Raw genomic sequence first — 57,671 nt, forward strand, 5'->3', positions numbered from 1 at the left:
TAGTATCAATCGTTTTTGGATGAGAATTAAGGCGGATGAAAAAGAAAAAGTTTATGGATGCGGTGAACAACTTTCTTATTTCAACATGAGAGGGAAAAACTTCCCTCTCTGGACATCTGAACCTGGTGTAGGCAGAAACAAGAACACATATGTAACATGGCAAGCCGATGTAATTGATAAGGCTGGAGGAGATTACTATAATACCAACTTTCCTCAGCCTACATATGTATCTAGTAAAAAGTACTATTGTCACGTAGAAACAACGGCATACGCGGACTTTGATTTTCGCAATGAGACATTCCATGAACTGCAGGTTTGGGAAGTACCTGAATATATGCTGTTTGAAACGGCGGATACGTACCTTGAATTAGTTGAAAAAATTACGGGTTTATTCGGAAGACAGCCCGAGCTACCAGACTGGGTATATAACGGCGTGGTTTTAGGTATTCAAGGCGGTACAGATGTTGTTGAACAAAAATTAGAAAAAGTTTTAGCAAAAGGTATGAAGGTATCTGGAGTATGGTGCCAAGATTGGCAGGGCAAACGTATTACTTCTTTCGGCAAACGTTTAATGTGGAATTGGAAATGGAACGAAAGTGAATACCCGGAGTTAGATAAAAAAATTGCAGAGTGGAAAGAAAATGATATTCGTTTTCTAGGTTACATTAATCCATATGTAGCCATTGAAGGTGATTTATATAAGGAAGCTGAAGATAAAGGATACTTAGCATTAAATACGGAAGGAAATACGTATTTAGTGGATTTCGGTGAATTTTATTGCGGAGTTGTGGATTTTACCAACGAAGAGGCTACTGAATGGTATAAACAAGTTATTAAAGAGAACATGATTGATTTTGGATTAGACGGATGGATGGCCGACTTTGGCGAATACTTACCAACGGATGTTGTGCTCAAAAATGGAGTCGACGCTAAGATTATGCATAATGCTTGGCCGACAATGTGGGCAAAAGCGAACTATGAAGCGGTATCAGAAGCAGGAAAACTTGGTGAGATTGTATACTTTATGCGCGCCGGATATACGGGCATACAAAAATACTGTACGCTTCTTTGGGGCGGAGATCAAAGCGTAGATTGGTCGCTGGATGATGGTTTAGCTTCCGTTATTCCTGCAGCTTTATCATCAGGAATGAGTGGCTGTGGCTTACACCATAGTGATATTGGCGGGTACACAAGTCTACATGGTAACAAACGTTCAAAAGAGCTGCTGATGAGATGGGCAGAAATGGGAGCCTTCACGCCTATGATGAGAACACATGAAGGAAATCGTCCGGATGATTGTTTCCAATTTGACGGTGATGAGGAGACACTAGAGCATTTAGCAAGAATGTCTAATGTTTATGTAACGATGGCACCTTATATTAGATCACTTGTAGAAGAAAATGCGCGACGTGGAATTCCTGTTCAGCGACCTTTGTTTATGCACTATGAAGAAGACGAAAAAACATATGATATTCAATATCAATATTTATTTGGTGAAGATGTACTTGTTGCGCCGGTTCATCAAGAAAATCAAACAGAGTGGGAAGTATATTTACCAGAAGATCAGTGGGTCCATGTATGGAGCGGTGAAGAGTATACAGGAGGATCGGTTACTGTTCAAGCGCCATTAGGTTATCCACCTGTATTTTACCGTAAAAAATCTATATGGAGTGAGTTGTTTTCTAAACTACTTCACATCTAATTTAAGAGCTATTTATATAAGAAATATAGTCAAACGGAAAAATTCAAACAATAGTGTTGATAAAGGTAATTATGTATTTTAGAATGGTTATAACAAATAGTTTTACGACAAGGGGAACTCTATATGCAAAATACAACAGTTTTATATGTGCCTATAGGTAGAAAAACATTTGATATTGAAGCAGCTGAAATGTATCGTCAAAAAAGTATGGAGTGGCTGAAAGGCAACTGCAGTACTCTTATCGCGCCAGAGCAAATTATAACTTCAGTTGAAGAACTACAGGGATTTCTTGATTCAATTAAAGGGGATAAGATTGATACCGTTCTATATCAAAGCGTTACGTTTGCCGACGGTGAATTTATGGTTAAGATATTGGAGTATTTTAAACAGCCTGTAATTGTTTGGTCCGTACGTGAGCCAAGTGTAGGGGGGCGTTTACGTTTAAACTCGTTAACAGGCGGAAATAGCACCAGTAATGTGCTGCGTAATCATCAGCATCCGTTTGCATTTGTATTTGGAAATCCAGATGAGAAAGCCTTGCAGGATCGCCTATTAAGACAAATTAACGTTATGCGCGTGCTAAAAGCATTAAATGAATTAAAAATTGGGGTAGTGGGAGATTATCCGCCGGGATTCTTCTTTTCACAAGCCAACGAAGAAGAATTAAAAAGCGCACTTGGCGTAACTCTTCATAAGATGGATTTACAAGAAGCGTTTAAAGAGTGCGTAAAGCTTCCAGAACACGAATGGATAGGGGAAGTGGAACGGGCAGAAAAGCAGGTGATTGGTTTAAATCGAAATGATGAAACGGTTGCTAAATTCGCTCAATTTTCCACTTATATTAAAAAGCACATTCAAAGTGAAAAGTTAGATGCATTAGCTATGCGATGTTGGCCCGATTTCTTTAATGATTTAGGAGCTGCTCCGTGCTCAACTCTGTCTCAGTTTACGGAAGACGGAATGGTGACATCCTGTGAGTCGGATATTCACGGATCGATCTCCATGTTTATCTTACGTGAGTTAGCGGGTGGAAATGCGCCTTACCTGGGAGATTTAGTTCACATAGACGAAGAAAAAAACTCAGTTGTTTTTTGGCATTGCGGTGCAGGAGCATATTCGCTCGCGAATCCTTCTACTGGAGCAACAGCAGGGGTGCATCCTAACAGAAAAATTGGTTTTGCAATGGATTTCGGATTAAAAGCAGGAGAAGTAACGATCTTCAGGGTAAGTCATACGCCTGATGGGTATCGCCTTCTAGTGATGAAAGGAGATGCCTTAGATGTAGAGCAGCCTTTTACAGGCACATCTGTAGAAGTTGAGTTAGCGACAAATGCATCAGACACCCTTTATGAACTTATGCATGCGGGGTATGAACCTCACTTTGCACTAGTTTATGGTGATGTGACAGAACATCTAATTGAACTAGGACGTATGCTTAATCTAGAAACAAAGGTCTATATCTAAGAAAATCGTACTTCTCTGCTACAGTAAAAGTTAGCCAATACTATATAATAATACCAAACGCTAACTTAAAAGGAGTTTGAGAATATGAAAGATACAATAGGTTCTAATAAAAATATCGCGCTTTATCTTCAAGTAAAAGATGTCTTAATTAAACGTATACAAGAGAAAACTTGGAAGCCGAATACGTTAATTCCAACAGAACAAGAATTAATGCAAGAATTTGATGTAAGCCGTACTACCTTAAGACAAGCTATTTCTCTGCTAGTACAGGATGGACTGCTGGAAAAAAAACAAGGCAGGGGGACAATCGTAAAGCCTCAGCCACTGATCGGCGGCAGCTTAGGCAAGCTTAAAGGACTAGCAGAAGAAGTAGCGGAAAAAGGATTAACACCGAATTCAAAGCTGATTCGTACTGATTTTAAAAAAGATTTATATTATGAAACTTCCATGCTGGAACTGGATGCTGGAGAAGAAGTTTTAGTTATTGAACGAATTCGTTTTGCCGATGAAGTGCCTATTGCCATTGAACGTTCTTGCTGGCCTACGCATATTGGGAAAATACTAGTTGAACAAGATTTAAACCGTGCAAAATTTTATGAAGTACTAGAAGAGAATGAAATCTTCTTAAAACGAGCTAAAGAGAAGGTATCCGCTATTAATGCAACGATATATGAAGCCGATCTGTTAGGCATACGAGGCGGAGAAGCTTTACTTGAAATGACACGAGTAAGTTACGGTTTTGATGATAAGCCACTCGAATTTACGGTAACAAAATATCGCAGTGACAAATATCATTACAATATTGAGCTTACAAGATAAAACGCTAATACAATTAGGGATGTGGAGATAATGACAAGTTTAACTCAAGTCAAACAATATGGTTTATATGTAAACGGGGAATGGGAAACAACAGCAGAAAAAATGGAAGTCTTAAATAAATATACGCAGCAGCCTGCAGCTGAAATCTCAGTAGCTACAAAAGACGATGTAAATAAAGCTGTGGCCAGCGCGAAAGAGGCGTTAAAAAACACTTTTTCACCGTACGAACGCTACGAGGTATTAATGAAGGCAGCTGAGTTATTACTAAGCCGTCAAGAAGAATTTGCTGAAATTTTGGCTACTGAAGTTGGAAAGTCTATTCGTGAATCTCGCGGAGAAGTTGAGCGCGCGGCTACAACTTTACAAATTTCAGCGGAAGAGGCAAAGCGTATTCATGGAGAAGGTGTGCCTGTTGAATCAGCTCAAGGCTCAGAAAATCGCATGGCTTTTACAGTAAAAGTCCCGGTTGGCGTTGTTGCAGCTATCACACCGTTTAATGTACCTATCAATCTAGTTTGTCATAAACTCGGACCTGCACTTGCAGCTGGGAACAGTGTAGTATTAAAACCTGCTGAAGTCACTCCAATTTGTGCGCTCAAGCTCGCTGAATTAATGGAAGAAGCAGGACTGCCAAAAGGGCGCCTTCAAGTATTGACTGGAGATGGGGCAGAAATTGGTGAATGGTTATTAGAAAACCAAGATGTTAATATGTTTACGTTCACAGGAAGCCCAAGAGTAGGAGAGCTCATTCGATCTAAAGCAGGTTTGCGTAAAGTTTCACTTGAACTAGGAAATAATTCGGCTACTATCGTACATAAAGACGCTGACTTAGAAAAAGCTGCATCTTTAATTTCTCAAAAAAGCTTTAATAACGCGGGACAGGTTTGTATTTCCGTTCAACGAATTTATGTTCATACGAATATTTATACTGCATTTGTTAATAAGCTAAAAGAAAAAACAGAAAAGTTAGTAGTCGGTAATCCAATGGATGAGCAAACCGATATTGGACCTATGATTCGTCTTAAAGAAGCAGAGCGAGTGGAAGAATGGGTAAAAGAAGCGGTGGAAGAAGGGGCAAAAATTGAACTAGGAGGAAAGCGTGACGGTGCTTTTTATCTTCCTACAATTTTGACCAATGTAAATGATGAGATGAAAGTTTGTCGTCAAGAAGTATTCGGGCCAGTAGTAGCTATTGCTCAATATGACGAGATTGATGAAGTGATTTCAAAAGTAAATGATTCTGACTATGGGTTGCAGGCAGGCCTTTTTACGAATGACTTACAATTTGCTATGAAGGCAGCTCGTGAAATCGAAGTAGGCGGATTAATTGTAAATGATGCTTCAGCGTATCGTGTTGATCATATGCCGTATGGCGGTGTGAAAAAGAGTGGTAACGGAAAAGAAGGGCCAAAATATGCAATTGAAGAAATGACTGAAGAACGTATCATTGTTCTAAATTTATAATTTATTAGTTTAAATGAAAGACCTAGATTTTTAATTTTCTAGGTCTTTCATTTGGAAAATAACAAAGAAAAAATGACGAAGGTGAACAAATATGGAGTTTCTAACAATCCTCCTTCCTATTTTCGGGATTTTTGCACTTGGATTTATTGGACAAAAGAAAATAGGATTTGATACCAAAACGATTTCAACAATGGCACTTTATTTGATGTCTCCAGTTCTAGTGTTCAAAACATTTTACACAACCAAATTTACGATTGATTACTTATATCTTACGTTATACACATTTGCACTTTGCTTTGCATTAATTGCTGTCGTCTATATTATTGCTTATTTCCAGCGATATTCTACTTCAGAAACCTGTGGAATGATATTAGCGTCCTCATTTATGAATAATGGAAACTACGGTACGCCCGTTGTTTTATTACTTTTTGGCGTGACAGGCTTAGACTCTGCCATTATTCTAATGGTCATACAGCAATTGGTCATGTGTACAGTGGGAGTTTACTATGCAGCTAAAGGAAGTCCACAAGGAAATGGTATAAAATCAGCCGTTGACGCAGTTCGACGGATACCAATTGTGTATGGGGGACTTTTAGGGGCTATATTTCAGTTTCTTCATATTCCATTAAGCAACTCTGTAAAAGAAGCGGTTGATTTAGTAGCGGGTGCAGCTATTCCCACCATCATGATTGTACTTGGAATGCAGCTAGCTAAAATATCAATTAGAAATTTAGCCAAAGCAAAAGTTTCATGGTCATTAGCCATCAAACTTGTGATTTCGCCATTTATCGCTTATATACTAACACTTCTGTTACCGGTGGATGAGATGGTCAAACAAATAATGATTATTATGGCTGCTATGCCCACAGCTGCGAATACAACTATGTACGCGCTTCAATTTAATACAGAGCCGGAGTTTGTATCAAGTGCAACGTTAATTAGTACCTCCTTAAGCCTTGCTACATTACCTATCATTTTTCTAATCGTTTTATAAAAGCATTCTAGATCATATAAGAGAGATTTCAATTTCAAATGATTGTAAAAGGAGTAGTTAATGTGAATTCTCCTCATAATTTAGTTTTGAAAGGCATTTTCTATTTTAGTTTTTTCCTTTTTTTATACTTTTATTTTGTATATGGATTTCAATATTCTCTGACTAAGTTTTGTTTTCTTAACTGTTTAATGACGGGAACCTCTTTTCTAATTCAAGATTCAAAAGGTGCTAAAGAAAAATTGGAAAAAGGATAATGTATGACTGAAACGGTAGGCATTCATTACTTTTACAAGCTTTATTTACATGTATATAAAAAGGATGGTATATAGATTAGAGAGGAATATTTTCATCACTAAAAAGCACTTAGTTATCCAACTAAGTGCTTTTTGGTGAATGAGGAGCAAGTTTCTTTTTCAACGGTAGAACAATCATAAAAACACCTATGATACTCAATATGCTCTCTAGAACGTAGAATTGATGCTCTTTTATATATCCTATAAAGCATTGACTACCAAAGATGAGAAATAAAACAGCTCCCAAATAAAACGAAGGATTTTTAATACACCAACTCATTCTTGATTCCATCTAATTCCTCCTTGTACGCTTTCTATAGCGTATTTATTGTATGTCGACTAAGAAAGGAGTAAGGTTGTTCCTTATGGATATACGAGTGGGTGTAAGAAAAGTTTCAAACATAACATCAACTCTCTTTTAGTGTAGGCGTTTATTTTACATTCAAAAATGAAACTAATTTTTTTAGTGTTGTTCCTTGAACAAGAAGAGAAAAGACTACATTACTAAATGTCATTGCTAATAACAGATTTTTTCCTTCAAATTCGGGTGTAATGCCTAAAACAAGCGCAATTGAAAGAGATCCCTTTAATCCTCCCCATGAAATAATAGGTTTCCATGAAGTTGGAATGGATTTATCAAAAGCTAAGCTTATATAGACAGCGAGAAAACGTGCTAAAAGAACAATAAGAATACTTCCAACGATAAGCCATCCTTTATCTAAAAAATCAATACGACTCACTTCTAATCCTACTAGTAAGAAAATAAGCGCATTGGAGAGAAAGGCGATTGTTTCCCAAAAGGAATTCACTTTTTCATGTGTTAGATCTGACATGCCTACGTTTCGTCCATAAGTTCCTAAGATTACGCCACCTACTACTACAGATATTACCCCAGAAACGTCAAAGTGTTCAGCAAGCTGAAACGTACCATAAAATAGAACCATCGATAATCCAGTCTCCACTAAATAATGATCAATCTTAGATGTAATGCGAGAAGCTAATAAACCAAACACTCCACCAATCAATATGCCTCCACTTACAACTTTCAGAAATTCAAGCAGCGCATTCAATGTACCTGTTAAGCTCAAGGCAGTAGTTACCACAGCAATTTGAAATAGTACAACAGCAACTCCGTCATTTGCCAAACTTTCTCCTTCGACCACAATGGAGAGGCGCTTGTTTAGGCCCATTGACTTAAAAATACTTAGAACGGATACAGGGTCAGTAGCTGCCATAAGTGCACCGAAAATTAAGGCTTCTTGTAAAGAAAGGTGCAAGAAAAAATAAGTAGAAGCAGCAACTAGTAAGAAGGTAAGAAATGTACCTAAAAAAGCTAATAAAGAAATAGATTTCTTATTACGTTTTAATTCATCAAAGGGCAGTTTAAGTGCTGCATCCCCTAACAAAGCTGATAAAAAGATAAAAATAACGGTCGTTTGAAACACGGTATCATTGGCTGCATAACTTTTTATTTCTCCCAATGCAGGAATTGGTACCAAACCAATGATTAATCCTATTACTACAAGGAAAGTGGGATAAGGTTGTTTCATTTTTTCTGCGATAAACACTACACTTACAGCGATAGCTAATAAAATAATCCAATATGTAACCATTCTTATGCTCCTTTGTCTCTTTAAAACTAAAATTATGCTTCATGTGCCATGTATTGTTAAGGGCACATTCTCTGTAGGGATAGGTTTCTGTTCACCTGGAGAGATGTACTGCTTTACTAATTCTCGTTTCAATAACGCGCGATCCTTATAACTTTGTTTATTATAGATAATATTTTCCTGAGGTATCATTAATAAGTAATAAATTACTTATATAATGCTAAATAATATAAATTTGAATACAACTTCAATCATAGAAAGGTAAGTTTGTGCTTATAAACATGCAAGAAGAGAAAGGTTGTTTCCTCACTAAGAGGAAACAACCTTTAACATAGCTTACATACATGATGTTTACTATAAAGTTTTTCTCAAACAAAAGATATAAATACCGATTTAAAAATAAATCATAAACTTTTTAAAACTCCATATTGAAATAAGTTAAGCAGTTTTTTTATTTTGCTTTTTATCTTCAGAAACTTCTTGTCGGAAGGACTTAATTAATGCATAGGACATGAATAGAAGAACAATCCCTAAGGGCAATGCAGTGACAATAATAGCTGCTTGCATGCCTTGCAGGCCACCTGTTCCTAATAAAATTGCTGAAATAGCAGCTAAAATGATTCCCCAAATAAATGTAACAAAGAAAGGTGGATTTAAATTCCCGTTTGTAGTTTGCATCCCCAGAACAAAAGTAGCCGAGTCTGCAGAAGTCACAAAGAACGTCAAAATAAGGACTACAGAGATGGTAGAAAGAAAACCTCCAAACGGCATTTGATCATACACAAAGAATAGAGACGTTTCTAAGCTTTGTTTTGCCACATCTAATCCTTTCACAAAATCAAAATAAATACCGGTACCTCCAAATACGCCAAACCATATTGAGCATACAAGTGTCGGAACGATTAATACAGCCATAATAAATTCACGAACCGTTCTTCCTTTAGATACGCGTGCAATGAAAGTTCCCACAAATGGAGTCCATGATATCCACCAAGCCCAGTAAAAAATGGTCCAATCTTTTACCCATTGGTTATTGTCAGAATTAAATGGAGCAAATCGCAGCCCCATACTTGGTAATTGTTGAACGTAGGAACCAAAGGTTGTAGAGAAAAGCTCTATTAAGTATTGTGTAGGCCCAAGAAAAAGAAAAGAAACAAATAGAATGACAGCTAAAACCATGTTAGCATTGCTCAAGTATTTGATTCCTTTTGAAACACCAGTTCCTGCAGATGTAATAAATAAAATAGTCGTAATGGCAATAATAACGAGTTGAACTTTATAGCTAATAGGCATACCTGTTAGGTAGTGGAATCCACTATTTATTTGTGAAGCGCCTAATCCTAAAGATGCCGCCACCCCAAATATAGTAGCAAACACAGCTATAATATCCACAGCGTATCCAATTGGTCCTTTGCTCTTATTTCCAATAAGAGGAGTTAGGGTTGCGCTCATTAGTCCAGGCATGTTTTTTCGGAATTTATAATAGGCTAAAGCAAGTGCTACTACAGCATAAATTGCCCAAGCATGAAATCCCCAGTGTAAATATGTATATTCTAGACTCAGTTTTGCAGATTCAGTAGTTTGAGGTTTCCCAAAAGGGGGCGTAGCATAGTGGGAGATCGGCTCAGAAATTCCGTAAAAAAGTAAACCAATTCCCATCCCAGCGCTAAATAACATCGCGAACCAAGTAGGGGTACTAAACTCAGGTTTTTCATGGGGTTTGCCAAGTTTTATTTTTCCAAATCGACTAAAAGCTAATACTAAGGCAAATATTAAAAAGAATGTGGCAGAAAATTGATAAAACCAGCCAAAACGATTAAGCAAATAACTTTCGGCGGTGGTCATGACGTGAAGTAGATTAGTTGGTTTTAATATACCCCAGCCTACAAATAAGACGCTAATGATTAAAGAGATCCAAAAAATAGGTGTTGTTTTCTTCACAATCTTCCTCCTTTATATTTTAAGTTAAAATTAAGTAGTTTCAGAAAGACCTAATTTTACTATTATAATTTTAAACATAAGTTTTGGAATATTTCAAATTGTTATTCTTGTTTTCCTATCTCAATCTCTCTATAGTTTTCTTTTTTGCTCATTTTTTTACATCTTGATTCTTTCTTTTTCCTAAATTTTTATTTTAATTCCCTTAATACGGAATAAAAAAACGTCTTTTATAAAAAACATCTATTACTTTTTTCATATAGTACCAATACCAACCTTCTCAAAACAAAAAAGCTGTGGCTACTCTGCAGTTTGTTTTCTCTTTAAAATTAAATTTAGATAATGTTTCGTTATATCAAAACGAGTTAGATGGTCAAATTGTTGAGATTAATTCGGCAAATGGAGATATCTTTTCGGTCATCATTGAGTAATGGTTTGCTTATGATTTATGTGAAAATGAAAACAAAAGATGTTCGGTTTAGCATCCCTATTCCAAATGCTCTTTTAAACGTTGCTATTCGCATTGTATGTTTGAAATTTTTTCAGAAGTATGCTGCAAAATGGACAAAAGAGCATGCCGAAAGAAAAAAATCGAACTTTACTTTTTCGCTAATAGATAAAAAGCGCTAAAGCCTATCGTTAAAGAACTAAAGAAACACAAGGAAATGGTGCTAGTAGATGTCAAAGCTAGTGCGATACTTTTATAATTTTACAAATTAGGACATGAATAAAAACCAAAATGAAGAAAATAAATCTTTTTGAAATATATATTTCATGATATATTATTTATAGAAATTATAATTACAATATTATTCACTGATATAGCGGAGGTTTTTTTATGAAAATTCAAGAAGAAGCATTGCTTTCCGAAAAGACTAAAAAATCTGCAAGTTTGTTTAATAAAGCACGCGAAGTAATTCCTGGAGGCGTTACAGCAAATATTAAGTATTTTGATCCACATCCACTAATGATGGAAAAAGGGAAAGAGAGTAAGCTTTTTGATGTAGATGGAAACGAATATATTGATTATTTATTATGCTATGGAGCACTTATTTTAGGGCATGGTCATCCGCACGTGTTGGAAGCCGTAACGAAACAAATGATGGAGTCAGGCACAACTATTTTCGGTACACCACATAAAATGGAAACAACGATGGCAGAAAAGTTAGTTGAATTATATCCCGGTATTGAAATGGTACGCTATACAAACTCAGGGTTAGAAGCTACCCTTTTAGCTATTCGTACAGCAGTTGCCTATACCGGTAAAGCAAAAATTGCGAAATTTGAAGGCCATTATCATGGAGGATATGATCAAGTATTAGTAAGTGTTAATCCTGATTTAGATAAAGCAGGGGAGGCAACATCTCCTAAAGCAGTAGGAGAATCAAGAGGACTGCCTGATTATTATCTTGAAAATACAGTCATTCTTCCATTTAATGATCTAGAAGCAACAGAAAAGATTTTGAAAGCTTATGCTCATGAATTAGCAGGTGTCATTTTAGAACCCATTCAAGGTGGATTTATACCAGCTGATCAAGATTTTATAACGGGTCTTCGGAAAATTACAGAGGAACTTAATATTGTGTTGATTTTTGATGAAGTAAAGACAGGTTTTAGAATTTCCCTCGGAGGAGCACAAAAAACCTATGGGGTCGAACCAGATATTACTGCTTTAGGAAAAGTGCTTGGGGGAGGTTTCCCTGTAGGGGCTATTGGTGGTAAAAAAGACATCATGATGATTAGTTCTGCTAGAGATGGTCGAGATATTTTAACAGCTGGAGCAGAGAATAAGGATAAACAAGATCCTTTATACCATAGTGGAACATACAATGGCCATCCAACCATACTTGCAGCAGGCTTAGCAACAATCGATATTTTAGAGCAAGAAGGTACAATGGAAAAATTATTTGCAAATACTCAATTGTTAAGAGATCAATTAGAAGAATTATATAAATCTCATGGATTGATGATGCAAACAGTTGGTATGGGGAGTATTTTTAATATTATTCTTAGAGATGGAGAGATTAGAAATTATCGTGATATGAGTAAAGCAGATACAAAATTACGTAAAAAGATTGATTATGAGTTATTGAAATTAGGCATTTATACCAAGCCACTTAACCGCTACTCTATGTCCGTTGTTCATACAGAAGAGGATATTCAACGTACGGTAGCAGCACATGACGAAGCAATTAAGCGTGTAACGAATAAATAAAACATTAATTCACCAGGAGCTATAATAATTATGCATATGCATAATCCGTTATAGCTCTTCTTTTTATTTTTTAGAACTAAAAGGGATATGATGATAGTTAGAATAACAAATTAATATAGGTTTAAATTTAGATAAAAATGTAAAAGCAATAACTTTATGAAGAAATTGTATCCTGTTTAATGGGTGTGAAATGATTAATTTTAATGCAGTTCAATTTTTAAGGCAGTATTTTAGTTTATAATTATAAATATATAACGCAATTAGAATGAAGGAGATTATCAAATTAAATGGAAAATATTTATAAGCACATTGCAGAACAGATGCCTAATATGAGCAAATCAAATTTAAAAGTAGCTAAATATATTTTAGAAAACCCTAATACTGTTCCTTTTTTAACTGGAGATAAGTTGGCCAAGGTTACAGGGGTTAGCCATGCAACTGTTGTACGTTTTGCTACTTTTTTAGGGTGTTCCGGTTATCCGGAACTTCAACAATACATGCAAAGTTCTGCTCAGCAGCAGTTGACAACAACTGAGAGATTGAAAATTTCCAAAGAAGTATATAATGACCAGGATCAAAGCGTATACGATATCTTTTTAGATGATATTTCTAATATCAGATCTACTTTAGAAAGATTAGATGTAGATGTTTTTAAGCGCGCAGTAGAGAGCCTAATTAAAGCTAAAAGAGTGTATATTGTTGCAAATAGAAGTGCTACGGCTTTGGGTGTGTTTTTAGAGTACTATTTGCAATTTCTTCTAGAACAAGTCGAGCTTATTCATTCGATTGAGAACGTATCAGAACGTATATATGATTTAAATGAAGATGATGTAGTAATTGGAATTAGTTTTGCACGATATACGACAAGTACAATAAAAGTTCTTTCGTATGCACAGGAAAAAGAAGCAACAACTGTTGCCATAACAGATAATCTATTGTCTCCCCTAATTCCTTATGCAAATATCCCATTAACAGCATCCAGTCAAATGCCGACTTTTATTGATTCGTTTGTAGCGCCACTTAGTCTTATAAATGCACTAATTATATCTGTGGGAAAAGAAAAAGAGGAAAAATTCCATGATAAATTAGAGTCCCTCGAAGAACTATGGGACAAATTTAATATTTTTTATAAAAAATGATTCAGATAAAATTACATTTTTAAACAATAATGATTAATTTTAATTATGCTTCATTTGCAGCCGTAGAGAAAAAGAAACATATTTATTGCAAATAGCCGTTATGTATAGATGCTATGCAGGCTGTTAAACCTAGTAATTCTTCTCAAAATTTAAATATGTCTAATGAATTCTCAGATATATTTAAAGAAATCAATCAAAATAATAAACGAAATCCTACTCATCTTCAGTAGCCTATCTAAGGGTTTTTGGGGAAAACAACTGTTGAGAAGAGTAGTTTTTTTAGTATTTGTAAGGAAGAACTTATACTCTGAGCAAACTACACAAGATGGATGAATCATTATTCTGCATTAGCTCTCAATAAAACAGAAAAAGCTACTGAATTCCAGGGGCTGACCCACTCTTCAGTAGCTTTTTCTCATTTTAAGATGAATAGGATATAAACATTCTAGATAGCAAATTCTTATAGCTTTTAATAAAACTTTAAACGTCGACTCCATCACTATACTTATATCGACCTGGAAGAAAAAATAAAGGAGCAAATTATTAAAAAGAAAAGGAGAATTCAACCAAAGAGATCGAAAAGTTTTTATCCAATAATAATTCGTTCTTTTGGATAATGATATTTTTCTTCTTTAACTTTTCCTCTTATCAAGAATAAGCATGAAAAAATGCCAATTCGTCCTATAAACATCAATATGATAATCACTACCTTTCCCGAAGTACTCAGTTCGGGAGTTATTCCCATCGAAAGGCCTGTAGTTCCAAAGGCTGACGAAACTTCAAAAAGGATTTCTAATGCTGAAAAATGTGGTTCAAGATATGTAAGTATTATAACTGCAATTCCACAAATCATAACGGCTGTTGCAATAACCATGAAAGATTTTGTAATATCTTCATGTACTATTTCTCTTTTAAAAGCCTTTATTGTACTATTTCCTTTTGAATAAGAGTAAATGCTTAAAATCATAATTGCAAAAGTAGTCGTACGTATCCCTCCACCTACGCTACTTGGCGATGCTCCAATAAACATGAGAGTGCTTATTACAAGAAGTGTAGGGGTAGAAAACTTACTAATATCCATAGTGGCAAGTCCACCATTTCTAGTTGTAACCGATTGAAATAGTGAATAAAAGAAGGCTTCATGCCAAGTCTTTGTAGCAAAAAAATGATTGAATTCAAATAAATAAATAGCTAGTGTACCGAAAATAACTAACGCAAAAAATGTAAAGGTTGTTAGTTTAACGAATAAAGAAAAACGAAAGGGACGCTTACTCTTAGCACGACCTCTCATAAAATACCCTTTTTCTTTAAGGAAATATCTGCATTCTATTAATACGGGAAAGCCAATTGCTCCGACTATTAATAAAATCATATTCACTATTTGAACAAAATAATCGTGAGCAAAGGGGATTAAAGAAGACCCTGTTATATCAAACCCCGCATTTGTAGTAGCACTTACTGATGCAAAGAAGCCTTGTAAAAAAGCTTCTTCCCAGGTAGGAAAGTATTCTAAAAAATGTAGCCCTAATACAACGGCCCCTATAAATTCAATAGATAAAATTAAAAATAAAATTTGCCTCATTAACTGAACTAAACCAGAAAGAGTAAACTGGTTTTGATCCGTCATAATTAGTTTTCGTTCTCGCAAACCAATTTTTTTTCCTAGTAGCAACCAAAAAAATGTTCCAAGAGCCATTACACCAATTCCCCCAAATTGAAGGATAAAGGCAAAAATGAAAGTTCCCGGAACGCTAAGAACTTCATTCATAGGGATAGTAGAAAGACCCGTTACACTAATAGCACTAACAGAAGTAAACACTAAATCCACGATGCTGATGTGAGCAGAAGGTTTCACTGTTATAGGTAAAGCTAATAAAATGCTTGAAATCATAACAGCTGAAACATAATATAAAACAATTATTTGAACTGAGGATAGTCTCTTCGTTAGTCTATAAACCTTATTTCTCATACTTAACCTCTTTAAAACATAATATTTATTCACAATAACATTATACACAAGAGATGATTAGATTTGAAAGACTATTACAGTCCACTTTTCTAGATTTTCACCTATTTCATTTGTGATAAAGTCCTGTAAGAAGATAGTAGTTAACGTTATTATTATTCTAGGCAGTTTAATTAACTCTTAAGAAATACATCACAGTACGGTGAGGGAAGAGAGAAGAGGTTTTGTACAAAGTATTGTTATTATTTATTATGGGGGTGGAAATTATGAAAGTGACAATTTTAACGTTAGGCAGTAGAGGAGATGTACAGCCTTATATTGCACTTGCTCGAGAAATGATTAAGATTGGACATGAAGTAGTCATTTGTACAGGTGCGACGTTTCAACATTTTATTGAAGAAAATAAGGTTTCCTTTCATCCCGCTGCTACTGATTTGATGGCGATAATGGAGAGCGAGGAAGGAAGAGATATACTTAATGGTAAGAAGTTTTCACCTTTTAAAATAATGAAATTTTCAAAAGAAAAAATTGCTCCATCCTACAGAAGAAGTATGGATGATTTTTATCAGGCTTCCCAAGGAGCCGATCTAATCATTTATCATCCTAAAGCTCTTGGTGCCGTTGATATTGCGCTGTACTATCATATTCCTTGCATTTGCTTACCGCCCGTTCCAATTATGTATCCAATTACAGAGTTTCCAAATTTCTCTTTATCGTCAAAACAAAGCTTTGGTCCTACATTAAATAGATTATCCTACAAGATAGTAAAGTTCAGTGAGTACCCTTTTATGAAAGAAATTAACGATTTTAGAGAAAAAACGTTAAAATTCCCGAAGAGAAAAGCCGGACTTTACACATATGACGTAAACGGTGCACCTATTCCTATAATTTATCCGATTAGTCCTTTTCTTTTCAAAGAAGTAGAGAGTTGGAAAGGTTCTGTATGTCTACCAGGTTTTTTCTTTTTAGATGTAGAGGGAGAGGTGCTACCCAATGAAATAGAAAACTTTCTAGAAAAAGGAAAGAAGCCTATTGTAGTATCATTTAGTTCTATGCCTTTAAAGAGTCCATCAATTTTTAAACAAAAGTTAATTCAGGCATTAAAGGAGACGGACAATCGCGCAATAGTGCTAACAGGAACAAGCGGTATGAAGTTCAATCAACAAGAGAATATACTCGCCGTTAAAGGTGCATCCCATAGACTTTTATTTAAACGTGCTAAAGGCATTATTCATCATGGAGGTGTTGGAACAATGTCTGAAGCTTTACTGAGTGGCGTACCACAAATTATCATTCCGTTTACAGTGGATCAACCGTTTTGGGCAAATCTTCTCTATAAAAAAGGGTATTCACTAAAGCCGTTACAAGAAAAAAATCTCCAAGTATTCGAATTGGTTCACGCGTTAGAACAAGTAGAAAATAAAGAGTATATTGAAAATGCTCAACAAATAAAAAGCATCATTCAATCGGAAAATGGTGTATACCAAGCGGTGAAGCATATAGAAAGCGTAGTACACAAATTGCGGGATAAATAGATGGATTGAAGGATAGCTAAACAGCTAGTATGTGTTTTAAGAGAGGAGTTTTATCCAATCAACTCTTATATATGAAAACAGCTTTGTTTGTAATAAAGTTACGTTCTCCAGTTAATAGTAAGTAACGACAGGAAGTGACTGTAAGTCGACTTACATACATAGGTGTTTAAATAAAGGAGTTTTTATGGATATAAATAAGGGAAAGCAAAAGCTCGAACTAATAAAAGGATTACTACTTATAGCCAAAATATCTATAGCTTCTGGTGTATCGTGGGAACTGGCAAAAATGTTAGGCTCTAAGCATCCTTATTTGGCGCCTTTAACTGTGATTCTTTCTATTCAAGAAACCATCCAGCATTCTGCTGTGTATGCTTTTTATCGAATTATCGGCACTCTTTTTGGAATTGCTGCTACGATTTTTATCATTAAACATGTAGAAGTGAACGGATGGACGATAGGGTTATTATTAACAATGGGAATGGTGCTTCCTGTTGTATTAAGGCTACATAAGACGATCATTCATCAAATTGCGCTTACTATTTTATTAGTTTTTGTATTTGTTCATAAAACAAATTATTATGTCTCTGATCGAATAAGAGACACGATCATAGGAGCTCTTGTCGCTATTATTGTTCATATCATAATTGTTCCACCAAATTACGTAAAAGAAGCTCGTAGAACTTTAACTCAATTTGGAATAGACCTTGGACAATTATTTGAAAAGGTGGCTTACTGGGTAAATAATAACTGTACATTTGTTGAAGGAGAAAATTTAATAGATGATACAACCAACTTGCTTCAGGAACTTCACCAGGTCGAAAAGGAATTAAGGAAAGCAGAAAAGAGTTTAAGGTTGAACCCATTTGGCAGAAATAAAAAGCAGCAGTTAAAACAAAATGAACAATTCCTTTTTCAACTGAAGCATGGGTATACCTATATTTCGAGTGTACTCACTACATTTAACGACTGGTCCAAAACGAATTCTCTACCCACAGTTGATGGACAAAAATGGGCTGTTCAACTACAGGTATTAGGAGAATACATAACAGAACAAGCTAATAAAAACGTAGAAAATTACTCTATAAAGAAATCATCTTTGGATGTACTCGATCTTTCTTCGATACCTTTACAAATCCGTATCCCACCTGAATTAGAGTCCCAGAGATATCAATTAAGTCTATATAATGATACGCTTAAAATAATTGATAAATTAAAAGCAAAATGATACTAATTCAAGTGATCCAGATATCCTTTTTATAAATGGGGTGATAACTTCAGTATCCAGTTATTGAACTATACATGCACAGTAGAAGAGGGAAAGAAGTTACCAAGGGGTGACTTCCTTTTTTTATTGAATAAATAATACAATTTAGCTTTTATATTTTCCGCTCCAGTGCTCATATCCACATAAAATCTAGAATATGTTTTTAATACGTCGCTAAGTGTTTCAACTAGCCACAAAAAAATATAAAAATTTATATTGACAGTGGAACCATATGATTTTATAATTATCCTTAATTCAAGATATTTTAATTAAAGATTTTAAGATGATGAAAAAATAGGAGGAATAAAAAATGGTGAGTATTGGTTTACTGTTAATACGTTTGGTCATTGGATTATCTTTTATGGCTCATGGAACTCAGAAGTTATTTGGATGGTTTGGCGGCCACGGCTTAAAAGGAACGGGCGGATGGTTTGAATCTATCGGAATGAAGCCAGGCGTTAGAATGGCGTTAATGGCTGGTTTATCTGAGCTAGTAGGTGGAGCTTTATTTGCTGCAGGACTTCTTACGCCGCTTGGAGCACTTTTGATTGCCGGAACAATGATCATGGCGATTGTGAAAGTACACGGTCCAAATGGATACTGGGCAACACAAAACGGATATGAATATAATCTTACGCTTTTAGTTGTAGCAATCGGTGTAGCTATTGCAGGACCAGGTTATTACGCACTCGATACGTTTATTTTCTAAAAGAGAAAATGGGTTGGAATAAGCAAGGTGCTTTTATTTTTTGACTAATATCTCGAATTCGAGATATTTACGATAAATAGTTGTAATTTTAAGAGGGATAACGAAACATATGACGAAAAATGTATCGAAGGAGATGGTAGTAATGAGTAAAAAAACAGCGGGTATTCATCATATCACGGCGATTGTAGGTCATCCTCAGGAAAATGTTGATTTCTATGCGGGCGTGTTAGGGTTACGCTTGGTCAAACAAACGGTAAACTTTGATGATCCAGGAACGTATCACCTTTACTTTGGGAATGAAGGCGGAAAACCTGGAACGATTATCACATTCTTTCCGTGGGCAAATGCACGACAAGGAAAAATAGGTGACGGGCAAGTTGGGGTCACTTCGTATGTGGTTCCAAAAGGTGCGATGAGCTTTTGGGAACAACGATTAGCTAAGTTTGGAGTTCCAGCTGCAAAGATGGAGCGATTTGGAGAGCAGTATTTAGAGTTTGACGATCCTCATGGTTTGCATCTAGAGATTGTGGAAAGAGAAGAAGGTGAAAAGAATACGTGGCAAGCTGGTGAAATTAATTCGGATGTTGCTATTAAAGGATTCGGAGGCGCTACGTTATTATCCGTTCGACCTGATGAAACAGCTCAATTATTAGAAAACGTAATGGGTCTACAAAAAGTAGGGCAAGAAGGAGATTTTATACGTTTTCAATCATCAGCTGACATTGGAAATATCATCGATTTAAAATTAACAACCATTGGACGCGGGCAAATGGGCGTTGGAACGGTTCACCATATTGCATGGCGAGCAAAAGATGATGAAGATCAGTTGGAATGGCAGAAATACGTAGCCGATAGCGGATACGGAGTGACGGCTGTTCGAGATCGAAATTACTTTAATGCGATTTACTTTAAAGAACACGGAGAAATTCTATTTGAAATTGCAACAGACCCTCCAGGCTTTGCACATGATGAATCACTTGAAACTATGGGAGAAAAGCTTATGCTGCCTGAACAGTACGAAACCCATCGAGATCAAATTGAAAGAGCTTTGATTCCTTTTGAAGTGAGAGAATTAGACTGAATTTTACTGAAAGAATTCTTTTAGTAATAGTAAAACGCTAGTTTAACCCTAAATTAGGTACAAAGAAGGAATTAATTTATCTATATATAAAACTAATATCTATATTTGAAACACCGTGGTAATATGAAATTAATTCCAAGTGAGGAGGTGAATAGATGACAAAAACCATTGGTCTTATTTGTGGAAGTTTACGAAAGAATTCGTATAACCGAATGATTGCTGAGTCATTGACTACATTAGATGACTCAGCTCAATATCGCTGGATTGAAATAAGCAGCCTGCCTTTTTTTAATGAAGACTTAGAAGTTGATGGATCACCAGAATCTGTCGCATCCTTTAGAGCTGCGATTCAAGATGTTGACGGCGTTATCATTGTAAGTCCAGAGTACAATTCCGGAATTACAGGGGTATTAAAAAATGCTTTGGACTGGGCATCAAGGCCTCGGACTTCTTCTGTTTTAAACAGAAAACCAGTTGGTCTCATTGGAGCAACTCCAGGAGGCTTCGGTACGGCTTTTGCTCAAAAGCAAACGAGAGAAGTACTAGAAGCTATGCAAGTTCATGTTTTACCATTTCAAAAAATGCTGATTTCGCAAGTTCATGAAAAAGTTGATGCTCAACAAAAGATCCTAACTGATGAGTCAACGAAACGCTATCTTCAGCGCTACTTACAGCAGTTCATTCATTGGATTGATCAAGCGCCTGTTCCTGTTCTAGATTAAGAAAGAGAACACACCTCACGAACCTTCACCTCAGAAATAGCTTTTCTTTCTATAGATGTTTTACTCAACAGATCATAAATGAAATCCAAAAAACCGTTCAAATGATAGACCGCTTGTAAGGAACGGAAAAGGTACGTGTCCTTACTTGCCTTAATTTAAGGAGGATGATAAAATGTCTGATCTTTACTCTCGCCTTTCAAAAGATGATGCTGCCGTGCTTTTAGTTGACCACCAAACGGGGCTTATTTCCGGCCTTGTACGTGATTATGGTGTTGATGAATTTAAAAACAACGTATTGGCTCTTGGTGATACGGCTAAATTCTTTGATTTACCGGTTATTTTAACAACTAGCTTTGAAAATGGACCCAACGGCCCGCTAATGGGAGAACTCGTTGATTTGTTTCCTGACGCGCCAAAAATAGCTCGTCCTGGACAAATTAACGCGTGGGACAATGAAGAGTTTGTTAAAGCCATTAAAGCGACCGGGAAAAAACAGCTGATTATCGCCGGTGTAGTGACAGACGTCTGCGTTGCTTTTCCTGCGCTTTCTGCCATTAAAGCAGGCTACGAAGTGTTTGTTGTGACAGACGCTTCCGGGACGTTCAACAAGCAAGTCGCAGATGCGGCATTAACGCGTATGGCTCACGGCGGCGCGCAGCTTATGAACTGGTTTAGCGTAGCGTGCGAGCTGCAGCGTGACTGGCGCAACGACGTTGAAGGTTTTGGCAATTTAATTTCTAGTCATCTTCCTGGTTATCAAAACTTGATGGGCAGCTATAGAGGAGCTCAGCGCGATTTCAGCAAGCAGAGTGTCTAACATAGCGGAGCTTATGTTTGGCATCGGTCGTTCTCTTTACATATAAAACACGAAAGTAGAATGGCATCTATGGATCATTTATGTGACGGAGAAAATGTAACAACATAAAAGTAATTGTTAGATAGGTGAGCCGACTAATGAACCGTTGGCTCACCTATCTTTTACTAAGCTGCCTTTCATGAAGTATGCGTCTCTTATATATAAAATAAAGTACATTCACGACAGCCTGGTAAATGATAGGAAGGGATGCGGAGTAGTGGAAGAAAAAAAAGTTACGTGGCTGGAGCTTTTTTATGATTTGTTATTTGTGGCAGCCGTTGCTACTGCTACGCATGTTTTGCTTCACGTTGAACAAGGGTATATTCATGGAGAGTATTTGTTAAAGTTTGTACTAATCTTTATTCCTATATGGTGGGCGTGGACCGGACAAACGATGTTTATCAATCGGTTTGGACAAGATTTTTTGCATCAGCGCATCTTTATGATTCTTCAAATGCTGTTTGTTCTTATCATGATCTCAAGCCTGTCCGTAGATTTTGATCAATATTACGTATCTTTTTTGATTGGCTATATTGGACTAAGAGCGTTAACCGCTCTTCAGTATCTTATTGTTCAAAAATTTGAACGAGATGAACGAAAAAAAGTTGCTGTATTTTTAGGTACATGCTTTGGAATTGGGATCTTTATCTCGCTTCTTTCGCTTCTTTTTGATTCATGGATTCGCTACGCCGTGTTGTATACAGGAATTGCAGTTGATATGATTTTACCTGTTTTAGGGCATAATAGACTGGCAAAATTACCGACCAACACCGCTCATTTATTAGAGCGTTTTGCTTTGTTAACATTAATCCTGTTTGGAGAATTCGTTGTCAGCATTCTTGCTGTGATACAGCCACAAAAAGGGGACTGGAATACCATTTTATTTTCGATTATTTCATTTGTCCTGATTATTGCCATGTGGTGGCAGTACTTTGAGAATGTAGAAAAGAAAGTAAACAAGTCTATTCAAAGAGCCGGACAAACGATTATTTACGGACACTTACTTATCCTCATGTCTCTAAGCATGATTGCAGCATCGATTAAGCTCATGTTTTTACATGAAGTTCAGTACACATTCAGCTTATATTTTGTATTCGGATCCGTGCTGCTTTATTTCATGGCAACCACTCTTGTTTTTCACCAATATAGATTTGAACAACATCGTTTGAAAGTGTATCACTTGGGAATGTTTTTAGGGGTTTTAGCGCTGTTTTTTATTATTAACTTAATACTTATTGTTCCCAGCACTGTCATCATAGGAGAATTAGCGATCTTTTTTATGATCTACGCTAGGTTTACGACCACTTAACCAAATAAAGAATGACTATATAATGGAGGTAGCGAAATGGCAAAAATTACGGTAGGAACAGAAAATGAAGCACCTATTGAACTATACTACGAGGATCATGGCACAGGAAAGCCGGTTGTCTTAATTCACGGCTGGCCACTAAGCGGACGATCTTGGGAATATCAAGTTCCGGCTCTTGTTGAGGCTGGACACAGAGTCATCACGTATGACCGCCGAGGATTCGGCAAGTCTTCTCAGCCATGGAACGGCTACGATTATGATACATTCGCTGCTGATTTACATCAGCTGCTAGAACATTTGGATTTAAAAAATGTGACACTAGTTGGGTTTTCAATGGGTGGCGGAGAAGTAGCCCGTTATGTAGGAACATACGGCACAGATAGAGTAGAAAAAGCCGTATTTGCAGGAGCCGTACCACCATTTCTTTACAAGTCAGAGGATCATCCTGAAGGAGCATTGGATGATGCAGGAATCCAAGAATTTGAAAACGGCGTAAAAAATGACCGCTTAGCTTTTCTTGATGATTTTACAAAAACATTTTTTGGAGCTAAAGGCGGAAAGGGCTTAGTCAGCGAACCATTTCGACTGTACAACCGGGATATTGCAGCAGCTGCATCACCTAAAGGGACGCTAGACTGTATAGCTGCTTTCAGCAAAACGGATTTCAGAGACGATTTAGCTAAGTTTACAATACCGACTCTTATTATTCACGGTGATGCAGACGAGATCGTTCCATTTGAATATAGCGGAAAGCGAACGCATGAAGCCATTTCTGATTCGAAATTAGCTTTAATAAAAGGCGGTCCTCACGGCTTAAATGCAACGCATGCACATGAATTTAACGAAGCGCTGCTGTCGTTTTTAAGAGACTGAATGTAAGTGAATGTTTGATAAGTAAAAACAGCTCGGAAAATAGTTAATGAACAGAAGAAGTGACCAAAGGGTCACTTCTTTTTTGTTTTTTTACGCCGATAGAAAAGCGTACTATAGTAAGGGAGGCCATTTAAATTGCTTTACTATAGCTTTAAAAGATAAAAATCAAATAATAAACGTTTGCCATTCTGTGGTGCGAGAGCTTATGTTAAACTTTTAAATGGGAAATATAACCTTCAGTCCAACAGCTATTCTAAAATGACAACAAAGATTGGATTGAACAGTTATGTAATCGCTAACACTTCTATTTTATAATAAACATGAGGAGGATAATAAGATGTTTGATCATAAATCATTGCAGCTGCTTGAGCAGATGATTAATTACCCGAAGTTATCAATTCCGGAGTTGAGACTTCAAATAAATTTATCACCTCGACAATTTGCTTATACGCTTGATAAGTTGAACAATGCATTAAGCAATTTAGATTTACCGGAAATTCAAGTGATTGATATAGAATTTAAGGTTGATGAAAGAATTAAAAATTATTGGAAACTAGAAGGCACATCGCTTAACCGTCAGCAGTCAGTTTTTCAAGAGACTGAGCGGATATACTTAATTTATTTATACACGTATATTCGAAAAGAGGCGATAGCAAATATACATTATCAGTCTTTTCTGCAGGTAAGCAGGAATACAGCACTAGCGGATATTAAAAAGCTTCGTTCGTATTGTGAGAAAGAAGGTATCCAGTTATCTTATAACCGGACAGATGGCTTTCACCTAGAGGGAGAAGAGAGGCTTAAGCGTCGATTTGCAACTATTTGTATTGGAACACTTTTGCAATTGCCAATGGGCATTTCAGGGATGAAGCAGGTTCTTAATAGTTGGAATTATGAAAATACGGGTTCAGTAATTAGAGAGAACGTAAATGATTTAGCTAAAAAATATCGGATTGATTTTGTTAGTAACCGGCTAGATCAGCTAGTTTATGAACTCTTATTTCTACAGTGCAGGTCTGGGCATCATAAACTGATTCTACCAATCAAGCAAATTAAATTAATGAAAGAACAGCCCTTACTAAAAATGGGGGAAGAGCTATCAGCTTATTTATTTGATGAAGTGGCTGAAGCAGAGGTTATCTATCTAACGGTTCAATTGTTATCTGCTATGCAGAATATAGACGAGCTCCATATTGATGAAAAGCTTGACCTTGTATCGAGTACTATTATTTCAGAAGTAGAGCGCTTAATATTAGTACCATTTAAGGAAAGGCATATTTTAAAATCGCTCTTATATAAACATTTGGTACCAGCCTATTTTAGAATCATCTGTGAAGTGCCATTATCAAATCCGTTGATTGACACAATTAAAACAGAGCACGGTGTACTCTTTGAATTTGTTAAACAGGCGTTGAAGCCGCTTTCTGAATATACGGGAAAATGTATTTCAGATGAAGAGATAGGGTATTTTACGATTTTATTCGGTGGGCATGTTCGAAAACTGGAGGCTAAACCTAAAGTGTATAAAGCCACAATCGTTTGCCCAAACGGGATTAGTTCCTCTATGATGCTACGAACGCAATTACGACAACTGTTTCCAAAATTGCATTTTACAGAATCATATTCGGCTGCAGAAATCGAAAAACTGTCACCAGACAGTTACGATATGATTTTTTCAACTATTTATTTGGAATCATCCAAGCCTGTTTATTTAACACGTCCACTATTAACAGCGCTAGAGGAAAACTATTTGCAGCAGGCCGTGGCAGCTGATTTCAATTTGCCGGTTCAATCAACTATCCCAATGGATAAGTTAATGGCGACCATACGAAAATATGCAACTATTAAAAATGAAAAAGCGCTTTATGAAGATTTAACGAAACATTTAAGAAAAAGCCATACACGTGAAAGGAGTTACGCCCCTATGCTTTCTGAACTTTTAACAGAGGATAAGATTCAATTCTCTGACGATTCTCTAGAGTGGGAAGAAGCAATCCAATTGGCAGCAAAACCTTTGGAGGAACAGCATTATATTACCTCAGCCTATACTCAAGCAATGATTGATAGAGTTTTAGAAATGGGAGCTTTTATTCATATAGGGAAAGGAATTGCTATTCCTCATGCCCGGCCAGAACAAGGTGTACAAGAGCTTGGTATGTCCCTTCTTCGAATGAAGAAACCAGTTTTGTTACTGAACCAAGAAGAACATGCAATTGACTTGTTTATTTGTCTAGCAGCCATTGATAACAAATTACATTTAAAAGCGCTGGCAGAATTGACCTCATTTTTAGTAAATGAAGACTCATTAAAACGTTTAAAAGAAGCTGAAACTTCAGCTGAAATTATAGCTATGATGCGAACAAAAGGAGAAGATGAATAATGAAAATTTTAACAGTATGTGGATCAGGATTAGGAACAAGTTTTATGGTGGAAATGAATATTCAACAGTTGTTGAATGAGATGGGAGTAAGCGGCGTAGAAGTAAATCATTCTGATTTAGGTTCTGCAACACCAGAGGATGCAGACGTGTTCTTTCTTGCAAAAGATATTGCAGAGGGCGGGGCAAGCTTAGGAAACGTCGTAATTTTGGATAATATTATTGATTTAGAAGAATTACGCGCTAAATTAACAGGGGTTCTGCAAGAAAAAAATCTACTGTAAAGAAATTGAGAGGTGATAGAGATGAATCAGGTGTTAAATGTATTAATTAACGTTCTGAGTGAACCCTCAGTTTTAGTAGCCATAATTGCTTTAGTAGGTCTACTGGCACAAAAGAAAAATCTTTCAGATACACTAAAAGGAACAACAAAAACGTTTGTTGGATTCCTGGTTATTACAGCAGGTGCAGGGATTCTTCAACAAGCCCTTGCTCCATTTGGAGAAATGTTCAAAGCAGCATTTAACGTAAACGGTGTCGTTCCAAATAATGAAGCCATCGTTGCGATTGCACTGAGTAAATATGGTTCTTCGACCGCATTAATTATGTTTTTTGGTATGATTGTAAACCTGCTGATTGCTCGTTTTACACGATTTAAATATATTTTTCTGACAGGACATATCACTTTGTACATGTCATGTATGATTGCCATCATTTTATCCGTAAGTGGTTTTACATCGTTTTCATTAATTCTCTTTGGTGCTTTAACGGTGGGAATTTTCATGACGCTTTCTCCAGCCCTCGTTCAGCCTTTTATCCGTAAACTAACAGGTAATGATAATGTGGCATTAGGACATTCTGGAGCAGTTGGTTTTGCAGTTGGTGGTCTCGTGGGGATGGCTGTAAAGGGAAAGAAAGAGATTGTATCAACAGAAAAAATTAACTTTCCAAAAGGTCTCGGCTTCTTACGAGACAGTACGGTTAGTATTGCATTAACTATGGCGATTTTCTACGTTATTGTCGCTCTTTTTGCGGGGCCTGGTTATGTCGAAGGTAAATTAAGTGACGGAAAAAACTATATTTTATTTGCGGTACTTCAAGCAGGAATGTTTTCTGCCGGCGTTTTCGTCATTTTAGCTGGTGTACGATTGGTATTAGCTGAAATTGTACCAGCATTTAAAGGAATATCTTCTAAAATTGTGCCAAATTCAAAGCCAGCATTAGATGTTCCAATTATATATACTTATGCACCAAATGCTGTATTAATTGGTTTCTTTTCAAGTTTTTTAGGCGGCATTGTTAGTATGTTAATACTAGTTTTATCAGGAGGAATCATTATTTTACCAGGTGTAGTACCTCACTTCTTTACGGGTGCAGCTGCAGGGGTGTTTGGAAATGCAATGGGTGGTGTACGCGGTGCGATTTTAGGCTCATTTGTGAACGGCCTTTTAATCAGTTTCATGCCAATTCTATTAATACCCGTGTTGGGAGATTTGGGTCTATCAAATGCTACATTTTCAGATTCAGACTTCGGTATAGTGGGACTATTCTTGAGTGGGCTAGCTCATTTCGGTGGAAAAACTACCATTATGGTTGGTATTGGTTTAGTGTTACTGATAATGATCTTGGCCAGTATACGCAAGCAAGAAAGTCATGCAGTGCCTTACAAAAAAGTTGAGAAATAAAAAATGATAGACAAGAGCTTGAAGTAGTATCGTCAATCCATTCATTATCAGTTCATGCAATTAACAAAGGCATTCTGACCGCTTCAAGGATTCTTTAGGGTGACGCATCTGATTCGTAAGCATAAGGTTACAAATAAAATCCCTTAGAAGCTCATCAGTTTCTAAGGGATTTTAACTGCTCTTTTCTAGATATAATTGCTTCAAAAGAAAAGGTGGTACAAGTGACTAATCTATTAAAAAGAATGTAATAAAAAGTCCAATATAGTGTTTTGCAGGTCCTCATGAAACTCTTTGCGATTAAAGCCTTCCGGATCCTGAGAAGGGAGGAAGGTAGGAGATTTCATAAAGTCCGGAAATGGACTGAGAAATGAAAAATGTCCTCCATTTTCTACAACGATATGCTGAACTTTTTCCTCATCAGAAACCCCATTTAACACAAATTCCCCGTGAAAAGAAGGAGTAATCGTATCCTTTTCTCCTGTAATCATTAAAATAGGTATATTCACGTCTTCAAGAGCTCCTCTTTCTCTGAACCATCCGGCGGCTGGCGCTAAAAGAATAAGTGATTGAACCCGCTTATCATGATCAACAGATAAACAATAAGGCTTTTGATCAGGAGATTCAGAAGGAAAAGAAGTGGGAACTCCACCTGCTACGGCAAGAGCCGTATATCCTCCCATTGAATGGCCAATAAGAGAAATATTATTTGAATGAATGGATGGAGAAAAGGAATTTTCTTTTAAAAACCAATCGATTACAGTACGTATATGAGTAGGTCGATTTTTTAGGTTATCTATTGTTCCAGATAGCGTATTATTCTCTCGATTATTAAATGGATGCTGAGGTACCCCTACAATAAAACCATTACGTGCTAAAAATTGAGCAATGGTTCGATAAGCAAGAGGCGTGCTTCCATCTCCATGGGAAAGAATGACTAAAGGAAATAATCCGTCTGAAAGTGGAGCATCTTGCGCAGCACTTATCGTGTAAGGTCCCATCTTTTCAACTTGTTCTTCTTTATATGTAGGATACATGATAAGTAAAGGAAAGCCGTGTTCATTTCCTTGATCTTCTATATCTACGAATTGACATCCGGCATAAAATGACTGTCTTTCATCTTTTTTTATTTGCACGTATATCCTCCTCCTTGTTTTTAAAGATCCCTATTATAACAGGCTCATATATGAAATTTGATTGATTTAGCTCTCTTGGAAAATCAATTTGGATACTGTTAACTAACAAATATATAAACATGCTTTTTTAAAGTTATCCACTGCTAGTATCTTGAGATAATTTAAGTTCCATATTCGTATGTGATGATAAAACGATGTTTGTTGAAGGTGTATCAAACTCCATAGCTTTATGAATAAATTCTTCTAAAGTATGTACGGACTCTGTACATATTTTTGCTATGTAACTTATTTTTCCTGCCACACGATAACATTCCATTACATCAGGATGAACGCTACAAAACGCGGCATGATCCTTACATTTTGTCGTTTCAAATAAAACAAACGCAGTTATGTTTCTATTCAATTTTTCTGCATCAACAATTGTTTTATAGCCTTTTATAATCCCGTTTTCCTCTAACCTTCTCACTCGTTCAATGGTAGAAGGAGAAGATAAGTAAACTTTTTGAGCTAATTCTTTCATTGAAATCTTAGCATTTGCCTGCAGTTCATGAAGTATTTTTCTATCTATTACGTCCATTTTATCGTCAACCTTTTTTTATTAATTATTATCAAGTAATTACCTAATTTAGTAAAGCTATCTTTAGAAATAACCTAATTATTTGTATATAACATTGCATGAATATTTCATAAAATTTACTGAAAGGAGATGATTCTATGAAGAAAATATTATTACTTTTAGCAAATGGATTTGAAGCTGTAGAAGCAAGCGTTTTTACAGATGTGTTTGGATGGAATAAATTTGAGGGAGACGGCACGACTGAACTAATAACAGCGGGCTTACATCCAAAACTAACATGTACATGGAACTTTACTGTAATTCCAGAAATGCTAGTATCAGATATTAATGTAAAAGAATTTGATGCGCTTGCTATACCAGGTGGCTTTGAAGAAGCAAATTTTTACGAAGATGCTTACGATGAGAGATTCTTGCAGGTTATTCGAGAATTTCACTCAGCAGGAAAACCTATAGCCAGTGTCTGTGTTGCCGCTCTTTCACTTGGAAAAAGTGGAATTCTTGAAGGGAAAAAAGCTACTACCTATAATCACCCTAAAAGTATAAGAAGGGCACAGTTAAAAGAATTTGGTGTGCTTGTTCAAGATGATTATATTGTCGTAGACCACAATATAATTACTTCCTCAAACCCCAGCACCGGGTTTGATGTGGCCTTTTTACTATTAGAGAAATTAACTTCTTTAGAGAATGTTCAACAGGTGAAAAACTTAATGGGATTTAACTAATCAACAAATATTGTTTTTAGCGAAGAAACGAAAATGAACCGTTTTTAAACAGTAAAAGGAAATGAGTACTTTATTTTTTGATGTTGAAATAGAAAAAGAGTTAGACTTCTCGCTAAGAGTCTAACTCTTTTTGTTTCCCTAGAATGTATAATAATATTTATCTTTTGTATAAGTTTACTTTACCTTTATCAAAGTTTGTTGTATTATATAGTTGTAGTCAAAAAAGGAAGGTGATTACATTGAAAGAAAAAAATGGTGACTACGTTGAAAATAAAGTGTATGAACATCGGGTTTTAAACAGGATGTCTCAAAAAGAACTGGCTGAGGCTGTGGGCGTATCTAAACAGACCATCTATGTGATGGAGAAGAACAATTATTCGCCTTCTCTTGTTTTAGCTTTTCGAATAGCTGATTTCTTTAACGTAGATGTTAACGATATTTTTAGTTATGTGAAAGGAAGGGATTAAAATGATAACTGACAAAATAGAAAATGCCATTTTTACTCCTTTGAGAACTTGGACAGAACAATCAAATAGTAACTGGAATATGCTTATTTGTATTGGATTTATATCGCTTATAGTAGGAGCAGTTTTAATATATGTTTTTCAAAAGAAAATGGGCATGAGTGTGTCTGACGAAAGAACAAGTCAAATCGGTTTAAAAAGTGCCCTCGTTGTACTGTATGGAGTCATTTTGTGCGACTTGATTTTTCCAAAAGAATATATGTGGCAAATTTTCTTCTTATTTAAGTATTCCATTGCATTCATTGCTTCAGGTATATATCTTGCTGTTCGATATAAAAGGGATTTTTTAAACTAGAGAATGACGCAGATTTGCCAGCAGTAAAAAAGTCATAGAAGGCTATACATTTCTTTGGCTTTAGTGTTTTAACTATAATTTTCTTACAACAACCTTATTAACTTCATGACAATCCTACTCTTATTTTTATGGTCGTCTTTAAACGAATAAGATTGATACATTCCTATAGACCAACTACCATTCATTCTCTTTCTTTAGTGCTCAACATTTCAGACATTCAATTATAGTAGACCATTGGTTACGTTTTATAAAATGAAATAGATGATGGTCAATAACTAAATCATATTCATCATTAAATTTATAGTTAACTATATTCTCTACCCAGACGAGTGTGTCTCTACAGAAAAATATAGTGTTTACCGGAAAAGTATACTATAATTCATAGTAAAACAGATTCTATATTAAATTTCTCGTAAAAGCTGCCTTATCTGACAAACCGAGGCGGCTTTTACGTTTTTTATTTAAAAGGAGTATGACTATGAACAAGTATGATGAAATAGATTTTGAAAAGATCGCGCTTCGTATGCAGAAGCAAGTGGAAACAGACTCAAACAACGTACAGCTAAGAGTGGAAACAGACTCAAACAACGTACAGCTAAGAAAGGATGGGGTGATGGAAATAAGAGCATAAAAAAAGCTATTTCAATCGTATTGGCATCGGAGTGAAATAGCTTTTTCTATTTTACATTCAAGAGTTTGTTAGTTCATATGAAGATCCTTATATGTGAAGTATATCACAAACTATTTTTGTTGTGAAGGTAGCAAACGAAATTTGTATGACAAATTTTAAGGTGCAAGAAGCAATCTCATTATTTGCGAGAGGCTGCTTCTTTATTGCGTTGATGGGGTTTGAATATTCGGTTTAGCATAACTCGTACGCAGATAGAAAAGAGTGCTTGACTTAGAAGAGAAAGAGCAGCAAGAAATAGATCTTGATAAGGTATATGGATATGCTGAATACATTAGGAAAAACAAATATCTTATATAATATAATGTTTCTATAAGCTGAAGCGTATAGTTTTAGGAAAGAATAGGGGTACAAGGATAGTATGAAATGGACAAAAGTAAAGAAAGATATGGGGAATTTAATCTGTGGTAAATTGAAGCATAGATTGAGTATTCATCTAACTAAATATAACGTTTCTCGTGGAGAGCGGACGCGTATTTGGATTACTTTAGATAAAAAGGAAGTTTTTAATGCTTCTTCAGCAGAATATTTAATGGAACATGATAACCTCTGGGAGGAAGTGAAGAGAAAAACAAGCAAACCTTTTCCCGAGTGTTTATATGAATGTTTCCCAGAATTCATTGGCCAGGTAGATGATATGGACTACACTGCAAGTATTCTAAAACATAGAGGCGTTTTTAACGCTGAACATGTTTATGGCGCTTTTATCCAGTATCCTCAGCTGACCATTCATCGAGCATTAAATTCTGAGAATATTATTCTTCAAGCTCTTGCATTAGTAGATAGAAGGTTAGGCAAGAGGACATTGGAAGCTTTAAGATATGATTCTAATGTCCCCCCCTTAATCATGCAATTTTATGAACTAAGGTGCGAGGTTGATAACATCACGCCGTTCAAACATACGCCCAGTTAATAAAAAAGGAGGCTAAACTGTGAAGCCCACAAATTTTTTCATTAAAGATATCCAAGAATTTCAATCCACTAATAAAAATTTAAAAAGTATCTTTAACACAAATAAAGAATTGCCTGACCAAGTATTTAACCAAAGGTGTGATTATTATTTATTTGAAGAGTTCTATTGGGTGATGTGTGATGATTTTTGGCCTACCGTACAATATTTAACAAAAATCTTTAGTGAAAAGGAAGTTACAGTTGCGGTTTTAGATCCACACCCCACAAACTATTTTTATAAAGAGTTTGGCTATTTTAATTACTTGAAGCTTCCTACTTCTTTATCAAGTGAAGAGTATAGGAATGCCTTAGAAATTGGACCGGAGGATTACCCTGCGGATGCCCCTTACTATAATTCAGAGAAGGTGGTATGGTTTTCTTCTTCTAAGCAGTGGGCGATATGGGGAGAAAGGAGCTTAGATATATGTGTCATAGGTTTTAATGAATCTGTTTTGTTAGACCATTTAATGACATCACCATCTAAATGGTCGTATTTAAATGAAGATGTTGAAGATTTAATTGGCTTAAATTTTAGAAATATGAAGCTTTCTCAAGACTTTAAAGACAGCTTATCAAAAAACTATGCTCATGATAGAGATAGTGGATGAGTATTATATTAATCTGTAAAAGGGACAAAGCTCTCTATAACTGCAAAAAAATTCTTTGCCCTGGAAGCAAAGGATTTTTTTATAGATAAATTCATTACGTTCAATAAGTTTCCTTCTATTACATGTGGGCAGGGGAGAACTATTGAGCAGAAAAAGAAGCTACATCAGTCCATTGCAGAGGGACTTCACACTGACTTAGACCTTTCTACAAACAATATCTTTATTACAGTAAACGAAACAACCCTTGAAAACTGGTCATTTGGGCAAGGAATCGCACAAATGGTTAATCAAAAGGAGGCACAATAAATATGAATAACGGTATTAATTCTAAGCTGCTGAACGACATGAGAGATCTTGCTCCTAACTTTGTGACTTTCTGCTTTAATCAGTATTGGCAACACTGAACAAATGTCTTTTCATCTGCAGCTGGCAAAAAAGAATGGAGTGACTGAAAAAGAAATTATTGTACTAATAACTCATATGGCTTTTTACGTGGGGTGGCCAAAAGCAGCTGCAGTACTGAATATAGTAGCGGAGAAATAATAAAGGTAAAGCACATAAATATCGTTATTTTTTAGTTTGTATTTAATAGAAAAAGCTCCCTTTAATAAGGGAGCTTTTAAAGACTTTATTTAATCCATTGAAATTCTTTTAAAGGCCAATAAGCTAATTTTGCTTTTCCTACGATTTTGTCTACGGAGATTGTTCCTACTTGAGGTGATCTGCTATCTAAGCTATACATTCTATTATCTCCCATGACAAACAATTGACCTTCTGGAACTGTTTTGCTGCCTGTAAAATCCTCAAGTTTAAAATCCTCAGTTAACGGGCCTGTTACTATTTCTTTTTTGTATTGATCCAAATAAGGCTCTTCATATTTTTTTCCGTTTATATATAGCGTGTCATTGCGATATTCTATATGATCACCCGGTAAACCAATTACTCTTTTAATATAGTCTTTTTCCTTTGTAGCGTGAAAAACGATAATATCAAATCTTTTTATATTATCTGCGTTATTTTTACCCATTTCATTAAGAATAATATGTTCACTATCTTTTAAAGTAGGCATCATCGATTCACCGTCTACTACTATAGGCGTAAATATGTACTCTCTCACCACAAAAGCCAGGATACAAGCAATAACGATGGATTTGATCCACGAAAAAATCTCTTTCTGTTTCAATTTAAAACTCCTCTACAACCGTAATACATGTTTAAGAGTATAACACAATATATAGAAATAAACCTTTAATTTAACAATTAAAGGTTTACTTAGATGATTTTTTAACAAGTTCAATAAACTTCATTGCATGATTTTGATCCTGCTTTATTATCTTTACTTTTTGGGGATCTAAAAGAATCTTTTTTATTTTATTATCTTTCCAAATGATAGTGTTATAAGATGGAACCTTATATAAATCTCTAAACCACTCCTCGAAGGAAGAAACACGTACAGCAAAGATGCTCGCAAAGGCTATTAAAGTTGTACTAGAGGAAACAGCTGATTAATACTTAATTAGATAAAAAGAAAGCCTTGTTTTATTTTGCAAAAGGCTTTCTTTTTGCAATACAAAGTCTTTTAATCTGCTAAATGCGTTTGCGCAGCAACAGATACAAAAGGGGACCGAACGAGCCAATTATTAGTGTGACTAGTGCCCATGGCCAAAAAGAACGATTTGTCTTTTTTGTATCATGCCACATCCATACAAGCACTAGAATTAGTGCTATCAATAAATCAAAGAATATTTGCATAGAAGCATAGTTGTTAAATGCCTGAGAAAAAATACCAAGGAAGCCATAATGATATACGGCCAGACCTGTTAAAACAGAAAAAGATACTAATACTAAAATAAGTAATGCTTTTGGTATTCGATTATTTCTAGAAAATGTGTTACTGTCCATTGATTTGTCGTTTTTACTTACCAATTCAATCATCCCCCTTTCTTAAAATGTAGCACTCATTACATTTTTTATCAACAAAAAAATGAATGGGAATAATGCAAAGCAGCTAAGTTTCCTTCATAATTGTATCTATACGACAGAAAAAGACAGTAAGGAGCTTTATATGAAAAAAGGTGAAAAGAAAAAACAAGAAATTATAGAAAAAACGGCTGACTATATTTTATTAAATGGTCTGCAGGCCTCCAGTTTGCGAAATCTTGCGAAAGCAGCGGAAACCAGCGATAGAATGCTACTTCATTATTTTAATGACAAAGAGGAATTATTTACGGTTGTGCTATCCTTTATTTCTCAAAAGCTTATTTACATGCTTCACAATACAGAAATGGAGAAGCATTCATTTCAGACGCTAGTTCCCCATTTGTATAACATGATGAGAGATCCTGAAGTTCGTCCATACATTAAGCTGTGGCTTGAATTAGTTGCGGTTGCATCAAAAGAAGGGGACCCATTTCATTCTGTAGCAAAGGAAATCTGCGACAGCTTTTATCAGTTCTACCTAGATATCATTAAGGTAGACGAAGGAGAGGATAAAGAACAAGTAGCAGCACTAGCTCTTGTTACAATTGAAGGAATAGCTCTCTTAGATGCAGTAGGTGACGATGCTCGTATTACAAAAGCGATTGCGGCAATTAATAAGGGTTGATCTGCAATAAGCGGAAAATAGAACCCTCTCTATTTTTTGAGTGATAGGTTAGGAACATCAAACTCTAAAAGCAAGCGAGTAAGATAGATGTAACTACTTCTCCTAGAGAACTGTACAGAAGGCCATAGCAGTAGAAATGGTGGGGGTTCTCAAAATAAGAGCATAAAAAAAGCTATTTCAATCGTATTGGCATCGGAGTGAAATAGCTTTTTCTACTTTACATTCAAGAGTTTGTTAGTTCATGTGAACATCCTTACATGTGAAGTATATCACAAACTATTTTTGTTGTGAAGATGAAAAACGAAATTTGTATGACAAATTTTATTGCGTTGAGAGATTTTGAATGGGTTATTTAGCGTGGCCCTTACGCAGAGGCTATTTTAGAACAGCTGAGCATCTTAATAAAAATTGACGTCACCTCTCAATACCTCAAAAAAACCTGCTTCTTTTAAAGGAACCTTTCAACTTCTACAGATAAACAAACACTAGTTTATCAGGTATATTGTTAAGAGGAGTTTTAAGTGGTAAGTTTGTGTTCACTATATTTGGTATAATAAACATTTTTGGATGGCTACTCATGTACAGGAAATATAGATAACAGTAGCTCTGCCGATAAACAACCTTTTTAAAGAAAGCCATCTTATCGATAAAAATGATAAAAAGGAGGGACTCCAATGAAATTTGACGTACCTGAATTAGTTGAAGCAAAACGTCAAATTGATTCAACTTTACATAAACTCAGACAGACAGTAAAAACGTTTGAAGCTAAAGAAAATGCCGATAGATATAAATCTCAAATAACCTTAGCTAAAAGAAGGATACAAGCATTCGAACTTTCAGTAGCTCTTATTGAAAGGGAGATAAACGAACTTTCTAAAAGCTAGATGCCAGCTTTTAGAATATGAATTACAAAACGTTGGAAAACGTTATATTGCAGTAAAAGCATTTTAATTTATCTTCAATTGTCGTTTAGAGTGGAATATCAGAAAGAAAGAAACCTTAAAAATACTAGGGTTTCTTTTTTTGTAATTAGTACTCTGCGTAAGCCAGTATATCTTTTGGATTTTGGCTAAACCTGTTTCCAAAGCAGGCAGCCTTCGCACTTCTCAAAACGTATCTACGCTCTCTTTATTGCACTAAAAATAATTCATTCATTCATTCATTTAAAAATAAGGGTTGAAGGTGACGCGACGTAATCTAATATAGTTGAACTATGACATATCAAGAAGGAGAGTAACGAAAATAAACAATCCTTTTTAGAAATGTATTCGGAACGTTATTAGAATGAAAGTAAAGGATGGGGGCATGGGAAGTGGAGAATAAAAAACGAATTCGCTCTTTAGATATATTAAGAGGACTAGCGATTCTGGGAACATTAGGAACAAATATTTGGCTGTTTGCCTATCTGGGAGATATAAATTATATATTTACTTTTAACCATAATCAATGGTGGTTATCAGGAGATGACTTTTTAAGAATCCTTTTTCTGTCCTTAATTAACGGAAAATTACTTGGCCTCTTAGCCATTATGTTTGGTGTTGGTTTAGAACTGAAATATCAGCAATCAAAACGATTAAATCAGACTTGGCCGGGAAGGTACATATGGCTGTCTTTACTTTTATTAATGGAAGGGCTTTTGCACTTTATTTTTGTCTTAGAGTACGACATTTTAATGTCTTATGCAGTAACTGCCATTGTCGTATCACTTATCGTAAAAATGCGAAAGAGAATGATACGAATAGCAATGATTAGTGCAGCAGCGATTCATCTTTTCTTTATAGTACTTGTGTTCTTAGGTGTGCTAACTAACTCAATAGGAGATGAGCTAGTTGCTGTGCCAAAAGAAGTGATGAACCTTTATCAACATGGATCATGGATGAATCAAATTCAGTATCGACTTTTTCATTTTTGGGAGCTGCGCACAGAAGCAATTTTCGTCATTCCATTTAATATATGTATGTTTTTAATTGGTGTTTTACTAGTGAGAATAGGGGCTTTTGACAATAACTCCAAGGGTATTAATATCAGAAAGAGGATGATGAAGACAGGACTTTTAGTTGGGCTACCTCTAAATCTATTATTATTTGTTCCTGGAGGATACTTTGATTTTCCAGTAAGGTATGTATTTGCCCCTATTTTGTCGATTGGATACATGGGAGCCATTAGTTTTCTAATTGAGAAATTTCAGGCCTTTTCGTTATGGAGCGTTTTAGAGAAAGTAGGGAAGATGTCTTTAAGTTGCTACGTGTTACAGAATGTTTTAAGTTCCATTTTATTTTATGGATGGGGCCTTGGGTGGGGTGGACACCCACGTTCATTCTTCGTCATCTTTGTTTGGGTATTAATCTGCTTGTTTCAAATGTTATTTGCTGTTTTGTGGCTTCGTTATTTTAAAATGGGTCCTATGGAGTCAGCGCGTAAACGCTTAGCCAGTTTAACTATAAGGAAAAATATAAAGAAAGATCTTAAAATGTAAGTCATCTTCTTTTGGATGAATATCAAACCTGTTATAAGAAGCAAAATTTTCACATAGAATGTTATGTTAAAGTGATATTAGGTGTTGGGTATTTTAACCAATTAATAATCCGTAGAGGAGAATTAAAGAAAATGGCTACCTTTTTCTTAATACTTATTGGCTTCTTTATTATCATTTCAAATGTCGTTGGATTTATCTCCTACAAAAAAAAGAAAAGTTTATACGCTGCTGCTTTCACAATACTAATACTGGCCGCTTTATTCGGGGCAATAGGCGGTATATTAGCACTGTTGATCATTAGAGACGCTTTTTCCATATTTTATGGTTTACAAGTTGGATACTATTTACTTATAAATAGCGCAATTGTTCTGTTACTGGCAGTTATAGTCACAGTTATAAAACAATATAACAATAAATAAAAAATTTGCTTAGTAAGATTTATACTTTGTAAGTTTGTAGTTACCATAATCTCAGTTATCCGTACAAAAAAGCCTTTAGATTCATAAATCTAAAAGCTTCAAATATGATTAACACTTTATTAGTTATATCATATAAAACGCTAGTTTACATAAAGTTTCTTTCTAAAAGACAAGAAAAAAAGGAGCCTTTAATACCCAAGGGCTCCTTTGATTTTCCAATTTATCGTTTATACACCGCTGTTTTAGCAAACCTTTTAGCTTACTAAAAAGACAAACAAGTACATAAATAGGAAGCTATTTATATGTAAACTCTTTTTAGAACTATGTAACAAGAAAATTAAGAAAAACGTAAGATTTAAGTAAGAGAAAAGAAAATTTCATTTTATACAATAACCATATAAATTGAAAAGGAGAAGATAAATGACATACATATTGAAAACTACCCAACTTACAAAGGCGTTTAAAGGGAGACAGGTTGTTTCTGAAGTTAATATGCACGTGAAGAAAGGAGAAATTTATGGCTTCTTAGGTCCGAATGGTGCTGGTAAAACGACGATTATGAAAATGCTCACAAACTTAATCAAGCCAACGAGTGGTGAAATAGAGATTTTTGGAGAGAAATTAACGAACACATCATTTGAAGTATTAAAGCGGATGGGAACTATTATTGAATATCCAATTTTTTATGAGCAGCTCACTGCTAGAGAAAATTTATCTTTACACTGCGAGTATATGGGTTATTACGATAACAAAGCTATTGATCACGCTCTAGAGCTTGTTAAATTACATAATATTGAAGGCAAAAAAGTGAAGGATTTTTCATTGGGAATGAAACAAAGGTTAGGGATAGCTAGAGCTATTTCTACAAAGCCAGAGCTTCTGGTTTTAGATGAACCAATTAATGGACTCGATCCTATTGGTATAAAGGAATTGAGAGACCTTTTTAAAATACTCTGTAAAGATTATGGAATTACCTTATTAATATCTAGTCATATTTTAGCTGAAATGGAACAGATGTCAGATACAATCGGAATTATTCAAAATGGCAAATTAATAAAAGAAGTTTCTATGAAGAGTATCAATGGAAAACAAACTGAGTATATAGAAGTACAGGTTCAAAATATAAAAAAAGCTTTGTATATTTTAGAACAAAATTTAGGAATAAAAAACTTTAGAGTTATTGGTGAAGAGGGGATACGTATATATGAGACAACATTAACTCAGCAAGAGATTTCTAAAGCATTCGTTATGAATGATGTTGGTATAGAAAGTATCAACAAAAAGAACAGTTCACTAGAAGAGTACTTTTTAAGTTCAATGAATAGTTAAGAAATTCACATTTAATCACGTATATCATCTTAACTTCCAATTCCTTATCACATCATTTAAAGAGCACTAAATTGAAACGTCTTAAATTCCATTGGGGGGAGCTTTTGAAAATGTTAAAACTAATGAAATTAGAATACAAAAAACATCGATTATCAAGGTATATAAAAAATGTAGTCATTTGCATTTTAGCTATCTTTTTTATAGCTGCACTTATGGGGTGGGGATCAAGAAATGAAATTGAACCTATGTATCCAGATTATGCGGACTTTATGTCGTTAGCTAATATTTTTATTAGAATTGTATTTATTTGTTTCTCTAGTGTCATTTTGTCTCGGCTAATAATTGATGAATATAAAAATAAAACAATTCAGTTGTTATTCACTTATCCATTAAAAAGAAAAAAGTTAATGCAAGCGAAACTGCTTATTGTTTTCGTATTCTGCTTTGTCAGTATTATTATTGCTACTTTTATTATCGATTTATTAATTTTTTGGATCAACCCGCACGTATATCTGGTTGAAAAACCTGTAAAGGTGAATGACATTATTTCTACAGTACCTTCAACTCTTATTGGTGCGCTTATGATGGCTGGCGTGAGTTTCATTCCTTTATTTTTTGGTATGAGGAAGAAATCAGTTGCTACTACAATAACTTCGTCTCTAGTAATTGGATTCTTAATTAATGCAACAATTTCTAGTGGAGGAGAGACGGTAAGTTTATATGAAATTGTAGCAATTCCTGGCGTACTTTGTCTTCTTGGACTTCTAATAGGTTATCTGGCAATAAGAAAAGTAGACAGTGTTGACATAGCATAATACATAATTTCTAAGAGTAGAAATAGGAGGAAAAGAGATGAAGAAGATTGTATCAACTTCTGTAGCTTTAGTTTTAATTTGTGGGTTCACTTTCAAAGTCAATATTGCCGAAGCAAAAAGCTTTGAGAAAAATAAGTCTTACAATATCGAGAGTGTTAATGCTTTAAAAGTGGATAGTGAGTCTTGGGATATAAGGTTGAAGAAAAGTCATTCAAATGAAGTGATTGTATCAGCTAAAGGGAAGAAAAAAGAAAAACAACGTGTCACTTTTAAACAAGATGGAAAAACATTAATAATCAAGCAAAAGGATCAAAAGAAAAGTGGCTTTTTGGGAGGGTTTACTTTTGAAAAGAAAGGTACAATTTCTATTGCCATTCCAAGTTCAAAAATAAACAAAATTGACTTAAATAATAAATATGGTGATATCCAATTGAGTGAAATTTCTACTAATAATCTTATAGTTCACAACAACTCTGGTGATAAAAAAATAAAAGGCCTTTCAGCTAATAAAGCAATGTTTGTATCCGAGGATGGAACGTTAAGTATGGAAGATAGTACTTTTGAAAATTTAAACATTTCCTCTACAAGTGGCGATAACTATATGGAAAATGTAAATGGTTCAAAGATTAAGGTTACTTCTAAAGATGGAGAGGTTTCAATTAAGGATATAAAAGAAGGAAAATCCTTAGCTGTAGAAAGTGACTCTGGCGACATCGGCGTTTCTTATAAAAAAGCGCCAACTTCTCTGTCCGTGGCTGCTAAAAGTTATTCCTCCGATGTAAAACTTAAACTAGATAGACTTAAGAAAAACACAGATACTGAAAAGCTTCAAAGAGGAAAAATTGGACAGGGATCCAATAAGTTAAATTTATTAAGTAACAACGGTGTTATTAATGTAACAAATTAATCATTATAATATGTTTGATAAGAATACTTGATAATATGTTTGATAAGAATACTTGAACTAAACTAATAATCAATTACTTATTGAAAATGCTATCTTCCTCGACATTAAGATAGCATTTTTTGATGAATATCTTAAAAAACTATAGGTAAAGAATTTATATCGTTTATTTACTACTAACTTTTTTTAACACTATATTAATTAGTTATAACATTTTGTGTAAAAAGGATTATAATGTAATTAATTGTTATTTTTTATGATAATAGAATAGTAAGCATACTAAAAGGTTTTAGGAGTGGAAAGTATTGAGTCACAAGATACTAATTGTAGAAGACGATCCGTTTATAAGTGAGATGGTTAAAGAGGGGTTAGTAAAAGAAGGATATGAAGTCACCGCTGTTTTTGATGGCGAGGAAGCTTTAGAAATACTTAATGTACAAAATGTACAAACGTATGACGTTATTTTACTTGATCTTATGCTGCCCAAAGTGGATGGCATGGAATGTTTAAAAATAATTCGTTCTAAAAGTATGGTTCCTGTTCTTATTATGTCTGCAAAAGATGAAGACGTAGACAAAGCACTTGGACTAGGTTTTGGTGCTGATGATTATATTGCTAAACCGTTCTCTATGATTGAATTATTAGCGAGAATTAAAGCGATTATAAGAAGAGAATTACATTATATGCACTCATCGCAGTTAAAAAAAGAAAGTCAAAGCAAGGTCATAAAAATAGGAGATATAAGTATCGATATGGACAGCTTTTCTGTGAAGAAACTAGATAAGGATATTAGCCTCACAGCAAAAGAATTTAACATCCTAAAAGTATTTATTTCCAACCCTACTCATGTATACACGAAGTCACAACTGTATAAAGCCGTATGGGAAGATGAATATCATGGAGATGAAAACGTAATTAATGTTCACATTAGAAGACTTCGAGAAAAAATTGAAGACAATCCCTCTCATCCAACGTACATAAAGACTTTATGGGGAATAGGTTATAAATTGGGGGATTTATAAAAATGGTTTACCTGGTCGTCATCTTATTGGCCTGTTCTATTTGTATAAACCTATTTCTGATTCATAGGCGATTAAAACGTAAAGCAGAAGTGAGATACATAGAAAGCAAGCTCAAAGCTATTATTGATGAAGAAACAAGTGAAAGACTATTATTATATACAGACAATAATCAGATAAAGTCTTTATTGAAACAAATAAACCGTCTTTTAGAACACAATCAAAAGACAGTGGCAGATTACCATAACGTAGAACGTTCAATAAGAAAAATGCTATCAAATATTTCTCACGATTTAAAAACCCCTCTAACAGTTATTTTAGGTTATATTGAAATTATAAATAATGATAAAAGTCTAAGTACAGAAAAAATGATGAGTTTGTTAAAAACCGTTAATTTAAAAACCTTAGAGGTGCTAGAGTTAATAAATCGTTTTTTCGAACTTGTAAAGCTTGAATCCGGAGACAAAAAATTAAGCTTTTCGAGAATTGATATATGCGAAATTAGCCGGAAAATAATATTGGATTACTACGAAATTTCAATCAATAAAGAATTTGAAGTAGCTATTGAAATACCAGAAGAATCACTCTTTGTTAGAGGAGATGAAAGTGCAATTGAAAGGGTTCTTAATAATTTAATTTCTAATGCAATTCAGTATGGTTCTGATGGTAAAATGATAGGTTTAAAGCTTAGAACAGATAAAGATAATATCTATATAGAAATATCAGATAGAGGAAAAGGAATAGATGAAGTACATAAAGAACGAGTTTTTGAGCGAATGTATACGCTAGAAGACTCAAGGAACAGTCGCTATCAAGGAAGTGGATTAGGGTTAACTATTACGAAGAGATTAATTGAACAAATGGGTGGAAGTATTGCTTTAGAAAGTATTCCGTTTAAACATACTATTTTTACAGTATGTTTAAAACGTATTAATTTTTAAAATTAGTAATACGTTGTTTTAGGTATTGCAAGAAAAACACCTATTTTTCTACCTTTTACTAACAGTAGTCAAAGAATAATAAGTAGAAAAGAATTAGTAGAGAGTTGAAGGTGCATGTATGAAAAAGGTTTTAGCAACTTCTGCTGTATTATTGCTAGCATTAGCAGCTTGCAGTAGTAATTAAACTGAGTAAATAAGAGCGGACCTTCATTTACAGGGGCTCTTATTTTTGGGGCTGTCAAAGTCAACAATATAAGTAGGTTTTATTTATAGATGATTGTTATAATACGAATAGTGCAGGGGCGATTACAAGCCTAATACAGAGATAAAATCGGAGGTAGAAAAATGGGGAAAAGTGGAATGTTTAAAGATTTTAATTTTAAATTAGTGGTTATTGAAGCTTTATTAGATCAAGAGCCATTATTTCTAAAAGAATTAACCGATTTAAAAGATAAGTATACGAATAATTTCGAATGGTATTTTGGAGCTGGACCCATTGTTGAAATCAAAGATTATTTAGAAGAGTTAACTCTGGAAAAGAGTGATTTGGAAAAGATTGAATCCCTTTGCTTTGATGGAGGTAATGAAATTTATCATATTCTAAAACCAGATTGGGACGGTGAAGATAATTTATTTGACGTGCTATCTGTTGAAGGATTTCAGAACTTAACGAATCTAAAAACAGTGGACTATATTTCCATGTGTCATCCAGAAGTACTAAAACCATTTAAGCAAGCTGGAATTGAGATTGAGGATTAATGAGAAGGATGTTATTGTGCTAAAAGAAGCAATCCGCCTTTATGAAGAATAACGTTTCCTCATTATTGCTATCTAGAAAAATCAATAAGCAATTCTCCTATACTTCGTTTACAAAAACAGAAAACCCAACCTTTAGAGTTCACAGGTTGGGTTTTCTATTTTTAGTTTGTATCCGCCACATATGTTTAGTAAATATGGTACCTCTTTGCAATACAAACTAAAAAAACGTTATTGGCTTTGAATTTGAAGTTGAATTCTTGTAATTGAATTCTCTATTCCATCCGCCATTACCTCATCAATCACGTATTCCTCATATGCATACTCCGCTATTTTTAACCCTTTTTCTCTAACGAATTGAATAATTCGATCGTAAGCATGTTCAGTTTCGGCACCTTTTTGATACCCAACAACATATAGTCCCTGGGGACGTGTATGACAATGAATTTTTTCTATCTCTTCTGGGATTTTGATATACAAATGTTCGTAATTGTAAAACTCTTTTTTTTGAATTTGTTCTCTCGCAAGCATTGCTCCAATTGGATATCCTCGGTCTAATTTATGAAGTTGAGTATAATGAATGAGCTCCGGAATAACTGTAGTATATTTTTGTTCGGCTTCTTCTAAAATATTTTCACTAATCATAAAGGTTTCTTCATCTAAATATTGCAATGAAATAGAAGAAAAATCAGTTTTTAAAGCATGTTCTGCTAACTGTAAACGCGTTTGAATAATTGCTTGTAAATGATTAAGGCTCTTAATTTTTTCTTCAATTTCAAGAGATTTTTCCTTTAAAAGAGTAATCATATTTATTGGTTTTTTATCTTTTAAAAGAACTTTTATCTCTTTTAATGGAACACCAAATTCTTTAAATAAGGCAATCACTTGAAAGACTTCAAATTGTTCATACGAATAGTATCTATATCTATTCTCTTTTTTTATTTGAGGTGAAAGTAACCCTATCTCGTCATAATGAAATAGAGTTTGCTTTTTTACACGACAGAGATTCGCGAATTCACCAGTACTAAAGTACTTTTCCAACTCTTCACTCATAAAATCCTCCTTGACTATACGGTAACCATATACTTTATGATGTTCATTGTACTGGAAAGGGGATATAAACAGCAATGACGAGTCCTTTATTTCATTAAAGTAAGTGAAAAGGCAAATTGATGATGAATTTGAAGATAAAGCAATGAATAGAATTAAAGTTTGTCTAATTAGAGAAAAGAAAGAGTAGATAAGATGCAAATGATAAAAAAGAAAAAATCCTCCGTAGGTCAACTCCTTCAAGGTATATGGTCAAAAAATCGCAAAGGAATTAGCCTTACCTATATGCTCACTCTTGTTGAAAATGTTTGCGATCTTCTTTACGCTGCAACAATTGGTTTTGCAATCGATGGGTTGCTTAAAGAGAATCCGGCTAGCCTTATACCACTTGCTCTACTATGGATCCTTCACCTAGGGGTTGGCTTGTTCAGACACGTTTACGATACCAAAGTATTCGTTGGAATTTATTCTAATGTTGCTGCAGAAATGGTAGAGCGCCAGCGTGCTGATGGAGTAAAAGGAACTCGAATTGTAGGACGTGTCTCATTGTCTCGAGAGGTAGTAGATTTCTTTCAGATGGAGCTGCCAGCAGTTGTAACAACGGTTATTCGATTTTTAGGCGCTATTATCATGTTATTTCTTTATGACCAGTTTATTGGGTTCTTAAGTTTATTGGCACTAATTCCAATACTAATCATAAACCATTGGTTCGGTCGACGTTCTTATCGTTTGAATCACGCACTTAACAACCGGATTGAAGAAGAGGCAGATATAGTCGTTCATCGTCCACTTACCATTGTTCAAAAACATTTTGCACGATTACGTTTGTGGCGTGTTGCTATTTCTAACGCTGAGGCTAAAACATGGGGGATGATGGAGATTGTCGTCATTCTCTTAACCCTAGCTACACTACTTAGACTTACAGGTGTTCAGGGTACTACGCCTGGTGCTATTTATGCAGTTCTAGCTTATATTTGGATGTTTCAAGAGGCAGTAGTTGGTCTTCCTGAAATTGTGCAAAATATTTCGCGTGTACTTGATATTGGTGAACGCGTTGCTGAAGACGTTAACAGCTAAAACCACAAAAGCTTAGCCAACCATTATTGTTATGTTATCCCTTAAATTATTGTTGTTGTCTTTTCAGAGAAATAAGCCCGTAAATATAGGTTAGGAGGATTTTTAATGAAAAAGATTGAAACTGATCGATTACTATTGAGAAACTTTTCTAAAGCAGACTCTCAAGCTCTTTTGGAATACTTGGCTAATCCAAGGGTAAACTGCTTTCTTGAAGACAAAGTTCACACAATAGAGGAAGCCGCTTTAAAAGCTCAAAAAAGAAAAAAAGATGACTCTTTTGTTGCAGTCTGCTTAAAAGGCAGTGATTATCTAATAGGAGAAATATTCTACTTAAAGGAAGATCCAGATACTTATTCCATTGGTTGGCACTTTAATGCTCAATATGAGGGGAAAGGGTACGCAAGCGAGAGTGTGAAGGAGTTCCTTAGGTATCTGTTTACTCAATTGGATGCAAGAAGAATCTATGCATACGTTGAGGAGGATAACTATAAATCACAAAAACTATGTGAAAAATTAGGAATGCGTAAAGAAGGACGTTTTGTTGAGTTTATTTCGTTTACTAAATACGAAGATGGAACACCTAAGTATGAAAATACTCTTCAGTATGCATTATTGAAAAAAGAGTGGATAAAAAATACTTCTTTTAATGAACCTGAGGAAAAAGTATCTCCTTAATTCATCTAGATAAACAGAATCAGTGTTAAATGCATTGATATTTAATAATCTAAGACATAGGCAATTCGTAGAAAAGCTATGTATTTGTCGTTATTTAATGTAAACATTAAAACCGTTATAATAAAAAACCCCAGATATTTTGATTATCTGGGGTTTAAGTAGGGGAGACAAAAGCTGTTTTTAATCATCTTTTTTATCTATTTTTACGTATACAAAAATAAAAAAGAAAATTATTGTAATCGACCTTGTATATAATTAGGGATCTATATTGAGCTCATTAACTGAAAAAAGTATTCGGACTTCTGAGTTTTATTTAAGCTATACCATGAATCTAATGTATTTGATGCAAATACATCTAATTTTTTTAATACGTCCCTCGCGAATTCTAGAGGTGCTACTCCTGAAGCAGTAATCATGTTATTATCGGATACTACAGGTCCACCCTCATACAACTTCTCCCCTTTATAATTAGGACAGACCATTTTTGTATATTCTAAGTTATTAAGCGTATGCTTTCTAGAATCTAAGTATCCACTATTTGCAAGGGCATCAGTAGCACCACAAATTGCAGCTACAATAGTACCAAGCTCTAAAACTTCCCCAACTTTTTTCAATATAGGTTGATGAATCTCCTCACTCCATGTATTTCCTCCCGGTAGAATTAAAAGATCTTTATCCAGAAGAGTGCATTCATCAAGAGAAATATCCGGCTGTATACTCAGTCCCCCCATTGTTTTAATAATTTCTTTATTAACTCCTACCGTCATTACTTTTAAAGGGGCTAAACCTTGCCTGAAATATCTTCCTGAATTTAGTTCAGCAATTAAATATCCATACTCCCAATCTGACATTGTGTTAAATACATAAATATAAACTTTTTTAATTTGCATATTAAACCTCCCGAACTGACGTTCTCTATATTATACCATTTTAAAGGTATATATCTATAAAAATGTTAAAATATTCAGAAAAAATAAGGAGATTGAGAATCATTTGAAAGAAAACAAAATAGAAAAAGTCTTAATAGTAGGATTAACAACTCCACATTATGTATCAACTTTTACTCGAGTGAGTGATAATTTAGGATTTGAAACGTATCTCGTATCAGATGCCACAGCTGCATTTGCAGTAAAAGGAGCAGATCATGCATATTATCCAGCTGAACAAATACATACTGTGTCATTAGCAACTTTAGATAATGAGTTTGCCAAAATTTTAACAACTGAAGAATTGATCAAAAAGTTAAATTTGGCTGAAGCAATACAATCATATTAATAAGAAAGGCAATGTACTAACAGAAATAACTCATTTTGATAAAAAATGGTTTTTCTATAATAAACAGGATAAATAATTTCAAAAATAGTTGAAATGCCCGGTACTAAGTATTACAATCTACATATACTAAGTATTACTTAATAGCTTAATTTTAAAAGTTATTAAGTAAAAATTGGCTTGGTACTAAGTAATACAGAATATAAGTCAGACGATATAGAGGAGGTTCTGAAGATCGAAAATTTAACTGAAATGCTGAAGGGTTCGCTGGAAGGCTGTGTGTTAGAAATTATCAGCCGCCATGAAACCTATGGCTATGAGATTACACGCCGCCTGAACGAGCTTGGATTTATCGAGGTCGTAGAAGGGACGGTCTACACTATTCTCGTACGATTAGAAAAGAAAAAACTTGTGAATATAGAAAAAAAACCATCGGATATGGGCCCACCCCGCAAATTTTACTCGCTTAATGAGGCGGGCTACAAGGAGCTTGAGTTGTTTTGGAAAAGGTGGGATTTTGTATCATCAAAAATCAACGTCTTGAAGTCAAACTAGCTTCATAGGATAGAACGCCGGATAGTTTTAAAGCAGCTTATGAAGCTTTATAAAAAGGAGGAAAAATGACATGTTGGAAATATTCAAAAAAATGATTGGTGATAAAAAAGAGTATAAAATGATGATGGCACGGGTTGAAGCCTTGCCAGAAGACTATCAGTTTGTATTTAAAAAAATTCAAAACTACATGTGGAATTTCTCATCGGGCAACGGAATGGATATGCTACACATGCAGTATGAATTAATTGATTTATTCGAAGCAGGTGCTGCAGAAGGTAGACAGGTGCTCGAAATTACTGGAGACGATGTGGCTTCCTTTGCTGACGAATTAGTGGCAAATGCTAAAACTTATATGGTTAAGTATCGTGAAGATTTGAATCAGAGTATTAAGGAGCGATTAGGAAAAAATAAATTTAATCAATAACATCGACTGAATAGCTAGTTGCTTTTGCTATTCAGTCATTTTTTAAACTCAGTACTAAGTGATACAGAATATCGGTCAGACTAAATAGTGAGATATCAAAAACCTAGCTCTATGAGATGCTCAGCTTAGTTATAGCATGACAGTTCTAGCAAGAAAGCTTGTGGAGCTTTTTAAAAGGAGGAAAAACGTATGAGAAATACAGCGATTTTTGTAAAAGAGTTAAAAAAGTCCTTTAAAGACAAAGAAGTTTTAAAAGGGGTGAATGTTGAGGTGCAGCGCGGTGAAATTTTTGCACTGCTGGGCTCAAATGGGGCAGGTAAGACGACGACAGTTAATATTCTTTCAACGCTGATGAAGGCTGATAGCGGCGAAGTGAGTATTTGCGGATTTGACGTCCAACGTCAACCGGCTGACGTCCGCCAAAACATCAGCCTAACGGGGCAGTTCGCAGCGTTAGACGGCATGCTTACTGGGAAGGAAAACCTGATAATGATCGCCAAATTGCGAGGGGTATCTAATCCTGATGAAGTAGCTGACAATCTTCTTGGAAGATTCAGCTTGACCGATGCAGCTAATCGCCGGGCGGATCAATATTCCGGTGGAATGAAGCGCCGACTTGATATAGCTATGAGTCTGATTGGGGCGCCAGCCGTTATTTTTCTCGACGAACCGACGACCGGACTTGATCCGGAAGCCCGGATTGAAGTCTGGAACACCATCAAAGAGCTTGCTGGCGGTGGTACGACCATCTTGCTCATGACTCAGTACCTGGATGAAGCTGAACAACTGGCAGATCGTATAGCCATCCTACATGGCGGAAAAATCATCAAAACCGGTACCCTTACCGAACTTAAAGAGATGTTCCCCCCAGCAAAAGTGGAATACATTGAGAAACGGCCAACATTGGAGGAGATCTTCCTCGCAATCATCGGCAAAAAGGAGGAAATGTAAATGAAAAACAATACAGGTGTATTACTAGGACGTTTGATGCGCACGATTATGCGCAGCCCGGATACGATTATTACGGTGGCGATTACGCCGATTACGATGATGCTACTGTTTGTCTACGTATTTGGTGGCGCTATAAACACAGGAACAGCCAATTACGTCAATTATTTATTACCGGGAATCTTGCTGATGGCTATCGCATCCGGCGTCGCTTACACTTCAGTGCGGCTATTTAATGATGTAAAAAGTGGACTGATGGCCCGTTTTATTACTATGCCTATTAAACGGTCTTCGGTATTATGGGCTCACGTGTTGACATCTTTTGTTTCCAATGCGCTTACTATCGTGATAGTTATCTTCGTCGCGCTTTTGATGGGTTTCCGCTCCAGCGCTGGTATCCTGGATTGGTTCGCGGTAGCCGGGATACTCGGGCTGTTTACGCTAGCCCTGACATGGTTGGCCATTATTCCAGGACTGACAGCGAAATCTATGGAAGGAGCCACAGGCTACTCGTACCCACTAATCTTCCTACCTTTTATTAGTTCCGCCTTTGTTCCCACTGAAACGATGCCTAAAGCTGTTCGTGCATTCGCCGAAAACCAGCCCGTGACTTCAATCGTGAATACGATTCGTGCACTCTTGTATGAAGGATCTGTTGGCAATGATATTTGGAGTGCCCTTGCCTGGTGCCTAGGTATCATGGTCATTGCTTACTTCTTCGCTAGTAAAGAATTCAAACGCAAATTAGGGTGAATTTTATAAACTGAGCAAGCTACCAAACGTATATGGAATCATCGGAATTTTAATGTAAAGTATTGATAGCATAAAACAGGGATTACTTCTAGTTGTCGTAATGTGAATTATCGGTAGAAATAAAGAAGACCTGGAACAAGGTCTTCTTTTATTCATCATCTTCCCATTCATTTTGTTGTTTTTTCTTAACCGGTACACATAGTTCATGGGTATAAGACCACATACAAAAATAATGCCTCCAAATATGTAATTTTAATATGCTGCAAATTTAAAAAGGTAAGCCTTTCATCAACTATCTTTTTCATTCAAAATAACTCCTTATCTATCCAAAATAATTCGTCCAATGTTTCTTCAATGACGTAGCAAATTTGCAAGCAAAGCTTTAACGACGGGTTATATTTGCCTTTTTCTATGAGGCTAACAGTCTGTCTTGTAATACCAACCTTATCTACAAGTTGCTGCTGAGTTAATCAGTTTCTGTCATAAGTATTTTTGTTTAATTTGTAAAAATATTTTGAATTAATGATCTGTCTGTGATAGTATTTAAATCAGTAAATCATATATAAAATTCAAAATCACATATGTGATTTAGAGAGGGTTTCTTCATGTCAGTAAAATCAGCAGAACGTGTATTAAGGGTATTTGAATTGATTGCTCAACATCCCGAGGGGTTAACAGTAAAAGAAGTTAGCGATTTACTTTCGCTTCCGCAAAGCAGTACGTTTAATCTTGTGGGAACACTTCATAATGAAGGGTATTTGAATCAGGACTCATTAAAAAGGTATAAGCTAGGGCCAAAGCTAATTCAAATTGGAACAGCGGCTATGGAATCATTGGATATTTCTTCTGAGGGAAAACCATATTTAAAGAAGCTGATGGAGGATGTTCAGGAAACGGTGTTTATGGCTTTGTTGTCAGATGGAGAGTTGGTCTATGTTGTTAAGATTGATAATAATCGCTCTATTAGAACAACAGCTCAGCCTGGTAACCGAAAGCCGCTCTATTGTACCGGATTAGGAAAAACCTTTTTAGCTTTTCTTCCTAAAGATCAGCGAGAACAGCTGCTTGAACATACGGAGCTGCTGCCTATTACGGATTATACGATTACAAATAAAAAAGTTCTTAATGACAATCTAGACTCTTTTATTCAAATGGGCTATGCAATTGATGATGAAGAAAATGAAGAAGGCTTATTTTGCCTTGCTGCACCTGTATTTGGAGCAAAGGGAAGTATTCAAGCTGCTATTAGCGTAGCTGGACCTAAGGAAAGAATGCTGAAGCATAAGGACTTTATAGTAGAAAGGCTGCTTCAAACAGCGACTAATATATCTTTTATTGCTGGATATGAAGAGGCAAAGAGATAAGTGAAAAGAGGGGTAAAATGGATGTGATAAGCATGGGGGAAACAATGATTCTGTTTACCCCACACTCGAATGGAAAGATGCGATATGCTAAAGATTTTTCTTCGAAAATTGCAGGGGCAGAAAGCAATACGTTAATCGCCCTGTCAAAACTCGGTTATCAAACGGGATGGGTTAGCCGGTTAGGAAAAGATGAGCTAGGAGAGCGGATTCTTTCAAGTATTAAAGGAGAAGGAATAGATGTAAGACATGTGATATTTGATGATCATGCTCCTACGGGTCTTTTTTTAAAGCAAAAAACAAATGAAATGAACAGTAAAGTCTTTTATTACAGGAAAGAATCAGCAGCAAGCTTTATGAATCCGCATGATATGAATGAAGAGTACATCTCTTCTGCCAAATACTTATACGTGACAGGGATTACACCTGCGCTAAGCGATTCCTGCCACGAAGCTGTTTTTCAAGCGATGAAAGCAGCTAAAAAAAATGGTGTAAAAATAGTGTTTGATCCGAATTTACGCAAGACGCTTTGGGATGAAGAAACTGCGCGTCAAACACTCATTAAAATGGCTACATATGCAGATATTATTTTACCAGGAGTGAATGAAGGCCAGTTTTTATTTGAGAAGGATAATCCTGAAGACATTGCAGTAGCGTTTCATCAATTAGGTGCAGAGTTAGTCGTTATTAAGCTAGGTGAGGAAGGAGCTTATTATTCGACTGAAAATGAATCCGCTTACGTAGAAGGCTTTAAAGTTGCTAGAGTAATAGATCCAGTAGGAGCTGGCGATGGGTTCGCCGCTGGGATACTATCAGGATTAATAGATAAATCTTCTTTAAAAGAAACGGTTAGAAGAGGGTGTGCTATAGGAGCTATGGTTGTAACCGTAGAGGGTGATATTGAAGGCTTGCCTGATAAGAAAGAGCTTTACGAATTTATGAATGCGATTACAAAAGAAGACGTTATACGATAAAAGAAAGGGGCTTACCCATGACGGATAGTTTATCACATTTATTAGAGCATAAAATCGTTGCGATTATTAGAGGAGCCAAACCGAAGGACGTAGTGAAAATTGCCTCTGCGCTTAATGACGGCGGTGTAAAAAATATAGAAATTACTCTAAATTCGCCTGACGCACTTTCAGCCATTAAAGAGGTTTCTACAGAGCTGGGTGATCAAGTGCTAGTAGGAGCAGGTACAGTGCTTGATCCTGAAACAGCACGTTCAGCTATTTTAGCAGGTGCAAAGTTTATCCTTTCTCCAACTGTTAATATTGAAACTATTAAACTAACAAAAAGATACGGTGCGGTGAGTATTCCAGGTGCTTTTTCACCTACTGAAATTTTAACGGCATATGAAAATGGCGGAGATATTATAAAAGTATTTCCTGCTAGGCTGGGTGCTAGCTATATTAAAGATATTCGGGGGCCGCTTCCCCATATTCCACTTCTTCCAACAGGAGGAGTTAGCTTAGACAATATTCAAGAATTTGAAGAAGCAGGTGCTGTAGGGTTTGGTATTGGGAGTTCTTTAGTAGATACAAATCGTGAAATTACTCATGCATACCTGCAGGAATTAACACAAAAGGCTAAAGCATACGTAGCCGCAGTGAATGGTATAACGAAAGGGGAAAAAGTACATGAAAATTACTAATTATGAATTGTTCCAAGTGCCGCCACGCTGGTTATTTTTAAAAATAGAAACAGACGAAGGAATTGTTGGATGGGGAGAACCAGTTATTGAAGGAAGAGCCTCTACCGTTAAAGCTGCAGTAGATGAGCTGATGGAGTATCTTATTGGCAAAGATCCATTAAATATTGAAGATCATTGGAACGTTATGTACCGAGGCGGCTTCTATCGAGGCGGACCTATTTTAATGAGTGCCATATCAGGAATTGATCAAGCATTGTGGGACATAAAAGGAAAATATTACGATGCTCCTGTACATCAACTGTTAGGCGGAAAAGCAAGAGAATCTATTAAAGTATATTCGTGGATTGGAGGAGACCGCCCTTCAGATGTAGGCGAAGCAGCAAGAGAAGTTGTTTCAAAAGGGTTTACAGCAGTAAAAATGAATGGGACAGAAGAGCTTCAATACGTAGATTCATATGAAAAAATTGATCAAGTAGTGGAACGTATTGCTGCTGTTAGAGAAGCAGTGGGACCTTATGTAGGAATAGGTATTGATTTTCACGGACGAGTACATAAGCCAATGGCAAAAATTTTAGCTAAAGAACTAGAGGTCTATCGTCCAATGTTTATCGAGGAGCCGGTTTTGCCGGAAAACAATGAGGCATTAAGAGAAATTGCCAACCATGTATCCATTCCTATTGCGACGGGAGAAAGAATGTTTTCAAAATGGGAGTTTAAAAAGCTCTTAACGGACGGATACGTTGATATTATTCAGCCTGATTTATCACATGCAGGAGGAATTACAGAATGTAAGAAAATTATTTCAATGGCTGAAGCCTTTGATGTAGCAGCTGCGCCTCATTGCCCGTTAGGACCTATTGCATTAGCCGCTTGTCTTCAAGTAGATGCAACGTGCCACAACGCATTTATTCAAGAACAAAGCTTAGGCATTCACTATAACCAAGGCAGTGATTTACTAGATTATATTGTTGATAACCACGTATTTAAATATGAAGAAGGCTTTGTGAAGATTCCTGATGGACCTGGTTTAGGTATTGAGATTAATGAAGACCATGTTAGAAAAATGGCTGATATCGGTCATAACTGGCGTAATCCAGTATGGCGTCATAAAGATGGTTCTGTAGCGGAATGGTAAAGGGGAAACCATTTTAGTACAAAAGATCTGATTGATAAATGACCGTCAGTCAGATCTTTTCTTAAACTAGTCATATACAGGGGGATAAGGGAATGAAGGGGTATAGCGAAAAGCCGACTCGCGTTAGATTTCGTGTTTTAGCATTTATTTTCATAAGCGTTGTCATCAACTATATGGATCGAAGTAATATTTCTGTAGCTGCCACAGCCATGTCCAAAGATCTAAAGCTATCATCAGTAGAACTGGGCCTTATATTTTCAGCCTTTGGATGGGCTTATGCTGCTTTACAAATACCAGGAGGGGTAATGGCTGACCGCTTTGGCGCTCGTGCTACGTATGCCTTTAGTTTAATTACCTGGTCTATTGTTACGCTGCTGCAAGGATTTACTAAGGGATTTGTGAGTCTTTTTGGTCTGCGTCTAGGTACAGGAGCATTCGAAGCACCGGCTTTTCCGACCAATAATAAAGTAGTCACCAGCTGGTTTCCAAATCAGGAAAGAGCATCAGCAATTGCTTTTTATACTTCAGGACAGTTTGCAGGGCTAGCATTTTTAACACCTACACTAGTTACCATTCAGCACTTTTTAGGGTGGAGAGGTCTGTTTATTACTACAGGGGTTATCGGTATAGCATGGGGCATTATATGGTATATCTTTTATCGTGATCCTTCTCAGCATAGTAAAGTAAATAAAGCAGAATTACAGCATATCGAAGAAGGTGGAGGCTTAGTTAAAGCTGCTGATACGAAAGGAGAAAGAGCAAAGTTCGAATGGGGAAATCTTAAAGAAGCCTTTTCTCACCGAAAGCTATGGGGCATCTACTTAGGACAGTTTGCCGTCAACTCTACTTTATGGTTCTTCCTTACCTGGTTTCCAACGTACCTTGTGGAATACAGAGGGTTAGATTTCTTAAAATCAGGATTCTTAGCATCAGCTCCGTTTTTAGCAGCATTTGTAGGAGTATTATTATCTGGCTTTGTATCTGACGCCTTAGTGAAAAAAGGAGTATCACTAGGTATTGCAAGAAAAACACCTATTATCGTAGGGCTGCTTTTATCAACTTCAATCATTGGAGCCAATTATGTAAATAGCACATCTCTCATTATCATGTTTATGGCTATTGCGTTCTTTGGAAATGGTCTGGCTTCTATTACATGGGTCTTTGTCTCAACGCTAGCACCTAAACATTTAGTTGGTTTAACAGGTGGAGTTTTTAACTTTATCGGCGGTCTAGCTTCTATTATTGTTCCGATTGTTATTGGTTTCTTAGCAAAAGGAGGCAACTTTGCTCCAGCGCTAGTATTCATAGCGGCATTGGCCCTTTTAGGAGCACTTTCGTACATCTTCCTTGTAGGAAAAGTGGAAAGAATTAAAGTGGTTAAAGATGAAAAATTGAATCGAGATATTGTGTAAGGCCGTTTGTAGTTTTATAGGAATCATATATCTGAAGTTGTTTGTGGCAGGATTAAAAGAGAATTTGTAAAAATTCTATTAAAGAAAGAGCATAAATTTTGTTGGAGACCAACGGATTTATGCTTTTTTGTCTCTTTTTTATTTGTTGATAATAGAGTATATTCTATTATATAGTAATTTCTAAAAAATGGAGATATATAAATGGTGAAACTGAGAGTTACTGCTATTTTACTATTACTATTAGTAATAGTAGGTTGTCAAAAGGAAGGGCAAATGGATAAACAAGAGATTGAAAAAATTGCTTCAGCAGTAGCAGCTACCTATATGAAAGACGAAAAAGACATTGACTTTGTTCCCAAAGATGTTGAATTTTTAGGCGGGGAAGATTTAAGTACGGTATTAGTCCACGGATATGCTAAGGTTAAAGGTAAGAAAACAGAAATGTCTGTCACAGTAGATTATGGTGATGATTACCGAGTAACATCATATGGATATAATTAAAGAAAACCAATGTACAGAACTCTGTACATTGGTTTTCCATGTGTGATGAGTGACAAGCAATGAGTATGTATTGGATC

At 35.5% G+C, this 57,671-nt stretch carries 57 protein-coding genes and 4 pseudogenes (1 of these 61 only partly in view); 50 read left to right on the forward strand and 11 right to left on the reverse strand.

Annotation, left to right across the window (positions count from 1 at the left end; translation table 11 throughout):
• The 5 genes from ACRPLQ_RS04205 to ACRPLQ_RS04225 form a co-directional block, all read left to right on the forward strand.
• A protein-coding gene (locus ACRPLQ_RS04205; protein WP_165636231.1) for an alpha-glucosidase crosses the window boundary here: on the forward strand, window positions 1–1,702 show its 3' portion. The gene continues 338 nt to the left of window position 1, outside the view; 1,702 of the gene's 2,040 nt are visible here — the last part of the coding sequence; the start codon falls outside the window, past its left edge; the stop codon is at window positions 1,700–1,702.
• A gap of 123 nt (window positions 1,703–1,825) precedes the next feature.
• Window positions 1,826–3,166: a sulfoquinovose isomerase gene (gene sftI / locus ACRPLQ_RS04210; RefSeq protein WP_325078029.1), complete on the forward strand. Its 1,341-nt coding sequence runs from the start codon at window positions 1,826–1,828 to the stop codon at window positions 3,164–3,166.
• A gap of 84 nt (window positions 3,167–3,250) precedes the next feature.
• On the forward strand, window positions 3,251–3,985 hold the full coding sequence (locus ACRPLQ_RS04215; RefSeq protein WP_432235703.1) for a GntR family transcriptional regulator: 735 nt from the start codon (window positions 3,251–3,253) through the stop codon (window positions 3,983–3,985).
• A gap of 30 nt (window positions 3,986–4,015) precedes the next feature.
• On the forward strand, window positions 4,016–5,449 hold the full coding sequence (locus tag ACRPLQ_RS04220) for an aldehyde dehydrogenase family protein (protein ID WP_432235704.1): 1,434 nt from the start codon (window positions 4,016–4,018) through the stop codon (window positions 5,447–5,449).
• Between the two features lie 91 nt (window positions 5,450–5,540).
• A complete protein-coding gene (locus ACRPLQ_RS04225; RefSeq protein WP_060746394.1) occupies window positions 5,541–6,443 on the forward strand; it encodes an AEC family transporter in 903 nt (300 codons plus the stop codon).
• A 375-nt stretch (window positions 6,444–6,818) separates the two neighbouring features.
• On the opposite strand, the gene ACRPLQ_RS04230 is transcribed toward ACRPLQ_RS04225, so the two are convergent.
• The 3 genes from ACRPLQ_RS04230 to ACRPLQ_RS04240 form a co-directional block, all read right to left on the reverse strand.
• The gene (locus ACRPLQ_RS04230) at window positions 6,819–7,028 is read right to left on the reverse strand and encodes a hypothetical protein (protein ID WP_165636234.1); all 210 of its coding nucleotides are present in this window, start codon (window positions 7,026–7,028) and stop codon (window positions 6,819–6,821) included.
• A 139-nt stretch (window positions 7,029–7,167) separates the two neighbouring features.
• Window positions 7,168–8,349: a cation:proton antiporter gene (locus tag ACRPLQ_RS04235; RefSeq protein ID WP_432235705.1), complete on the reverse strand. Its 1,182-nt coding sequence runs from the start codon at window positions 8,347–8,349 to the stop codon at window positions 7,168–7,170.
• Window positions 8,350–8,784: 435 nt separating this feature from the next.
• Window positions 8,785–10,287, reverse strand: coding sequence for a BCCT family transporter (locus ACRPLQ_RS04240; RefSeq protein ID WP_430078106.1), 1,503 nt, complete (start codon window positions 10,285–10,287; stop codon window positions 8,785–8,787).
• Between the two features lie 438 nt (window positions 10,288–10,725).
• On the opposite strand from ACRPLQ_RS04240, the pseudogene ACRPLQ_RS04245 reads away from it, so the two are divergent.
• The 3 genes and pseudogenes from ACRPLQ_RS04245 to ACRPLQ_RS04255 all read left to right on the forward strand — a co-directional run bounded on the left by ACRPLQ_RS04245 (window position 10,726) and on the right by ACRPLQ_RS04255 (window position 13,638).
• A pseudogene (locus tag ACRPLQ_RS04245) lies at window positions 10,726–10,991 on the forward strand (hypothetical protein).
• 131 nt (window positions 10,992–11,122) lie between these two features.
• Window positions 11,123–12,499, forward strand: a complete 1,377-nt coding sequence (locus ACRPLQ_RS04250; RefSeq protein WP_432235706.1) for an aspartate aminotransferase family protein — start codon at window positions 11,123–11,125, stop codon at window positions 12,497–12,499.
• 287 nt (window positions 12,500–12,786) lie between these two features.
• Complete coding sequence (locus ACRPLQ_RS04255; RefSeq protein WP_430078102.1) at window positions 12,787–13,638, forward strand: MurR/RpiR family transcriptional regulator; 852 nt, start codon at window positions 12,787–12,789, stop codon at window positions 13,636–13,638.
• 586 nt (window positions 13,639–14,224) lie between these two features.
• Here the strand turns inward: ACRPLQ_RS04255 and ACRPLQ_RS04260 are convergent.
• Entirely contained in the window at window positions 14,225–15,607 is a 1,383-nt protein-coding gene (locus ACRPLQ_RS04260; RefSeq protein ID WP_430078100.1) for a TrkH family potassium uptake protein, read from the reverse strand.
• A gap of 263 nt (window positions 15,608–15,870) precedes the next feature.
• Here ACRPLQ_RS04260 and ACRPLQ_RS04265 point away from each other — a divergent pair, with 263 nt between their 5' ends.
• The 11 genes from ACRPLQ_RS04265 to ACRPLQ_RS04315 all read left to right on the forward strand — a co-directional run bounded on the left by ACRPLQ_RS04265 (window position 15,871) and on the right by ACRPLQ_RS04315 (window position 28,015).
• Complete coding sequence (locus ACRPLQ_RS04265) at window positions 15,871–17,139, forward strand: glycosyltransferase (protein ID WP_430078097.1); 1,269 nt, start codon at window positions 15,871–15,873, stop codon at window positions 17,137–17,139.
• Between the two features lie 184 nt (window positions 17,140–17,323).
• Window positions 17,324–18,364: an FUSC family protein gene (locus ACRPLQ_RS04270; protein ID WP_430078094.1), complete on the forward strand. Its 1,041-nt coding sequence runs from the start codon at window positions 17,324–17,326 to the stop codon at window positions 18,362–18,364.
• Window positions 18,365–18,713: 349 nt separating this feature from the next.
• Window positions 18,714–19,112 carry a DoxX family protein gene (locus ACRPLQ_RS04275; RefSeq protein ID WP_028414851.1) on the forward strand — a complete coding sequence of 133 codons (399 nt, stop codon included), beginning with the start codon at window positions 18,714–18,716 and terminating at the stop codon, window positions 19,110–19,112.
• A gap of 142 nt (window positions 19,113–19,254) precedes the next feature.
• Window positions 19,255–20,193, forward strand: coding sequence for a ring-cleaving dioxygenase (locus ACRPLQ_RS04280; RefSeq protein ID WP_432235707.1), 939 nt, complete (start codon window positions 19,255–19,257; stop codon window positions 20,191–20,193).
• A 155-nt stretch (window positions 20,194–20,348) separates the two neighbouring features.
• Window positions 20,349–20,915 (forward strand): NADPH-dependent FMN reductase, encoded by a 567-nt coding sequence (locus tag ACRPLQ_RS04285; protein WP_034267358.1) that lies wholly within the window; start codon window positions 20,349–20,351, stop codon window positions 20,913–20,915.
• A 172-nt stretch (window positions 20,916–21,087) separates the two neighbouring features.
• Complete coding sequence (gene ycaC / locus ACRPLQ_RS04290) at window positions 21,088–21,732, forward strand: isochorismate family cysteine hydrolase YcaC (protein WP_033580062.1); 645 nt, start codon at window positions 21,088–21,090, stop codon at window positions 21,730–21,732.
• 256 nt (window positions 21,733–21,988) lie between these two features.
• Window positions 21,989–23,080, forward strand: a complete 1,092-nt coding sequence (locus ACRPLQ_RS04295) for a low temperature requirement protein A (protein WP_432235708.1) — start codon at window positions 21,989–21,991, stop codon at window positions 23,078–23,080.
• A 36-nt stretch (window positions 23,081–23,116) separates the two neighbouring features.
• A complete protein-coding gene (locus ACRPLQ_RS04300) occupies window positions 23,117–23,953 on the forward strand; it encodes an alpha/beta fold hydrolase (protein ID WP_432235709.1) in 837 nt (278 codons plus the stop codon).
• Window positions 23,954–24,290: 337 nt separating this feature from the next.
• Window positions 24,291–26,333, forward strand: a complete 2,043-nt coding sequence (locus ACRPLQ_RS04305) for a BglG family transcription antiterminator (RefSeq protein WP_432235710.1) — start codon at window positions 24,291–24,293, stop codon at window positions 26,331–26,333.
• Window positions 26,333–26,614 (forward strand): PTS sugar transporter subunit IIB, encoded by a 282-nt coding sequence (locus ACRPLQ_RS04310; RefSeq protein WP_028414844.1) that lies wholly within the window; start codon window positions 26,333–26,335, stop codon window positions 26,612–26,614. The genes ACRPLQ_RS04305 and ACRPLQ_RS04310 overlap by 1 nt, the downstream gene beginning before the upstream one ends.
• A 21-nt stretch (window positions 26,615–26,635) precedes the next feature.
• Complete coding sequence (locus ACRPLQ_RS04315; protein ID WP_221781106.1) at window positions 26,636–28,015, forward strand: PTS ascorbate transporter subunit IIC; 1,380 nt, start codon at window positions 26,636–26,638, stop codon at window positions 28,013–28,015.
• Between the two features lie 233 nt (window positions 28,016–28,248).
• Here ACRPLQ_RS04315 and ACRPLQ_RS04320 read toward each other — a convergent pair whose 3' ends face one another.
• Together ACRPLQ_RS04320 and ACRPLQ_RS04325 are read right to left on the reverse strand one after the other, a co-directional pair.
• Window positions 28,249–29,148: an alpha/beta hydrolase family protein gene (locus tag ACRPLQ_RS04320; RefSeq protein ID WP_028414842.1), complete on the reverse strand. Its 900-nt coding sequence runs from the start codon at window positions 29,146–29,148 to the stop codon at window positions 28,249–28,251.
• A gap of 133 nt (window positions 29,149–29,281) precedes the next feature.
• The gene (locus ACRPLQ_RS04325) at window positions 29,282–29,725 is read right to left on the reverse strand and encodes an Lrp/AsnC family transcriptional regulator (protein WP_049165939.1); all 444 of its coding nucleotides are present in this window, start codon (window positions 29,723–29,725) and stop codon (window positions 29,282–29,284) included.
• A 137-nt stretch (window positions 29,726–29,862) separates the two neighbouring features.
• Here ACRPLQ_RS04325 and ACRPLQ_RS04330 point away from each other — a divergent pair, with 137 nt between their 5' ends.
• The 8 genes and pseudogenes from ACRPLQ_RS04330 to ACRPLQ_RS04365 all read left to right on the forward strand — a co-directional run.
• Complete coding sequence (locus ACRPLQ_RS04330; RefSeq protein WP_033580067.1) at window positions 29,863–30,447, forward strand: DJ-1/PfpI family protein; 585 nt, start codon at window positions 29,863–29,865, stop codon at window positions 30,445–30,447.
• A gap of 239 nt (window positions 30,448–30,686) precedes the next feature.
• On the forward strand, window positions 30,687–30,914 hold the full coding sequence (locus tag ACRPLQ_RS04335; RefSeq protein ID WP_154974161.1) for a helix-turn-helix transcriptional regulator: 228 nt from the start codon (window positions 30,687–30,689) through the stop codon (window positions 30,912–30,914).
• Window position 30,915: 1 nt separating this feature from the next.
• Entirely contained in the window at window positions 30,916–31,266 is a 351-nt protein-coding gene (locus tag ACRPLQ_RS04340; RefSeq protein ID WP_014458864.1) for a DUF2178 domain-containing protein, read from the forward strand.
• 478 nt (window positions 31,267–31,744) lie between these two features.
• Window positions 31,745–31,897 carry a hypothetical protein gene (locus tag ACRPLQ_RS04345; RefSeq protein ID WP_432235711.1) on the forward strand — a complete coding sequence of 51 codons (153 nt, stop codon included), beginning with the start codon at window positions 31,745–31,747 and terminating at the stop codon, window positions 31,895–31,897.
• Window positions 31,898–32,315: 418 nt separating this feature from the next.
• Entirely contained in the window at window positions 32,316–32,867 is a 552-nt protein-coding gene (locus ACRPLQ_RS04350) for an SF0329 family protein (RefSeq protein ID WP_432235712.1), read from the forward strand.
• A gap of 19 nt (window positions 32,868–32,886) precedes the next feature.
• Complete coding sequence (locus tag ACRPLQ_RS04355) at window positions 32,887–33,513, forward strand: hypothetical protein (RefSeq protein WP_155007766.1); 627 nt, start codon at window positions 32,887–32,889, stop codon at window positions 33,511–33,513.
• A 114-nt stretch (window positions 33,514–33,627) separates the two neighbouring features.
• Window positions 33,628–33,819: pseudogene (locus ACRPLQ_RS04360) on the forward strand (tautomerase family protein); the annotation flags it as partial.
• Between the two features lie 66 nt (window positions 33,820–33,885).
• Window positions 33,886–34,056, forward strand: a pseudogene (locus ACRPLQ_RS04365) (carboxymuconolactone decarboxylase family protein); the annotation flags it as partial.
• An 85-nt stretch (window positions 34,057–34,141) separates the two neighbouring features.
• Here ACRPLQ_RS04365 and lepB read toward each other — a convergent pair.
• Window positions 34,142–34,696: a signal peptidase I gene (gene lepB / locus ACRPLQ_RS04370; protein WP_155007767.1), complete on the reverse strand. Its 555-nt coding sequence runs from the start codon at window positions 34,694–34,696 to the stop codon at window positions 34,142–34,144.
• Between the two features lie 404 nt (window positions 34,697–35,100).
• Complete coding sequence (locus ACRPLQ_RS04375) at window positions 35,101–35,439, reverse strand: DUF2834 domain-containing protein (RefSeq protein ID WP_155007768.1); 339 nt, start codon at window positions 35,437–35,439, stop codon at window positions 35,101–35,103.
• Between the two features lie 139 nt (window positions 35,440–35,578).
• Between ACRPLQ_RS04375 and ACRPLQ_RS04380 the strand changes: the two genes are divergently transcribed.
• The 10 genes from ACRPLQ_RS04380 to ACRPLQ_RS04425 all read left to right on the forward strand — a co-directional run bounded on the left by ACRPLQ_RS04380 (window position 35,579) and on the right by ACRPLQ_RS04425 (window position 44,780).
• Window positions 35,579–36,118 carry a TetR/AcrR family transcriptional regulator gene (locus ACRPLQ_RS04380; protein WP_028414833.1) on the forward strand — a complete coding sequence of 180 codons (540 nt, stop codon included), beginning with the start codon at window positions 35,579–35,581 and terminating at the stop codon, window positions 36,116–36,118.
• A 674-nt stretch (window positions 36,119–36,792) separates the two neighbouring features.
• Window positions 36,793–37,002 carry a hypothetical protein gene (locus tag ACRPLQ_RS04385; RefSeq protein WP_028414832.1) on the forward strand — a complete coding sequence of 70 codons (210 nt, stop codon included), beginning with the start codon at window positions 36,793–36,795 and terminating at the stop codon, window positions 37,000–37,002.
• Window positions 37,003–37,415: 413 nt separating this feature from the next.
• The gene (locus ACRPLQ_RS04390; RefSeq protein WP_432235713.1) at window positions 37,416–38,594 is read left to right on the forward strand and encodes a DUF418 domain-containing protein; all 1,179 of its coding nucleotides are present in this window, start codon (window positions 37,416–37,418) and stop codon (window positions 38,592–38,594) included.
• A gap of 131 nt (window positions 38,595–38,725) precedes the next feature.
• Window positions 38,726–39,013, forward strand: a complete 288-nt coding sequence (locus ACRPLQ_RS04395) for a 3-isopropylmalate dehydrogenase (protein ID WP_367076919.1) — start codon at window positions 38,726–38,728, stop codon at window positions 39,011–39,013.
• A gap of 420 nt (window positions 39,014–39,433) precedes the next feature.
• Window positions 39,434–40,342: an ABC transporter ATP-binding protein gene (locus ACRPLQ_RS04400; protein WP_325078117.1), complete on the forward strand. Its 909-nt coding sequence runs from the start codon at window positions 39,434–39,436 to the stop codon at window positions 40,340–40,342.
• 110 nt (window positions 40,343–40,452) lie between these two features.
• On the forward strand, window positions 40,453–41,157 hold the full coding sequence (locus tag ACRPLQ_RS04405) for an ABC transporter permease (protein WP_034267320.1): 705 nt from the start codon (window positions 40,453–40,455) through the stop codon (window positions 41,155–41,157).
• A gap of 37 nt (window positions 41,158–41,194) precedes the next feature.
• Window positions 41,195–42,064, forward strand: coding sequence for a DUF4097 family beta strand repeat-containing protein (locus tag ACRPLQ_RS04410; protein WP_367076920.1), 870 nt, complete (start codon window positions 41,195–41,197; stop codon window positions 42,062–42,064).
• A gap of 302 nt (window positions 42,065–42,366) precedes the next feature.
• Window positions 42,367–43,083 (forward strand): response regulator transcription factor, encoded by a 717-nt coding sequence (locus ACRPLQ_RS04415; RefSeq protein WP_034267314.1) that lies wholly within the window; start codon window positions 42,367–42,369, stop codon window positions 43,081–43,083.
• A 2-nt stretch (window positions 43,084–43,085) separates the two neighbouring features.
• Window positions 43,086–44,021, forward strand: a complete 936-nt coding sequence (locus tag ACRPLQ_RS04420; RefSeq protein ID WP_432235714.1) for a sensor histidine kinase — start codon at window positions 43,086–43,088, stop codon at window positions 44,019–44,021.
• Between the two features lie 345 nt (window positions 44,022–44,366).
• Window positions 44,367–44,780 carry a DUF6892 domain-containing protein gene (locus ACRPLQ_RS04425; RefSeq protein WP_165636258.1) on the forward strand — a complete coding sequence of 138 codons (414 nt, stop codon included), beginning with the start codon at window positions 44,367–44,369 and terminating at the stop codon, window positions 44,778–44,780.
• Between the two features lie 228 nt (window positions 44,781–45,008).
• Here the strand turns inward: ACRPLQ_RS04425 and ACRPLQ_RS04430 are convergent, their stop codons facing one another.
• The gene (locus ACRPLQ_RS04430) at window positions 45,009–45,830 is read right to left on the reverse strand and encodes a MerR family transcriptional regulator (RefSeq protein ID WP_367076929.1); all 822 of its coding nucleotides are present in this window, start codon (window positions 45,828–45,830) and stop codon (window positions 45,009–45,011) included.
• A 198-nt stretch (window positions 45,831–46,028) separates the two neighbouring features.
• On the opposite strand from ACRPLQ_RS04430, the gene ACRPLQ_RS04435 reads away from it, so the two are divergent.
• Together ACRPLQ_RS04435 and ACRPLQ_RS04440 are read left to right on the forward strand one after the other, a co-directional pair.
• The gene (locus ACRPLQ_RS04435; protein ID WP_367077211.1) at window positions 46,029–46,904 is read left to right on the forward strand and encodes an ABC transporter six-transmembrane domain-containing protein; all 876 of its coding nucleotides are present in this window, start codon (window positions 46,029–46,031) and stop codon (window positions 46,902–46,904) included.
• A 105-nt stretch (window positions 46,905–47,009) separates the two neighbouring features.
• The gene (locus ACRPLQ_RS04440) at window positions 47,010–47,579 is read left to right on the forward strand and encodes a GNAT family N-acetyltransferase (protein ID WP_033580100.1); all 570 of its coding nucleotides are present in this window, start codon (window positions 47,010–47,012) and stop codon (window positions 47,577–47,579) included.
• A 263-nt stretch (window positions 47,580–47,842) separates the two neighbouring features.
• Here ACRPLQ_RS04440 and ACRPLQ_RS04445 read toward each other — a convergent pair whose 3' ends face one another.
• Entirely contained in the window at window positions 47,843–48,469 is a 627-nt protein-coding gene (locus tag ACRPLQ_RS04445) for a type 1 glutamine amidotransferase family protein (RefSeq protein WP_033580101.1), read from the reverse strand.
• 91 nt (window positions 48,470–48,560) lie between these two features.
• Here ACRPLQ_RS04445 and ACRPLQ_RS04450 point away from each other — a divergent pair, with 91 nt between their 5' ends.
• From ACRPLQ_RS04450 to ACRPLQ_RS04470, 5 genes are all read left to right on the forward strand, one after another.
• Window positions 48,561–48,854: an isochorismatase family protein gene (locus tag ACRPLQ_RS04450; RefSeq protein ID WP_412762893.1), complete on the forward strand. Its 294-nt coding sequence runs from the start codon at window positions 48,561–48,563 to the stop codon at window positions 48,852–48,854.
• 231 nt (window positions 48,855–49,085) lie between these two features.
• Window positions 49,086–49,406 (forward strand): PadR family transcriptional regulator, encoded by a 321-nt coding sequence (locus ACRPLQ_RS04455; protein WP_028414817.1) that lies wholly within the window; start codon window positions 49,086–49,088, stop codon window positions 49,404–49,406.
• Between the two features lie 70 nt (window positions 49,407–49,476).
• The gene (locus ACRPLQ_RS04460) at window positions 49,477–49,830 is read left to right on the forward strand and encodes a DUF1048 domain-containing protein (RefSeq protein WP_013058327.1); all 354 of its coding nucleotides are present in this window, start codon (window positions 49,477–49,479) and stop codon (window positions 49,828–49,830) included.
• A gap of 189 nt (window positions 49,831–50,019) precedes the next feature.
• Complete coding sequence (locus ACRPLQ_RS04465; protein ID WP_367031397.1) at window positions 50,020–50,781, forward strand: ABC transporter ATP-binding protein; 762 nt, start codon at window positions 50,020–50,022, stop codon at window positions 50,779–50,781.
• On the forward strand, window positions 50,782–51,531 hold the full coding sequence (locus ACRPLQ_RS04470) for an ABC transporter permease (protein ID WP_432235715.1): 750 nt from the start codon (window positions 50,782–50,784) through the stop codon (window positions 51,529–51,531).
• 305 nt (window positions 51,532–51,836) lie between these two features.
• Here ACRPLQ_RS04470 and ACRPLQ_RS04475 read toward each other — a convergent pair.
• A pseudogene (locus ACRPLQ_RS04475) lies at window positions 51,837–52,001 on the reverse strand (helix-turn-helix transcriptional regulator); the annotation flags it as partial.
• Window positions 52,002–52,136: 135 nt separating this feature from the next.
• On the opposite strand from ACRPLQ_RS04475, the gene ACRPLQ_RS04480 reads away from it, so the two are divergent.
• The 6 genes from ACRPLQ_RS04480 to ACRPLQ_RS04505 all read left to right on the forward strand — a co-directional run bounded on the left by ACRPLQ_RS04480 (window position 52,137) and on the right by ACRPLQ_RS04505 (window position 57,594).
• A complete protein-coding gene (locus tag ACRPLQ_RS04480; RefSeq protein WP_165636265.1) occupies window positions 52,137–52,895 on the forward strand; it encodes an IclR family transcriptional regulator domain-containing protein in 759 nt (252 codons plus the stop codon).
• 17 nt (window positions 52,896–52,912) lie between these two features.
• The gene (locus tag ACRPLQ_RS04485) at window positions 52,913–53,866 is read left to right on the forward strand and encodes a sugar kinase (RefSeq protein ID WP_432235716.1); all 954 of its coding nucleotides are present in this window, start codon (window positions 52,913–52,915) and stop codon (window positions 53,864–53,866) included.
• Window positions 53,867–53,883: 17 nt separating this feature from the next.
• Window positions 53,884–54,546, forward strand: a complete 663-nt coding sequence (locus tag ACRPLQ_RS04490; protein ID WP_432235717.1) for a bifunctional 4-hydroxy-2-oxoglutarate aldolase/2-dehydro-3-deoxy-phosphogluconate aldolase — start codon at window positions 53,884–53,886, stop codon at window positions 54,544–54,546.
• A complete protein-coding gene (dgoD, locus tag ACRPLQ_RS04495; protein ID WP_013058319.1) occupies window positions 54,533–55,681 on the forward strand; it encodes a galactonate dehydratase in 1,149 nt (382 codons plus the stop codon). Before ACRPLQ_RS04490 ends, dgoD begins: the two co-directional genes overlap by 14 nt.
• A 92-nt stretch (window positions 55,682–55,773) precedes the next feature.
• Window positions 55,774–57,093: an MFS transporter gene (locus ACRPLQ_RS04500; protein WP_432235718.1), complete on the forward strand. Its 1,320-nt coding sequence runs from the start codon at window positions 55,774–55,776 to the stop codon at window positions 57,091–57,093.
• Between the two features lie 201 nt (window positions 57,094–57,294).
• A complete protein-coding gene (locus ACRPLQ_RS04505) occupies window positions 57,295–57,594 on the forward strand; it encodes a hypothetical protein (RefSeq protein WP_034267266.1) in 300 nt (99 codons plus the stop codon).
• Window positions 57,595–57,671: the final 77 nt, after the last annotated feature.

It is taken from the genome of Priestia sp. TRN 1309, from assembly GCF_050846875.1.
Lineage (GTDB): Bacteria > Bacillota > Bacilli > Bacillales > Bacillaceae_H > Priestia > Priestia zanthoxyli.

Excerpts from the sequence above, each read along its gene's own strand:
- ACRPLQ_RS04380 (WP_028414833.1), top strand. The coding sequence starts at position 35,579 with ATGAAAAAAGGTGAAAAGAAAAAACAAGAAATTATAGAAAAAACGGCT.
- ACRPLQ_RS04235 (WP_432235705.1), bottom strand. The coding sequence starts at position 8,349 with ATGGTTACATATTGGATTATTTTATTAGCTATCGCTGTAAGTGTAGTG.
- ACRPLQ_RS04325 (WP_049165939.1), bottom strand. The coding sequence starts at position 29,725 with ATGGACGTAATAGATAGAAAAATACTTCATGAACTGCAGGCAAATGCT.
- ycaC (WP_033580062.1), top strand. The coding sequence starts at position 21,088 with ATGTCTGATCTTTACTCTCGCCTTTCAAAAGATGATGCTGCCGTGCTT.
- ACRPLQ_RS04350 (WP_432235712.1), top strand. The coding sequence starts at position 32,316 with ATGAAATGGACAAAAGTAAAGAAAGATATGGGGAATTTAATCTGTGGT.
- ACRPLQ_RS04485 (WP_432235716.1), top strand. The coding sequence starts at position 52,913 with ATGGATGTGATAAGCATGGGGGAAACAATGATTCTGTTTACCCCACAC.
- ACRPLQ_RS04280 (WP_432235707.1), top strand. The coding sequence starts at position 19,255 with ATGAGTAAAAAAACAGCGGGTATTCATCATATCACGGCGATTGTAGGT.
- ACRPLQ_RS04430 (WP_367076929.1), bottom strand. The coding sequence starts at position 45,830 with ATGAGTGAAGAGTTGGAAAAGTACTTTAGTACTGGTGAATTCGCGAAT.
- ACRPLQ_RS04305 (WP_432235710.1), top strand. The coding sequence starts at position 24,291 with ATGTTTGATCATAAATCATTGCAGCTGCTTGAGCAGATGATTAATTAC.
- ACRPLQ_RS04250 (WP_432235706.1), top strand. The coding sequence starts at position 11,123 with ATGAAAATTCAAGAAGAAGCATTGCTTTCCGAAAAGACTAAAAAATCT.
- ACRPLQ_RS04255 (WP_430078102.1), top strand. The coding sequence starts at position 12,787 with ATGGAAAATATTTATAAGCACATTGCAGAACAGATGCCTAATATGAGC.
- dgoD (WP_013058319.1), top strand. The coding sequence starts at position 54,533 with ATGAAAATTACTAATTATGAATTGTTCCAAGTGCCGCCACGCTGGTTA.
- ACRPLQ_RS04480 (WP_165636265.1), top strand. The coding sequence starts at position 52,137 with ATGTCAGTAAAATCAGCAGAACGTGTATTAAGGGTATTTGAATTGATT.
- ACRPLQ_RS04315 (WP_221781106.1), top strand. The coding sequence starts at position 26,636 with ATGAATCAGGTGTTAAATGTATTAATTAACGTTCTGAGTGAACCCTCA.
- ACRPLQ_RS04260 (WP_430078100.1), bottom strand. The coding sequence starts at position 15,607 with ATGAGAAATAAGGTTTATAGACTAACGAAGAGACTATCCTCAGTTCAA.
- ACRPLQ_RS04285 (WP_034267358.1), top strand. The coding sequence starts at position 20,349 with ATGACAAAAACCATTGGTCTTATTTGTGGAAGTTTACGAAAGAATTCG.
- sftI (WP_325078029.1), top strand. The coding sequence starts at position 1,826 with ATGCAAAATACAACAGTTTTATATGTGCCTATAGGTAGAAAAACATTT.
- ACRPLQ_RS04215 (WP_432235703.1), top strand. The coding sequence starts at position 3,251 with ATGAAAGATACAATAGGTTCTAATAAAAATATCGCGCTTTATCTTCAA.
- ACRPLQ_RS04265 (WP_430078097.1), top strand. The coding sequence starts at position 15,871 with ATGAAAGTGACAATTTTAACGTTAGGCAGTAGAGGAGATGTACAGCCT.
- ACRPLQ_RS04410 (WP_367076920.1), top strand. The coding sequence starts at position 41,195 with ATGAAGAAGATTGTATCAACTTCTGTAGCTTTAGTTTTAATTTGTGGG.
- ACRPLQ_RS04400 (WP_325078117.1), top strand. The coding sequence starts at position 39,434 with ATGACATACATATTGAAAACTACCCAACTTACAAAGGCGTTTAAAGGG.
- ACRPLQ_RS04470 (WP_432235715.1), top strand. The coding sequence starts at position 50,782 with ATGAAAAACAATACAGGTGTATTACTAGGACGTTTGATGCGCACGATT.
- ACRPLQ_RS04440 (WP_033580100.1), top strand. The coding sequence starts at position 47,010 with ATGAAAAAGATTGAAACTGATCGATTACTATTGAGAAACTTTTCTAAA.
- ACRPLQ_RS04385 (WP_028414832.1), top strand. The coding sequence starts at position 36,793 with ATGAAATTTGACGTACCTGAATTAGTTGAAGCAAAACGTCAAATTGAT.
- ACRPLQ_RS04395 (WP_367076919.1), top strand. The coding sequence starts at position 38,726 with ATGGCTACCTTTTTCTTAATACTTATTGGCTTCTTTATTATCATTTCA.
- ACRPLQ_RS04330 (WP_033580067.1), top strand. The coding sequence starts at position 29,863 with ATGAAGAAAATATTATTACTTTTAGCAAATGGATTTGAAGCTGTAGAA.
- ACRPLQ_RS04310 (WP_028414844.1), top strand. The coding sequence starts at position 26,333 with ATGAAAATTTTAACAGTATGTGGATCAGGATTAGGAACAAGTTTTATG.
- ACRPLQ_RS04460 (WP_013058327.1), top strand. The coding sequence starts at position 49,477 with ATGTTGGAAATATTCAAAAAAATGATTGGTGATAAAAAAGAGTATAAA.
- ACRPLQ_RS04425 (WP_165636258.1), top strand. The coding sequence starts at position 44,367 with ATGGGGAAAAGTGGAATGTTTAAAGATTTTAATTTTAAATTAGTGGTT.
- ACRPLQ_RS04405 (WP_034267320.1), top strand. The coding sequence starts at position 40,453 with ATGTTAAAACTAATGAAATTAGAATACAAAAAACATCGATTATCAAGG.
- ACRPLQ_RS04500 (WP_432235718.1), top strand. The coding sequence starts at position 55,774 with ATGAAGGGGTATAGCGAAAAGCCGACTCGCGTTAGATTTCGTGTTTTA.
- ACRPLQ_RS04275 (WP_028414851.1), top strand. The coding sequence starts at position 18,714 with ATGGTGAGTATTGGTTTACTGTTAATACGTTTGGTCATTGGATTATCT.
- ACRPLQ_RS04490 (WP_432235717.1), top strand. The coding sequence starts at position 53,884 with ATGACGGATAGTTTATCACATTTATTAGAGCATAAAATCGTTGCGATT.
- ACRPLQ_RS04300 (WP_432235709.1), top strand. The coding sequence starts at position 23,117 with ATGGCAAAAATTACGGTAGGAACAGAAAATGAAGCACCTATTGAACTA.
- ACRPLQ_RS04435 (WP_367077211.1), top strand. The coding sequence starts at position 46,029 with ATGATAAAAAAGAAAAAATCCTCCGTAGGTCAACTCCTTCAAGGTATA.
- ACRPLQ_RS04230 (WP_165636234.1), bottom strand. The coding sequence starts at position 7,028 with ATGGAATCAAGAATGAGTTGGTGTATTAAAAATCCTTCGTTTTATTTG.
- ACRPLQ_RS04445 (WP_033580101.1), bottom strand. The coding sequence starts at position 48,469 with ATGCAAATTAAAAAAGTTTATATTTATGTATTTAACACAATGTCAGAT.
- ACRPLQ_RS04465 (WP_367031397.1), top strand. The coding sequence starts at position 50,020 with ATGAGAAATACAGCGATTTTTGTAAAAGAGTTAAAAAAGTCCTTTAAA.
- ACRPLQ_RS04225 (WP_060746394.1), top strand. The coding sequence starts at position 5,541 with ATGGAGTTTCTAACAATCCTCCTTCCTATTTTCGGGATTTTTGCACTT.
- ACRPLQ_RS04390 (WP_432235713.1), top strand. The coding sequence starts at position 37,416 with ATGGGGGCATGGGAAGTGGAGAATAAAAAACGAATTCGCTCTTTAGAT.
- ACRPLQ_RS04345 (WP_432235711.1), top strand. The coding sequence starts at position 31,745 with ATGAACAAGTATGATGAAATAGATTTTGAAAAGATCGCGCTTCGTATG.
- ACRPLQ_RS04505 (WP_034267266.1), top strand. The coding sequence starts at position 57,295 with ATGGTGAAACTGAGAGTTACTGCTATTTTACTATTACTATTAGTAATA.
- ACRPLQ_RS04270 (WP_430078094.1), top strand. The coding sequence starts at position 17,324 with ATGGATATAAATAAGGGAAAGCAAAAGCTCGAACTAATAAAAGGATTA.
- ACRPLQ_RS04220 (WP_432235704.1), top strand. The coding sequence starts at position 4,016 with ATGACAAGTTTAACTCAAGTCAAACAATATGGTTTATATGTAAACGGG.
- ACRPLQ_RS04340 (WP_014458864.1), top strand. The coding sequence starts at position 30,916 with ATGATAACTGACAAAATAGAAAATGCCATTTTTACTCCTTTGAGAACT.
- ACRPLQ_RS04420 (WP_432235714.1), top strand. The coding sequence starts at position 43,086 with ATGGTTTACCTGGTCGTCATCTTATTGGCCTGTTCTATTTGTATAAAC.